The sequence below is a fragment of the Brucella pecoris genome (assembly GCF_006376675.1).
Lineage (GTDB): Bacteria > Pseudomonadota > Alphaproteobacteria > Rhizobiales > Rhizobiaceae > Brucella > Brucella pecoris.
In genome coordinates, this window is sequence record NZ_VEWK01000008.1 from 170,629 (window position 1) to 227,081 (window position 56,453).

Genomic DNA, 56,453 nt, shown 5'->3' on the forward strand with positions numbered 1-56,453 from the left:
GACATGCTGTCACGCGGCAAGGAGCCGGGCGCGCGCGTTGTCACCAACAGGGTCGATAGACCGTCGCCAGACGAAGCTTTCCGACTTGGGATCGGCGTTGATACGACAATCGTCCGGCTTGACCGTTTGCGCCTTGCCGACGGCGTCCCTATGGCTTTCGAGCGCGCTGTAGTTCCACGCCATTATCTGGATAAGGACCGTGTTGAGGAAACTTCGCTTTATGGGGCATTGGCGCGGCGCGGCCATAAGCCAGTTCGCGCCTTGCAGCGCCTGACAGCAGTTACGCTCGATCCGGGCACGGCGCGCCTGCTTGGTGTGCATCGGGGAGCGCCTGCGCTTCTGATCGAGCGCGTCTCGCATCTCGAGGACGACCGGATCGTCGAATATACCCGTTCGCACTATCGCGCCGATGCCTATGACTTCGTCGCGGAACTGAAAATTGGAGAATGACCATGAATACCCCTTCCTCCCTGATGTTACAGGAAACCGAACAGTCGTCCGCCGTCGTCGCCGGTCTGCTTGAGAAGGAGGCAGGTACATTCTCGGAAATCGCACGCATTTTCCAGAAGAGCGAACCTGCCGTCATCACCACCGCCGCCCGTGGTTCGTCCGATCATGCTGCGACGTTCTTCAAATATCTGATGGAAATCACGATGGGTATTCCGGTGGCTTCCATCGGGCCTTCGGTGGCGTCGGTCTATGGTTCCAAGCTGAAGCTGAAGAATGGATTGCACTTCACTGTGTCTCAATCTGGCGCCAGCCCTGACATTGTCGCGGCGCAGGACGCTGCCAAAAAAGGTGGCGCAACGACAATCGCCGTCGTGAACGTCGTCGATAGCCCGTTGGGCAAGGCCGCCGACATCGTGCTGGCGCTCAATGCCGGTGAAGAAAAGAGCGTCGCGGCAACCAAGTCGTTCATTTCTGCAGTTGCCGCACTGTCGGGCGTCGTGGCGTCGGCCAGTGGTGACGCAAGCCTGCAGGCCGGGCTGCAACGCCTGCCTGAAGCCTTGGCTGCAACACGCCCCGATGGTCGCGAAGCAGTTGAAAATCTCCTTTTCAATGCCCGCTCGCTTTATACGGGCGGCCGCGGCACGGCCTTTGCGATCGCTTTGGAAGCTGCTCTGAAGGCCAAGGAAACGGCCAATATCCATGCCGAGGCTTTCTCTCTGGCGGAACTCATGCATGGTCCGATGCGTCTGGTCGAGGAAGGTTTCCCGATCATTTCCTTCCTGCCGCGTGATGAAGCCTTCGACACCAACATACAGGCTTTGAAGCGGCTGCACTCGTTCGGTGCGAGTATCGTGACGCTGTCCGACGCGGAAACGCCCGGCTTCCGGCTGCCATCGGCGAGCACGGGCAATGCGCATCTCGACCCGCTGGTTTCCCTCATCAACTATTACCGCGTTATTGAAGCGGTCACGCGCCGTAAGGGTTTTGACCCCGACAAGCCGCGCAATCTCAACAAGGTTACGGTGACGGTATGATCAAAAAATCGGCAATTGCGGGCGCACGTATTTTCGACGGCGAGCGCTTTCATGACCAAAGCGCGCTGGTGTTCAGCGATGGCAAGATTGAAGCCATCGTGCCGGAAGTGTCGCTTGGCGAAGGCCATGATATCGAGCGGCTGCAAGGCGGTGTTCTGGCTCCCGGCTTCATCGATGCGCAGGTTAATGGCGGCGGCGGGCGCATGCTGAATGACGAACCGACGCCCGAAACCATGTTTGTGATTGCCAGGGGCCATCGCAAATACGGAACGACCAGCCTTCTGCCGACGCTGATCACCGATACGATGCCGGTTCGCGACCGTGCCATTGAAGCGGCGATTGAAGCGGTCAAGGCCGACAAGGGCGTTGCCGGTCTTCATCTCGAAGGGCCGCATCTGGCTCCGGCCCGTAAAGGGGCCCATCTGGCGGAACTGATGCGTCCCGTCAATGATGCCGATATTGCGCTTTATATCCACACCGCGAAGCAGATCGGCACCTTGCTGGTCACGCTTGCCGCCGAGCAGGTCACGCCTGAGCAGGTGCGACGCCTGAGCGATGGCGGTGTCGTGGTCAGTATCGGTCATAGCGATACAACGGCTGAGGAGGCGTTCAAGCGGTTCGATGCCGGTGCGCGTAGTGTCACCCATCTTTTCAACGCCATGAGTCAGATCGGCCATCGCGCGCCAGGTCTGGCAGGGGCAGCGCTCGATCATCCCGATATCTGGTGCGGGATCGTTGCCGATGGCCACCATGTCGATCCGATGGCACTGCGGCTTGCCCTGCGGGCCAAGCGTGGCGATGCCCATCTGTTTTTTGTGACAGATGCCATGGCTCTGGTTGGTTCGGACTCTGAAAGCTTCGAGATCAACGGGCGTGCTGTCCGTCGTGTGCCAGGCGGCATCTGTTCGAAGCTTGTGCTGGCGGATGGCACCATTGCCGGTTCCGATCTCGATATGGCGTCGGCAGTGCGTTTCGGCGTGGCCGAACTGGAGCTGACGCTGGCCGAGGCACTGCGCATGGCGAGCCATTATCCGGCACGCTATCTGCGTCTCGATGATCGAGGCACGTTCCGTCCCGGCATGCGCATGGATGCCGTACACCTTGATGACGGGTTGTTTGCGAAAGCCACATGGCTTTCCGGTGAAAAACAGATTGCGGGGTAAGGGCGATGACGGAAATCACCGATCGTTATTTCAATGACCTTATCGCAAGGCTCAACGGTCTGCGTGACCGCCTCGCCGAGCCAATGGCCCAAGCCGCCGAGCTTATTGCCGCTGCAGCCAAGGCGGATCGTCGGGTCTATGTATTTGGCACCGGCCATTCGCATATGATGGCGGAAGAGCTGCATTATCGCGCAGGCGGACTGGCGATCACAGTGCCGATCCTCTGCGGGGCGATCATGCTGCAGGATGGAGCGGTGGCAAGTTCGCATTTCGAGCGGATCGAAGGGGCTGTGCTGCCAATTCTCGAACGCTATGGTATTCGTGAAGGCGACGTTTTGATCGTCGTCTCAAATTCCGGCGTGAATGCCGCTCCCATTGAGGCGGCGCGCTATGCGAGGGAGAAGGGGGCTGCGGTCGTGGCGGTCACTTCCGTTACCTATTCCAATGCAATTGCCAAGGGTCGCACGCAGTTGCTTTCCCTGGCGGATGTTGTGCTGGATAATGATGCGCCTGCAGGCGATGCGGTGCTGGAAGTGGAAGGCAGCGCATTGAAGGTCGGTCCGGTTTCGACAGCGCTGGGCGTGACGATCCTCAACGCCATTTTTGCCGATGTGGCAGCAAGGCTGGTGGGCGAGGGCGATGCGCCGATTTATCTCAGCGCCAATATGCCGGGTTCCGGCGATGTCAATCGCTCGCTGGTGGCTCGTTATCGTAATCGCAATCCTCATCTTTGATCAAATCAGGGCAATCTTTCTTCCAAAGTTGCTTGATAGCGCAATCCGGTCAGTGCATTACGCATTCTGGCATGGCGGAGGCCGCATCGTGAACTAGTTTCAAGGCGCGCGCTTAGGCTTGCGCCTTGGAAAATTTGAGGAAGTCCGATGCATAATTTTGTCCTGACCGTCACCTGCAAGTCTACCCGCGGTATTGTTGCCGCCATTTCGGGTTATCTTGCGGGCAAGGGTTGTAACATCATCGACAGCGCCCAGTTTGACGATCTGGACACCGGTCGCTTCTTCATGCGTGTCAGCTTCATTTCCGAAGACGGCGTGGCACTTGATATACTGCGCGAAGGCTTTGAGCCTATCGCAGCGCCGTTTGAAATGGATTTCGATTTCCACGACAATGCACATCGCACGAAGACACTGCTGATGGTGTCGCGTTTTGGTCATTGTCTGAACGACCTTCTCTATCGCTGGAAGATCGGCGCTCTGCCGATCGACATCGTGGGCGTCGTGTCGAACCATTTCGATTATCAGAAGGTGGTCGTGAACCACGATATTCCCTTCCATCATGTGGCGGTTACCAAGGCCAACAAACCGGAAGCCGAACAGCGTCTTCTGGATATCGTCGATGACACTGGCACTGAACTTGTCGTTCTTGCGCGTTATATGCAGGTCCTGTCCGATCAACTTTGCCAGAAAATGTCGGGCAAGATCATCAATATCCACCATTCCTTCCTGCCGTCCTTCAAGGGTGCAAACCCTTACAAGCAGGCCTATGAGCGCGGTGTGAAGCTGATCGGTGCCACGGCGCATTATGTGACCGCTGATCTCGATGAAGGTCCGATCATCGAGCAGGATGTCGCCCGTATCACGCACGCGCAGAGTGCAGCCGATTACGTGTCGATTGGCCGTGATGTTGAAGCACAGGTTCTGGCACGCGCCGTTCACGCGCATATTCATCACCGTTCATTCCTCAACGGCAATCGTACAGTCGTATTCCCGGCTTCGCCCGGTTCCTTCGCCTCCGAACGTATGGGCTGATATTGCCGCTCTGCTGGCCTGCAAATCGCGTCTTTTTGCGCTTCCGGTGCTCACGTACTCAAGTACGCTGCGCGCCGGTTCTCAAAAGCCACGATTTTCGGCTCGTCATAACGACAATCTCGCTAATCGCGAATGTTGTGATAATAAAAAACCCCGCCAAAAGCGGGGTTTTCTTTTGATCTATCGTGAGACTGATTAGTCGATGTCGAAGGAAACGCCCTGTGCGAGCGGCAGAGCCTTCGAGTAGTTTACGGTGTTGGTTGCGCGGCGCATATAGCCCTTCCACGCATCCGAACCCGATTCACGGCCGCCGCCGGTTTCCTTTTCGCCGCCGAATGCGCCGCCGATTTCAGCACCCGAAGTGCCGATATTGACGTTTGCAATGCCGCAATCCGAACCTTCAACCGAAAGGAAACGCTCTGCTTCCTGCAGGTTGAGCGTGAAGATCGACGAGGACAGGCCTGCGCCAACTTCGTTGTGGCTCGCCAGTACATCGTCGAAGTCCGAATACTTCATGACGTAAAGGATCGGTGCGAAGGTTTCTTCGAGAACCGGGCCTTCCTGCTTTGGCATTTCGACGATAGCCGGACGCACGTAGTAAGCGTTTTCATGGCCAGCGTCGACGCGGTCTCCGCCCTGTACCTTGCCGCCGTGAGCGGCTGCTTCCTTGAGTGCCTTCTGCATGTTGTCGAAGGCAACCTTGTCGATCAATGGACCAACCAGAGCTGTGGTTTCGAGCGGCGAACCAACGGTAACGCTGGCGTAGGCCTTCTGCAGACGTGGAACGAGAGCGTCGTAAACGCTTTCATGCACGAACAGACGACGCAGCGTGGTGCAACGCTGACCAGCGGTGCCCATTGCGCCGAAAGCGATTGCGCGCAGTGCCATGTCGAGATCGGCCGATGGGCAGACGATACCGGCATTGTTGCCGCCGAGTTCGAGGATTGCACGCGCAAAACGCTTTGCAAGGCGGGGACCAACTTCGCGGCCCATGCGGGTCGAACCGGTTGCCGAAACGACTGGAACCTTCGGGCTGTCGACGAGGACTTCGCCAACTTCACGGTCGCCGAGCAGAAGCAACGCGATGCCTTCCGGTGCATCGCCGAAGCGCTTCAGGGCACGCTTGAAGATCGCGTCGCAGGCAAGAGCGGTCAGCAGGGTCTTTTCCGAAGGCTTCCAGACAACCGCGTTGCCGCAAACGATGGCGAGAGCCGCATTCCACGACCAGACGGCCACCGGGAAGTTGAAGGCCGAGATAACGCCGACAACGCCAAGCGGATGCCAGGTTTCCATCATGCGATGGCCAGCGCGTTCGGTTGCGATGGTGAGACCGTAGAGCTGACGCGACAGACCGACTGCGAAATCGCAGATGTCGATCATTTCCTGCACTTCGCCGAGGCCTTCCGAAGGAATCTTGCCAGCTTCGAGCGAAACGAGACGGCCGAGATCTTCCTTGGAAGCGCGCAGCTCTTCACCGAGAAGACGGATCAGTTCGCCACGCTTTGGAGCTGGAACAGTGCGCCATGCGCGGAAAGCTTCGTCAGCCTTGTCGATGATCTTGACTGCATCGTCCTTGCTGTGGGTCTTGATCGAAGCGATCTGTTCACCGGAGACCGGGCTGAAGCCAGCGAGGTCGCCCGACGTGTAAAGGGCTGCGTCAACGCCAAGCTTCGAAAGCAGCTCTGCGGCTTCCTTTTTCACGTCGAGTTTTTTTACAGCGGTGTTCATGGTTTTCCTCTCTGTATTTCTTTGACTTTATTCTGCGGCTTCGAGGCCTTTTAGGCCTATTTGAGCGGCTTCGATGGATTCGCGTTCGATGCGGGCATAGTGCTCGAATTCATTAAGCACTTTCGCGCCCAGATCATCCTCGAAACGCTTCTGGTTGGGGCTTTCGACAAAATCCTGTGTTTCGTCGTCGCCCAGATTGGACTGGAATATACCGGCTGCACTAACCGGCAGGAAGTCTTCATAGATAATCGGATCGAACTGAACTGCACCAGCTTCAATCAGAACCTCGATATCGGTACCCAGCTTGAAAGCTTCAAGCTTTGCGGCATCCTTGACCGAATAGGCGAAATAGCCGAGGCCTTCTGCACGGATGCCTGCCCATGTGTCAGGGAAAGCGGCGAAGGTGTCGCTCAGCGCCTTCACATATTCAGCCGAATTGGAGCCATCCGGAGCAGGGCGGGCAACTGCGCGGGTGTCGTTGAGCAGCTTGTCGTAAAGCGCACGGCCCTTTGGGGTCAGGGCAACGCCGCGCTGCTCGATTTCACCGAAACGGGCAGTGTGTGAGCCAGGGGTCCAGGTGCCGTCGCTGCTTGTGAAGGATACCTCTTCTTCCAGTGCCTTGAAGGAGGTCTGGCGCAGAAGGATCGGGCATTTGCGGGTTGGCGGACCTTCGACAACAGCCTTCGGGTTGATGCCGCGATCCGGCATCTGAACCTGTACGGCATCGATGTCGAGCGTGCGCGGGGTCAGATGGTTGATGTGTGGGCCCTTGAAGGACACGACGTCGGCAATCAGGCGATGGGCGTCATGCAGGCGATGGTAAAGCTCGGCGCTGACATTTGCGTGATCGTGCCAGCGGAAAGTTTCCAGCACTTCAACGACAAAGGCTTTTGCGTCGTCGTCGTTGAGGCCGCCTTCGGCTTCGGCCTTCTCGACGAGCGCGATAGCACCGGCGGTGAAGATGTTGCGCTTGGAGAGAACCTCTTCCGATTCCGCACGCAGCTTTTCGTCGGCGATGAGGTCGAGACGCAAAAGCGAAGTGAAGACGCGGAATGGATTGTGTTTCAGTGCGGCGTCGTCGATCGGGCGGAAGGCGGTGGAGTGAACCGGGACACCAGCGGCGCTCAGATCGTAATAACCGACCGGGAACATGCCCATGACTTCGAAGACACGGCGCATCATGGAAAGTTCGGCAGGCGTGCCGAGACGGATCGCGCCATGGCGTTCTTCGGATATGCGTTCGAGTGAATCTGTTTCCGTCAGACGTTCATGCAGGTGACCGTCGTCAGCCAGAACCTTCGCATTCACATCGGCGACGAGTTCCATCAGGGTGCCATAGGCAGGCACTTCCTGCTTATACATGGCGGACATCGCAGCCGAGAAGGCGGAGCGAATGGCGTCCGGCGAAACGAATTTCTGGTCTTTCATGGCGAAAATTTCCGTCGAATGGGGCATCTTCGGGTGATGCATGTCGTACTTGGGAGGAACATGCATGGATTATGATGAAAATGTATCATATCAGCCGTTTTGCCGTTATGATCGCGACGAACGCAACTATGTTAATGCGAGATTGGAATGAAGCTTAGCAGGAGACTGATCCCGGACATCGCCACGCTGCAAGCGTTTGAATGTGCGGCCCGCCACGGAAGTTTCACCCAGGCGGCCAATGAACTCAATCTCACCCAGAGCGCGGTCAGCCGTCAGATCAAGGATCTGGAAAGTCAGCTCGGCGTGCTTCTCTTCGAGCGCATCCGCCAGCGTATTCTTCTGTCCGATGCCGGGCGCAAGTTCCTGCCTGAAGTGCGACGTCTTCTCAATCAGACTGAGGATACGATGCTGCGCGCTATGGCGTCGGCGCAGTCGACATCGTCGTTCAGCGTCGCGACCTTGCCGACATTCGGCACGCGCTGGCTGATGCCGCGGATTTCCGATTTCATCGAAAAGCATCCCGGTATTGCCATCAATGTCGCGTCGCGCTCCGGTGTCTTCGATTTCGAGGAGCAGCCTTTTGATCTCGCGATTCACTATGGCCAGCCTGTCTGGGCACATGCCAACTGTACCTTCCTGTGCAGCGAAGTCATTGTGCCGGTCGCCAGCCCAAGCCTGTTAGAAGCGCGCCATCCGTCCGCCCCGGAAGAACTTGAAAACGAGCCTTTGCTGCATCTTGCGACACGGCCCAAAATGTGGGCGCAATGGTTCGAAAGCTGCGGTGTCGAAGGGCGGTCGGCCTATCGTGGGCACCGATTTGACCAGTTCTCGATGGTTATCGGCGCGGCATTGGCCGGTTTGGGCTTCGCGCTTCTACCACTTTATCTGATCGAGCAGGAATTGCTCAGCGGCGAACTTGTCATGCTTTTTGAGAAGCCGATGCGAACCGAGAATGAATATTATCTCGTTGTGCCGGAAGGGAAGCTGGAAAACCCGTTGACGCAGGTGTTTTGTCAGTGGATTGCCGGGCAGGTGGGGAATACCGACTATTCAATGCTGGTTCATTCCAAACCGGAATGAATTGTTGCGCAAATAACGCTGTCCAACCGGCTTTCGCGGCGTGAAATAGAAACAGTCGGGCAGGGTGCCCGTATTCCACGAGAGCGGTCGATCATAAAAAAGACCGGGAACCGCTCTAACTGTTTGTTTTTATGCATTTCCGAACGCAAAACCGCTTCACACTTTTGCTGGAAATGCTCGGTATGAAATGGTTACTCTCAATGTTGAACGATCCGCGCTCCCATGGTCTTTGGGAAAAGACCGCCCCTGCCGCTCCCAAGACGACTGCGCTGCAAGGTGATCTGACCGCGGATGTGGTGATTGTGGGTGGTGGTTTCACCGGTCTCTCGACAGCTCTGCATCTGGCCGAGAAAGGCACGCGGGCTATCGTTCTCGAAGGTATCGAGATCGGCTATGGCGGTTCGGGCCGCAATGTCGGCCTGGTGAATGCGGGCATGTGGGTCATGCCGGATGATCTGCCCGGCGTGCTTGGCCAAAAATATGGTGACCGCTTGCTCGATGTCCTCGGCAATGCGCCGAAGCTCGTTTTCGAAATCGTTGAGAAGCACAAGATCGCCTGTGAAGTCGAGAAGCAGGGAACGCTCCACTGCGCCGTCGGCAAGAAGGGCCTGAAGGAACTTGAGGACCGCCATGAGCAGTGGGCGCGTCGTGGCGCTAACGTGAAGCTGCTCGATGCCAAGGAAACCGAAGCCAAGGTTGGAACCAAGGCTTATGCGGGTTCGCTGCTCGATCTGCGCGCCGGTACGATCCAACCGCTGGCCTATGTGCGCGGGCTAGCCCATGCTGCCATTGCCGCCGGTGCGACTGTATTTACCGGAAGCCCGGTGATCGGCGCTGAGGAAAAGAACGGCAAATGGGTGGTCAAGACCGCCAACGGTTCCGTGACGGCCAACTGGGTGGTCGTGGCAACGAATGCCTATACCAATGTGCCATGGCCGGAAGTGCGCGCCGAACTGGTTCATCTGCCTTATTTCAATATGGCCACAAAGCCACTTTCCGACAATTTGAAGAAGAGTATTCTACCCGAACGCCAGGGTGTATGGGATACGAAGGAAGTCCTCTCGTCTTTCCGTTTTGACCAAAAGGGCCGCCTCGTTTTCGGCAGCGTCGGTGCGTTGCGCAACACGGGTGCTGCCGTGCACAAGGCATGGGCAAAGAAGTCGCTGAAGCGTCTCTTCCCGCAGATCGGCGAAGTTGAATTCGAAGCCGAATGGTATGGCAAGATCGGCATGACCGATGACAGCCTGCCGAAATTCCATCGCCTCGCCCGCAATGTGGTTGGGTTCTCCGGTTACAACGGTCGCGGTATCGCGCCGGGAACCGTTTTCGGAAAACTGCTTTCGCAGCTCGTTTCGGGTGAGATCAAGGAAGACGATCTGCCGCTACCAGTCAGCGATCCGAAGGAACAGAATTTCCGAGGTCTGCGTGAAGCCTATTACGAGGCCGGTGCGCAGGTTGCGCACGTCGCCGAGATCGTTATCTGATCTGTTGATCTTTTACCGAGAATGGGTTCGCGGTTGTCATAAAACCGCATTGCAATTCCTCTAATGCCATCCGCATCTTCTCCATGCTGGGAGATGCGGATGGCTGTTCGGCAAATCATTCAATGCCTTAAAAGCCTTCCGATGGATATGATTCCGCCGGGAGGCTTTTGTTTTCCGGGTTCACGTTGCAGGATGTTTGACAGGTGCACCATGAATGGAAATGATCGTGCCTATCGCCATGGCAGTATCTGCGCGCTATCACTTCGCACGCGTCAGTACTGCGCAGGCATCGCTGGTCATGCTGGCGAACATTACACAGAAATTCGAGGAGCGAATCCCATGAACAAGATGCTGAAGCGGGCCGTTGCCGTACCTGCGCTTCTTGCTCTTTCCATCGCCGTGGCACAGGCCGATACGCTGACTCTCTATACGTCGCAACCGGAAGCGGATGCGACCAAGACGGTCGAAGCTTTCCGCAAGGCCAATCCGGATACGGATGTGCAGATTTTCCGTTCGGGAACGAGCGAACTCCTCACCAAGCTTGCCGCCGAGTTTTCGGCTGGCGCGCCACAGCCTGACGTTCTGCTGATCGCTGATGCGGTGACGATGGAAGGTCTCAAGAAGGACAAGCGCCTTCTGCCTTACACGGACGCCAAGGTTGATGGTTTTGCTGCGGATAGCTATGACGCCGACAAGACTTATTTCGGCTCCAAGCTGATCACCACCGGCATTGCCTACAATACCGGCGCAGCGCAAAAGCCTGAACATTGGGGAGACCTCGCTAAGGCCGACTATAAGGGCCAGGTTGTCATGCCAAGCCCGCTTTATTCGGGTGCTGCGGCCTATCTCCTGAGCGGTTTCGCGCTCAACAAGGATCTCGGCTGGGATTATTTCAAGAACCTCAAGGCCAATGAACTGGCAAGCGTCAAGGGCAATGGCGCAGTGCTGAAGTCGGTTGCGAGCGGCGAAAAGCCATACGGCATTCTCGTTGACTTCATGGCGCTCAATGCAAAAGCCAAGGGTTCGCCGATCGAGTTCGTCTTCCCGCCGGAAGGTGTGCCTGCCGTGACCGAACCGGTTGCGATCATGGCGACCGCCAAGAACGTCGATGGTGCCAAGAAGTTCGTTGATTTCATCCTGTCGGATGATGGCCAGAAGCTGGCACTCGAGCAGGGCTATCTGCCTGCCAAGGACGGCGTCGGTCGCCCTGCATGGCTGCCAGAAGGCACCAAGATCAACATCATGTCTATCGACACCCAGAAGGTTCTCGATCAGACTGATGCCGACAAGAAGCAGTTCTCCGAGCTGTTTGGCGGATAAAAAGCGAAAATGCGGATGTTTCGAGATCTTCAGGGCCGTGATACGGCCCTGATTGTTGGTGTAACGCTGATTGTTGCGGTGCTGTCGCTTCTACCGATGGCGCGTCTGCTTGTTGAGCTTGTTGCGCCGCAGGGACAGTTTTCAACATCCGTTCTTTCCGAAACATTGAGCAGCCGCTCGACATGGGTTGCCACATGGCATTCCCTGCAGATCGGTATTGGTGGCACGCTGCTGGCGCTGGCGTTTGGCATTGTGGCGGCGTTGCTCGTCGGCCTCACAGATATGCGCGGGCGCAATGTCTTCGTGCTTTTCTATGTGACACCGCTGCTGATCGCCCCGCAGGTAACAGCGCTGGCGTGGCTCCAGCTTTTCGGGCCTTCCAGCCAGTTCCTCAAGATCATCGGCATGGCGCCGCCGCTGGGAAGCCGCAATCCGCTTTATTCCGTCTGGGGCATTATCTTTCTGCTTGGCGTGCAATATGGACCGCTGGTCTTTCTGATTGTACGGGCGGGCCTGCGCAAACTCCCACGCGAGCTGGTCGAAGCGGGTCTGAGTGCCGGTGCCAGCAAATGGATGGTTCTTCGCACGATCATCCTGCCTTTGATGACGCCATCGATCATCGGGGCTGCGGCGCTGGCTTTCGTGTCGTGCGTCGGCAATTTCGGCATCCCGGCGTTTCTGGGAATTCCGTCGAATTATCTCGTTCTGCCAACGCTGATTTATCAGCGTCTTGCGGGCGGTGGTCCAGCAGTGCTGTCCAGCGTCGCCGTGCTTTCGGTGCTGATCGGTCTGATCGCCATGGCAGGGATCGCCGCGCAGGACTATGCTTCGCGCCGTCGCGATTTCCGCATTGTTTCAACGTCGCTTCCAGCGGCACCTTTCGCGCTTGGCGTATGGCGTGTGTGGGCTGAACTGGCTGCGTGGCTGTTGATCGTGATCGTGCTGTTTCTGCCGCTGATTGGCCTGACGCTTTCAGCACTGGTTCCGGCCTATGGCGTGCCGCTCACATTTGCGACAGCAACGCTTGAAAATTTCCGCTTCGTCATGCTTGAACACAGCGGTTCAGCCCGCGCCCTTGGCAACAGTATTCTGCTGTCGGTGGTGACGGCGGGTTTTGCTGTGCTGATTGCGGTTCCGCTTGCCTATATGCTGGCATGGCGCAAACGGCGCTGGACGCCGATCCTCAATTTTGCTGCCGAGATGCCCTATGCGTTACCGGGTGTCGTGCTGGCCATCGCCTGTCTGCTGATGTTCTTAAAGCCGTTGCCGGTGGTTGGTGTCAGCCTTTACAACACGCTCTGGATTATCCTGTTTGCCTATCTTGCGCGCTTCTTCGTGCTGGCGCTGCGGCCAACGGTTGCTGGCCTCCACCAGATAGACCGTGCGCTGGAAGAAGCCGCGCGAGTTGCGGGCGCTGGCCTTTTTTATCGGCTGCGGACCATTATATTTCCTCTTGTCGCACCAGCGACGCTTGCAGGCGGCGTACTCATTTTCATGACCGCATTTTGTGAGCTGACGGTTTCAGCGCTACTATGGGCGTCGGGATCGGAAACGCTGGGCGTGGTGATGTTTTCTTTTGAACAGGCGGGCGATTCCGCCTATGCGGCCGCCATATCCATTCTGGCCGTTGCGGTGACATTCATGCTGATGCTTGCAACAAATCTGTTTGCGCGGCGTCTTCCAAACGGAGTGCTGCCATGGCGCGACTGAAAATCGCTTCTGTTTCCAAGGCCTTCAATGAGTTTCAGGCCCTGTCTGAAGTGTCGCTTGATGTGAAGGACGGCGAGTTTGTTGCTATTCTCGGACCATCCGGCTGCGGCAAGACCACGCTTCTGCGGATGATTGCAGGTTTTGAAGATGTTGACGGCGGCGAAATCCATATTGGAGACAGCCGCGTTTCCCATGTTGACGGTAACGTGCCACCGGAAAAGCGGCAGGTTGGTATCGTCTTCCAGAATTATGCGCTCTGGCCGCATATGACTGTGGCCGAGAATGTCGGCTATAGTCTGCGGGTGGCAAAGGTTGCCAAAGCCGAACGCGAACGCCGCGTGAAGGAAGCTCTGGCGCTGGTCGATCTGAACAGTTTTGGTGATCGCCGCCCGGCCAATCTTTCGGGCGGTCAACGGCAGCGTGTGGCTTTGGCCCGCTGTCTGGTAGCAGCCCCTTCGCTGGTATTGTTTGACGAACCGCTTGCCAATCTCGATGTGCATTTGCGTGCTTCGATGGAAGACGAGTTTGCGGCTTTCCACAAGCGCACTGGCACGACGATTATCTACATCACCCATGACCAGGCCGAGGCCATGGCGCTTGCTGACCGGATTGCAGTTCTCGATCACGGCAAGCTTCAGCAGTTCGATACGCCGCGCAAACTCTATGAGGAACCGGCCAGCGAAATGGTCGCGTCCTTCATCGCGCATGGCATGGTGCTGCCTGCGGAGGTCGTGTCCTTTGCGCAAGCGGGACATTGCGAGGCGCTGGTGCTGGGAAGCCGTGCGCAGGTGCGGTGTTCGGGCATCGAAATGCCGCGTGCCAATGCGCAGCTCTGCGTTCGCGCAGAAGATCTGGCATTGACCGAAACCGGCGGCATCCCTGTGCGGGTCAAGCGTTCGGTCTATCGGGGTGGCGGTTCGCGCATCGAGGCACATCCGCTCACCAAGCCGGATATTCACCTGCATTTTGAAGTGCGCGATCCGGTAAGACTGGACGAAGGCGACGAGGTTCGCGTTGCTATTCGCGGTGGCTGGATCATTCCCACCGATGAAATGCCGGTGAGAAAAGTCTCAACCGGCTTTCCAATCGGCAACAAGATATAAAAACTTTTTCAACTTGTGATGTAAGTTTCTTGCAGATATACACCCGATCTGGTGCTTTACCTGGAGGGGGCGATGGGGGCGGGGCGGTTTTCCAATATAGATGGGTTGCGCGCGATTGCAGCCACATCGGTTCTATTTCATCATATCTTTGGTGACTTCATCCGGGACGCATCTGATCAGAGTACACCTCTGATTGGTTTTCTGACCTCGATAGTTTCGAGTTTTGACTTCGGCCGTTTTGGCGTGGTGCTGTTTTTTCTGATCAGCGGTTTCGTGGTGCCTTTCAGCATCAAGGGTGACCAGCCGATCAGGCGATTTGCAATCGGTCGGTTCTTCCGTCTTTACCCTGCGTTCTGGCTTTCACTGCTTTTCATGTGTGGCTATCTGGTATTCACCGGAAACACCCCAGAATTGAAAACCGTGCTGGCCAATGCGACCATGGCGGCGAATGTTTTCGGGCAGCCGTGGCTTTCCGGCGTTTACTGGACGCTGTTCATCGAGCTGGCCTTCTATGTATTGATCGCCGTGGCCTTCATGGCTGGGATTTTGCGACAGCCCTTGCTGGTCTTCGCGGCCGGGCTGCTGCTGGCGCTCTCAACCGGTGGGCCGTTTCTGTTGCGCTTCCTCGGCGTCAATCTGCCCGTTATCTATATCGGGCTTCATCTATCGTTCCTGTTTTGCGGGTTGCTGCTCCGCTTTACCGTCATTGAAAAGGAAAGGGGCGCTTTATGGGCGGCTCTGGTACTGATCATTGTACAGATGAGCATTATCGTCTCGATTGGGGACTTTTCTCTTGCTCGAAATGACACGTTCTTCATCGTGGGAAAATTCCCGGTCATCGCATCTTATGTGGCAGCTTTTTCCGTCTTTCTTCTGTCACTCTGGACGATGAGACCACAATCGGAGCTTCTGTCTTCAACAGGTGAGATAAGTTACTCGATCTATCTTTTTCACGTCCCGGTCTGCTGGACGATTTACCTGTTCTTGCCGCCGACAGGCACCTTAAGCGATCTCATCACGATGGCATTGTGTGTCGTTGGATCGTTCGCGGTTTCGATCCTGACTTATCGTTATGTGGAGAAGCCGATGATTGCGGTTGGCCGAAGGATTTCCGGACAAGTCAATCGTCCCTTACAACAGGCGGCAAGCTGAACGGCCTCTACGCAAGATCGCAAAGGCCGTTCGTCGTTTTTATTTCTTCTTCATTGCTTCCAGCAACGCAGCGCCAAAACCGCCGGTTGATGGCTGTTCCTGTTTGCGCTGCGGCGCGAAGTTCTTAGCGGGCTGCCGGTCGCGGCTTACAGGGCCACGGGGGGCAGGAGCTTCGCCGCCGTCCTTCCGCATCGTCAGGCCGATGCGCTTGCGTGGCACATCCACTTCCGTCACACGCACCTTCACCACATCGCCAGCCTTGACCACTTCATGCGGGTCTTTGACAAAGCGGTCGGCGAGCTGCGAAACATGGACGAGCCCGTCCTGATGCACGCCGATATCGACGAAGGCACCAAAGGCTGCAACGTTCGTGACGGTGCCTTCGAGCATCATGCCGGGTTTCAGGTCCTTGATGTCATCGATGCCATCGGCGAAGGTCGCGGTCTTGAATTCAGGACGCGGATCGCGGCCCGGCTTATCAAGCTCGGCAATGATGTCGCGCACGGTTGGCAGACCAAAACGCTCATCGACAAAGACGCGCGGATCGAGCGCCTTGAGGGCCACGCTATCACCCATGAGACTGCGCACATCGCGACCGCAGGCGGAAACGATCTTTTTGGCAACGCCATAGGCTTCCGGGTGAACGGAGGAGGCATCAAGCGGCTCGGTGCCGTTCGCGATACGCAGGAAGCCTGCGCATTGTTCAAAAGCCCGGTTGCCGAGGCGTGCGACTTTCAGAAGTTCCTTGCGGTTCTTGAAGGCACCGGCGTCATCGCGATGCGCAACAATTGCTTCGGCGAGCGATTTTCCGAGACCGGATACACGCGCCAGCAGTGAGGCGGATGCCGTGTTGAGATCAACGCCGACAGCGTTCACCGCATCTTCGACCACCGCATCGAGTGAACGCGCCAGACGCGATTGATCGACGTCATGCTGATACTGGCCGACGCCGATGGATTTCGGATCGATCTTCACGAGCTCCGCCAAAGGGTCCTGCAAGCGGCGGGCGATGGAAACGGCACCGCGCAGCGATACGTCGAGCTGCGGAAATTCGCTCGCTGCTGCTTCTGACGCCGAATAGACCGATGCACCTGCTTCCGACACGATGACTTTGAGCGGCTTTGGCGCTGGCAGGTCGTTGAGCATATCCACGACAAGACGTTCGGTTTCGCGACTGCCTGTGCCGTTGCCAATCGCAATCAGCTCGATCTTGTGTTTGCGGATCAGGCTTGCAAGCTCTGCCTGTGTGCCACGCACATCGTTCTTTGGCGGAAACGGATAGACCGTTGTTGTGTCGAGCAGTTTGCCGGTGCCATCGACGATCGCGACCTTGACGCCGGTGCGGATGCCCGGATCAAGACCCATGGTGGCGCGCGACCCGGCAGGGGCGGCTAACAGCAGGTCCTTGAGGTTGCGGGCGAAGACGTTGATGGCTTCTTCCTCGGCGCGTTCACGCAGGTCGCGCATGAGATCAAGTGACAAGGAGAGCGAGAGCTTGACGCGCCATGCCCAGCCTGCAACTTCCATCAGCCAGCGGTCGCCGGGGAGCGTTGCGCCGATATTATAGGCGGCTGCAATTTTGCGTTCGACCGGCTTTACAGGCGAGGTGTCGTCGGCGTCGATTTCAATGTCGAGCGACAGAAAATCCTCGTTGCGACCGCGCAGCATGGCCAGAGCGCGGTGTCCCGCAACATTTGCCCAGCGTTCAGAATGGTCGAAATAATCGGAGAATTTCGCGCCTGCGTCCTGTTTGCCATCGACAACGCGCGAGCGCAGCACGGCGCGATCTTTGAGGTAGTTGCGCAAATTGCCGATGAGGTCTGCGTTCTCTGAAAAGCCTTCGGCGATGATGTCGCGTGCGCCATCCAGTGCCGCCTTCACATCGGCAACTTCACCGGCGACATATTGCGCAGCAATCTCGGTGGGAACCAGTCTGCGGTCGGTAAGTATGGCTTCGGCAAGCGGTCCGAGACCGCGTTCGCGGGCGATTTCGGCTTTGGTGCGGCGCTTAGGCTTATAGGGAAGATAAAGATCTTCAAGCTCGGCCTTAGTCTGAACGCCAGCGATTTTCAGTTCCAGTTCCGGCGTCAGCTTTTCCTGACTGCGGATCGATTCCAGAATGGAGCTGCGGCGTGCTTCGAGTTCGCGCAAGTAGGCGAGGCGCTCTGAAAGCTGGCGCAGTTGCGTGTCATCAAGCCCGCCGGTGACTTCCTTGCGGTAACGGGCGACGAAAGGCACGGTTGAGCCTTCATCCAGTAGGCCAATAGCGGCAATGGCCTGTTCCGGCTTTGCATTGATCTCCGCCGCTATAATCCCGGCAATACGCTTGGTGATGTCCGCCATGTATTTTCCAATTCTCCACTATCACGGCGAACATAGTCGGATGCCGGTTCGGCGCAATCAAGGCAGTATCGATGTTCCACAGGAAAGGCGTCGATTTACCTCTTCACGCGCATGTGAACAGCCTCCCTCTTTTTAAATCGAATTTAAACGATACTTATATCGTGAAATGACGATATGAATGAAGATCAGCGAGGTGACCATGATGTCGGACATTCAATCTATAGCACAGCCTAATTCATTAGCTATGCCGTTGGACGAGATACTCAAGGCACTTGGCCATCCAGTTCGTCTCGACATTTTGAGCTGGCTCAAGCAGCCGGAGAAGCATTTCTCCGCTCAGCACATGCCCCTGGAGATGGGTGTGTGCGCCGGTCAGTTCGAACGGTGTGGTCTTTCCCAATCCACCGTTTCTGCTCATTTGTCCGTGCTGACGAAAGCGGGGCTGATTTCGCCCCACCGCGTCGGCCAATGGACCTTCTACAAGCGCGATGAGGAGGCGATTGCCGCCTTGCTCAAATCACTGTCCGATCTTTAATCCCGTTTGCCCAATCTTTCCCATTTGAAGGAATGTATCCATGGCCACATTGTTCGATCCAGTTACAATCGGCGATCTCAAGCTTGCCAATCGTATCGTTATGGCACCGCTGACGCGCAATCGCTCGCCCCGCGCTGTGCCAAACGACCTCAACGTCACCTATTATGAACAGCGCGCCAGTGCTGGCCTTATCATCACCGAGGCAACGCCGATCAGCCATCAGGGGCAGGGTTATGCCGATGTGCCGGGCCTTTATTCCGATGAGCAGCTTGCTGGCTGGAAGCGCGTGACCGACGCCGTGCATAGCGCAGGCGGCAAGATCGTCGTGCAGATGTGGCATGTGGGCCGTATTTCGCACGACAGCCTGCAGCCAAATGGCGGCAAGCCGGTGGCACCTTCGGCCATCACGGCCAAGTCGAAGACCTATCTCGTGCATCCGGACGGCACCGGCGAATTCGCGCCAACCTCAGAGCCGCGTGCGCTTGAAAAGAGCGAGTTGCCGGAAATCGTTGCGACCTATGCCAAGGCTGCAAAGGATGCTGTTGAGGTGGCTGGTTTTGACGGCGTCGAAATCCACGCTGCAAACGGCTATCTGATCGATCAGTTCTTGCGTTCGGGCAGCAATCACCGCACCGATGAATATGGTGGCTCGATTGAAAACCGCGCCCGCTTCCTATTCGAAGTCGTTGATGCCGTGACGAAAGCGGTTGGTGCCAGCAAGGTCGGTATTCGTCTTTCGCCGGTAACACCTGCCAATGACTCATCGGATTCCGATCCGCAGCCGCTGTTCGACTATGTGCTCGAAAAGCTTGCCTCCTACGGTCTTGCTTATGTTCATATCATTGAGGGTGCGACCGGCGGTCCACGCGATTTCCAGCAGGGTCCGCAGCCATTCGATTATGCGCGTCTCAAACAGGTTTATCGCGATGCCGGTGGTGAAGCTGCCTGGATGGTCAACAATGGCTATGATCGCGAACTGGCTGAACAGGAAATCGAAAGCGGCCGCGCTGATGTGGTTGCCTTTGGCAAGCCGTTTATCTCCAATCCGGATCTCGTTCGTCGTTTGAAGGATAATTCACCGCTCAATGAGCTGGATCAGCAGCATATGTATGGCGGTGGCGCCAAGGGGTATACGGACTATCCGATCCTTGCCTGATCATGAAAATAAAGAGGCCGGAGAAACTCCGGCCTCTTTATCGTTTATAACCTTGCCCGCGTTGAGCGCGGGGTGGCAAGCAGCAGATTGGTTTCGCTGGCCTTGATGCCCGGCACCAGTCGAATGCGGCGCAGCACGGCATCGAAATCGGTCAGTGTTGCAGCACCCAGTTCCACCACCAGATCGAAACGACCATTGGTAGTGTGAACGGCTGAAATTTCCGAGAAGCCACCAAGCGCCTTGACCACGCGGTCGGCGACATGGCCTTCGATTTCGATCATCATGATGCCACGCACCGGCAGATCAACTGCGTCAGACCGCAGGATCACTGTGTAGCCGATGATGTCTCCGGACTGTTCAAGCCGTTCCATACGGGCGCGGACCGTCGCGCGGGAAACACCGAGATCGATTGCCACATCCGAAATGCTGCGTCGGCCATTGTGGCGTAAAAGCGTGATAAGCTTTTCATCCAGATCGTCCATGTTTTCTCCATTTTGAAAAGCCAATCCGACATTCTGATAAACCAAACCGTTAAAATTGCCAATCCGGTTGCTTCACATCGCCAAGCGTAAATGGTCAATCTAGGGCAATAATTTCTCTGGAGTAGCACTTTATGCATTGCAAGATTTTGGGATTGCCTGTTCAGGAAGGCACTGGACGTCTCGGCTGCAATATGGGCCCCGACGGTTATCGCGCCGCTGGCATTGCGGACGCAATTCGCGAGCTTGGCCACGAGTTTACCGATCTCGGCAATCTGGCTCCGGCTGAACTGCGCCCGCTGACCCATCCCAATCCTGTGATCAAGGCACTGCCGCAGGCTGTCGCCTGGATCGAAGCCATCAGCGAAGCTGCTTATCGCGAAAGCGAAGACGGTTTCCCGATCTTCCTCGGTGGCGATCATCTGCTTGCAGCAGGCACTGTTCCCGGCATCGCGCGCCGCGCCGCAGAAAAGGGCCGCAAGCAATTTGTGCTGTGGCTTGATGCGCATACGGATTTCCATACGCTGGAAACGACGGGCAGTGGCAATCTGCATGGCACACCTGTTGCCTATTACACGGGCCAGAAGGGCTTTGAAGGCTATTTCCCGGCTTTGGCAGCGCCGATTGATCCCGCCAATGTTTGCATGATGGGTATTCGCAGTGTTGATCCGGCAGAACGTGCTGCGATCAAGCAGACCGATGTTGCCGTCTACGACATGCGCCTTATCGATGAGCATGGTGTAGCAGCCCTGTTGCGCCGCTTCCTGCAGCGCGTGAAGGACGAAAACGGTCTTCTTCATGTGAGTCTCGATGTCGATTTCCTTGAGCCGTCGATTGCGCCCGCTGTGGGCACCACGGTTCCCGGCGGCGCGACCTTCCGTGAAGCGCATCTCATTATGGAAATGCTGCACGACAGCGATCTGGTGACAAGCCTCGATCTCGTCGAGCTTAATCCGTTTCTCGATGAACGCGGACGCACCGCAACCGTGATGGTCGACCTTATGGCGAGCCTTTTGGGCCGCAGCGTCATGGATCGTCCAACCATCAATTATTGAATTCAGAAACCGCATTCGCTGCTGGTGGATCAATGGTCTGCCGCTGAATGCTAAGGAGCAAGAATGACCCAACCGAACCTCAATATCGTCCCTTTCGTCAGTGTCGATCACATGATGAAGTTGGTGCTTTCCGTCGGCGTCGAGACCTTCCTCAAGGAACTCGCCGATTATGTGGAAGAGGATTTCCGCCGCTGGGAAAGCTTTGACAAAACGCCGCGCGTGGCTTCGCATTCCGATGAAGGCGTGATCGAGCTGATGCCGACAAGCGACGGTACGATGTACGGCTTCAAATATGTGAACGGTCATCCAAAGAATACGCGTGACGGCCTGCAGACGGTTACGGCTTTTGGCGTTCTCTCGGATGTTGGCAGCGGTTATCCGATGCTTTTGACCGAAATGACCATTCTGACGGCGCTGCGCACCGCTGCAACCTCGGCAGTTGCGGCCAAGCATCTTGCGCCAAAGAATGCGCGCACGATGGCGATCATCGGCAATGGTGCGCAGAGCGAATTTCAGGCTTTGGCGTTCAAGGCAATTCTCGGCATCGACAAGCTGCGTCTCTACGATATTGACCGCACGGCTTCGGAAAAATGCGCGCGCAATCTGGAAGGCGCAGGCATTGATATCGTGATCTGCAAGGATGTTGAAGAAGTGGTCGAGGGTGCGGACATCATCACCACCGTAACCGCCGACAAGCTCAATGCCACGATCCTGACCGACAATATGGTTGGTGCTGGCGTTCATATCAACGCGGTTGGCGGTGACTGCCCAGGCAAGACGGAGCTGCACGGCGATATCCTCCGCCGTTCGGACATCTTCGTCGAATATCCGCCGCAGACCCGCATTGAAGGCGAAATTCAGCAGCTTCCGGAAGATTATCCCGTCAATGAATTGTGGGAAGTGATCACAGGCAAGACTGAAGGCCGCAAGGATGCGCGTCAGATTACGCTGTTCGACTCGGTCGGCTTTGCAACGGAAGACTTTTCGGCTCTGCGCTACGTTCGTGACAAGCTGAAGGATACGGGCTTTTATGAGCAGCTCGATCTGCTGGCTGATCCGGATGAGCCGCGCGATCTTTACGGCATGTTGTTGCGCCACAAGCAGCAGCTTCAGGCCGAAAAGTCCAAGCCAGCGGCCTGATTTCCGATCTTTTGAGCAGCTTCCACTTTTGGGAATGCTCTAGCTGTTGCAACCCTGCCGCGCTTGATGTGCGGTGGGGACACGCTTTCGCAATCAATGCGATAAACTCTTGTGCCGTGCGCAATTTCCATTATTGCAGGATGTGATTTCTGTGACGGGGTGCATTGGGTATGGGCGACAGGGTGGAAAGCGAAACATCCTTAAGACAATCGGTGAGTACTGTGCGGCCTGCCGCCAGCCCCGTCGTCTTCTGCGAGACACTGGGCCTTTTTCAGGCTCCCCTTGGCCAATCTCTTGATACAGTTGTCGTATTTGCCAGTCCCTGGGGGCTGGAAGAGCTTTGCACGACACGCAAATTCTGGCGCGTCATTGCCGACGAACTGTCGGCGCATGGCATCGCTTCTTTCCGTTTTGACTGGCCCGGCACGGGCGATGGGCGTGACGACATCGATTTTTCGAAAGGGCTGGAGCTCTGGCAAAATACCTTGGTGGAGGCTGCCCGGAAAGCGCGCGACCTGTCAGGGGCAAGCCGCGTCATTATCATCGGGCAGAGCCTTGGTGCAGCCGTCGCTGCCGAAACTGCGGCCCGGATCGACGGTATCGCGGCATTGGCGCTACTGGCGCCGGTCATTTCAGGACGGTTCTACACGCGTGAACTGGCCGTCTGGTCGAGCATGGTCGATGCCGATCTGGGACTGACCGATGCGCAGAGGATCAAGAACAGCGTTTCCATCGCATCGCTGACGATGCAGCCGGAAGTGGCCGCCGATGTGAAGAAGATCAATCTTCTGTCACTGGAGACGAGGCCCGCGCCGCAATGTCTTTTGCTGGCGCGGACGGATCGTCCGAACGATGCCGAACTGGCGACGCATCTGGAAAAACTGGGTGCGGACGTGACGGTTGAAGCCTTTGCCGATTACGACAAGCTGATTTCGAACCCGGTTATCTCTCGGCTGCCCCTGGAAGTCGCGGATCGGCTTGTCGATTGGGTGGCAGGCCTTGCAGGGTCTGATCCCGCGCAGAATAAGCCCGATGATAGCGCTCTTGGCGGCTCTTTGACGGGCGACGGGTTTATCGAAACGCCCGTATCTTTCGGTTCCGGCGATCGCCTTTCAGGCGTTATCTGTGCGCCCCTGGGCGAACGGCGCGGCAGAACGGTCCTTTTCCTGTCGTCATCCTATGACCGGCGTGTCGGATGGGGCCGCACCACTGTTGAGATGGCACGCAAGCTTGCACGGGAAGGGATGGCTTCCCTGCGCTTCGACATCGCGAATGCTGGCGACAGCCCGCCCCATCCGGGCATGCCGGAACAGGTGCTTTACACCCAAGGACCAGAAACAGATGTTGCCGAAGCTCTCGATTATCTTGAAGCCATAGGCTGGGGGCGTCCCGTTGTCGCCGGACGGTGCAGCGGTGCGTTTCTAGGGTTCCACAGCGCCCTCAAAGATGAACGCATTTCCGGTGCGGTTCTCGTCAATCCGGTGACATTTTATTGGGCGCCAGAGCGTTCGGTTGAGGATGCCGTTCGCGAAGGCAATCGCACGCTAGGGGATTACGGCAGTCGCGCGCTCCGCGCCGAAACCTTCCAGCGTCTGTTTCGCGGTGAACTGGATATCCGCGCTATCCTGCGCAATCTCACGCGCGGGATCGTCGGACGTGTTCGCAGTCTGGCACGCAAGGTCCTGCGCAGCCGGACAGTGGAGGGGCGGGCGGTCTACTCGGCTTTTGACGAATTGAAGCAGCGTGAGGTGCCGCTGGCGCTGGTCTATGCCGAAAAGGATACCGGGCGCCAACATTTCAATTTCTACTTCGATCAGGCGGGCAGCAGCGTGCAGGGTTTCGACAATGTATCGGTCGCCGTCATTCCCGATGCCGATCATAATCTGACGCCGGAACATTCACGCGAAATCTATATCGACGCGATCCGTTCGCTGGCCTTGCGGGATTAGAACCACACGATCCGGGATGAACCGGCGATGCGGATTTCACCCGTCGGCTTCTCCAGCGTTTCATGGCGCGGGATGAGGGCAACGCGTTTGGTCTCGTTGGGAGCAAGGTGAAACCAGTTCTCCGCCGCGCGCCAGTCTCCTGCATCGATGCCGACGGATTGAGCCAGAACCGGTGTTTTCAGATCAAGGAACCAGTTCCCGTTCTCTTCGACAAGCGCAGCTTCGACAGCGGCATCGTGAAAGGCCTTTGTGCGTCCGAGCGGAAAGTGGAATGCTTCGGCAATCGTAATATCATTACGCTTCAGTCGCGCCACCGTCACGTCATGTGCCGCAGGACCGAAACGATAGGCGTAAGTGACATCGAAAAATGCGCCGAACAGGTCGGTGGCGGGAATAGTTATCGCTGAACGACCGGCAATTGAAAGATCTTGGCGACCGGAAACCACCGGCTGCGAACCGGCGCGCAGACATGCTAATTCAAGCGAAAGATCAGCGGATTCCACCTGCTCGTTCAGAATGTGAATCGCGAGGCCGTTGATGCCTTCATCGGTTAAGGCGAGTTGTTGCGGACGGAAGGCGCGCTTGAGGCCATACCACGAAGCCTTGGGTTCGCCGGTCGCATCGATCATGCCCCAACCGGCACCCGGCAAAACGTCCTGAAACATCCAGAGAAGCGCACCGAAACAGGTGCTTTCGGGCCGTCTCCATTCGGCAAAGGTCGTTTCCATCACTTCCGCGGTGACGGCGCGGGAAAGGTGGAGATATTGTTCCATATCCTCGCGCCGCAACCGCGCCGGATCGTAACCGTATAACATCTCCAGATAGGCGTCCCGCACATCCTCGAAATCCCAGGATACGCCGCGATCACACGGCACACGTGCCTTCCAGCGCGGATCATGGACTGGCGGCACATCGAGATGGGTTTTCAGCGTGCGCGTTTCCGGCACGTTGGAGAAGGCCAGACATTCGGTCGCAAAGCGCACTTCCGCACGTCGTGCATCTTCCATTGGACGGCAATAGGCACTGACGCCGTAATAGTGGCTGACACCTTCATTGCTGATGAAGGGGAGGGCGCCATCGCAGGGCGAATTCGGCACATAGGGAATATTCGGGCAAAGCTCGCCAGCGATACCGGGTAGAATTTCCTCGGTAAGCGGACCTTTCCAGGTTGCTTCCGGGAGGCCCATCATCGCGCCTTGCTGGTAGATTTCGCTGCCGCCGCAAAGAACTGTCAGCGACGGCGCATGTTGGACGGCGGTGAGAATCTGACAAGCTTCCGCTCTTACTTTGGCGACAAATGTTTCGTCCTTCACCGGGTAATCGAAGTTGGCGAACATGAAGTCCTGCCACACCATGATGCCCAGCTCGTTGCAAAGCGTATAGAAATCCGGTGTCTCATAGGCGGTGATGCCGCTCAGCCGCAGCATGTTCATGCCCGCTTCCTGTGCGAGCTTCAGCCATGGCTCATAATCGCTGCGCGCGCCGGGGAGACGGACGATATCGGCGGAACTCCATACCGCACCGCGACAGAAGATCTTCTCGCCATTGATCTTGAGTGCAAATCCCTTGCCGTCCGATCCGCGGTCGACCTCGATGCTGCGAAAGCCAGTACGCCCGAGCAACTGCTTTTCACCGTCGAGCGAAAGCTCGACATCGTGAAGCGTCGGATTGCCATGCGTGTGCGGCCACCATGGTTCGACATTGGGAAGCGTCAGCCTTGCCGCCCATTGATCGTCGGTCTGGCGTTCGCAGACGGCTTGCTGCCCCGCACAATGGAGGGTGGGCGTCCCGGCCATGCCGCTATAGGTAAAACTGACTTGAAGCTCGCCATCGCCGGTTTTGGTCAGTCTTGCCAGAATAGCAATGTCGGATATGGCTTCGGCCCCGGAACGGCTGATGGAAATCGGCCGCCATGGACCTGCGGCATGCACTTCCGGACACCAGCCCGGCATATAGCCAAGCGCGGTCGTGCGGACGAGGCGCAGGCCCTGTGTGTTCATCAGTTGCGTGCGCCAGCGGGCGCGCGGGCCTTTCTGGCCCAGGCGGGGCGCGAGTGCACGAAAACATAGGGCAAGCTCGTCCTTGCCCGACAGCATGACGGGCATATCATGGCCAAGAAACATGCTGTCGGTTTGCAACAGCAATTCGCCATTGAAAAAGACATCGCATATCGTGGCAAGCCCATCAAAATGGAGTGTGGCAGGACCGGGTGTCTCCTCAAGGTCGAGGAAATACCAGGCATCCTGATTGTCGAGCGGTACGGGATTTTTCCGGTCGAAACGTCCGGCTTTTTCCAAGGCTTCTGCCACCGTGCCGGGCACGGGAACATCATTGATCGGTTCACCGGACCTGGCATCATGCGGCGATTGCGCCGCATCCGGGCCGGTGATGACGAGCCGCCACCCGAGCGAGAGTGGTCGGCTCATTGGATTCAGTTCAAGCCGCATCGCGACCGAGTTCCGTTGCAAGCGCTGCCATCATACGATCCCAGGCATCCGCTGCCGGTTGAAGCGTTCCGGCCAATGCGTCGAACTTCTTGCGCATGACGGCACGGGCAAGTTGGAACTGAACGGCCTTTGCCGTTTCCGCGATCTGCAAGGCATCTGCCGAGGCCGTCGCAAAGCGCTTGCCTTGCCCAAGCCAGTCGAGGTGACTTGCCGCGAGTTCGAAATTTGCGCCGAGCTGACGCAGCGTATTGAAGGCATATTTATGGAAGAAGCCAAACGGACGTTCCGCAATTGCTTCAACCTGAGCGGGGAACACGCTGGCAAAGGCGCGGATTGGATTTTCTTTCGGCCTCCGCGCTAAATGGCGAGCCAGAAGGATTTCTGCAACGCGCCGCTGATGGGCTTCATCCGGCACATTCTTCGGAAACTTGGCGAATTCCGTATAGGGCAGGAAGGGCAGGTCGGATTCCGTCAGATGACGCTGGAAAACGCCGTCGAAATCGTCGCCCTCCAGATGGTAGAAACCCCCATTATGAAAATAATCCAGCGAACGGTTTTCAACGTCCATACGATTGATGGCGATGGTGGTTTTGCCATGTTCCGTCCGGTAGCTGACGCCACGCGTATCCGGCATGAAATAGCTGTCCATTTCGATCATGCAGAGGCGTCCGCGTGCAATCTGCTCGGCGACATGGCGTTCCACATGATCGAAAATTGCAAGCTCTGTCGCCCGCACCCCGTAAAGGGCTTCGAGGTCTTCCAGCGGCACCTTGAAGAAGGTGAACTGGTCGCCCTCGAAATCCTGCGTGAGCGTGAAGCCGAGCATGGCTTCCGGGGCGGCACCCAATGTTGCCAGCACTTCGATCCAAAGATCGACATAGCAGTTGGTTTCCGGCCAGATACGCGTCTGGGCATGCAAAGCGTGCGGCGTGTAACGGTCGGGCGCGATGTTCGGAAAAACAGCCTGCATAGTCGCGATCAGCCCCACAATTCCTTGCGTACATTTTCCGGCCAGATCTCAACATCCAGACCGTGATGATGGAAGAGCGCCAGTGCGATGCGCTCCAGCCCGAACCCGACGCAGGCGGTGTGTGCCACGGCACCGTCGTCAAGCGACAGGCCCCACTTCACGCCGAACTGGTCCTGATGATAGTTGAAGCTCATGCAGGCGGTCGGCTTTTCGACGCTGGTGATCGGGATCAGCAGTTCGAATTTCAGGTTCTGATCGCGCTGGTTGTTGACCAGCAACTTGCCTGCACGTCCGAAGAACGGGTCGTTGGCGACGTCGATTTCGACCGGCAGTCCGACCTTCTTCATCATTTCCGTGCCACGGTCGATCCAGAGCTGGCGGAAGGCCATAACATCGGCTTCCGTGCCCATGCGCACATATTCACGCATGCGGAAAAGCTGCTGGCGGGCAGGGTCAACCGACGGTTCATGGCGGAAGCAATAGGATTGCAGGTCGTAAAGCCCGCCACCCTGCGGCAGCGGCCCGCGCTTGGCAATCGTGGGATAGAGCGGATAGCAGGCCGCGGGCGTCAGAACGATGTCCGTCGCCTTTTGTTCCAGCGTCCAGTCCGTGCCTTCATCCATGCACTTTATGAGGTTGACGTGGTCAAGCTCGCAACCGCAGAAGCTGTGCACCGTGCCGGCCAATTGCGGGAAGCTTTTCATGTAGCCGCTTTTTTCGAAGAAAGCGCGGTTCATGCCGGGCGGGAAGCGGATCGCTTCGGCGCCGTCATTGCCTCCGGTACGGTCTATCAGGCGTTCAAATGCCTGGATGACATCTTCGAACTGGCCGGAGCGTCCATATAGACCTTCCACGCCGGTATCGATCAGGAGACCGGAATCAAAAAGCCGGTCTAGAAATGATCTCTGAGCATCCATGGCGATTATCCCAAAAGGCTGGTGTTCTGTTTGTGAATGAGCAGCATCGTGGCCGTATTGCCGAGGATGCGCTCGTTTGAAATCATTAGCTGCGCGGAATGGGCGTCGCGCAGATGGCGTCCGAGGCTGAAAGGCGTACCGTTCTTGTAGCCCATGATGCCGCAGACCAGCATGGCGTGATTGATGATCTGAAGGATCGTTTGTGACGCGGCAATCTTGAGATTGTTCATCGCAATCGCAAAGCCCATCGATGCCAGCTTGTCAGGGTCGTGCTTTGCTTCGCGATAGGTCTTCAGGCAGGCGACGATTTCGGACTTCAGCATCTGCAGCATGTTCGATGCTTCAGCCACGCGCAATGCGCCCGGCTGCGGCGCGCCCGGATTGCGCTTTGCGGCGGCGCGCACGAATGCCTGTGCCCGGTTGACCGCATCGACGGCGATACCATACCAGAGCGAGCTCCACAGCGTATGCGACTGCGCCAGCATGGATTGCGCCGCGATTTCAGCGAAGGGATGCGGCAGGATCTGCACCTTGTCAGCCTCGCCGCGGAACACAAATCCTTCCGAGCAGGTGCCGCGCATGCCGAGCGTGTCCCAATCATGGGTCTTTTCGAGCGTGTACTGGTCCTTCAGGAACACGGTCATCACCTGATCCGACGAGGCGGCATCCTTGTGGGAGCGCGATGTGATCAAAATGGCATCTGCATAGGTGCCATAGGAGATGACTGTTGCATTCTTTTCCAGGCGACAGATATCACCGTCGACCTCAATGGCGCAGATCGAATTGCGCAGATCGCCGCCGATGCCGCCTTCAGTCGTTGCGGACGCAAGCAACAACTGGTCTTTCGCGATTTTGCGCATGAAGTCCCGGTGCCACTCGACCGTTTGGCCGTGTTCCACCACGCTTGAAAGCTTGATGTGATGCATGGCGAAAATCATCGCGCTCGACGCACAGGACTGTCCGAGAACGCAACATAGTTCCGCAATCTGGTCGATTTCGGCACTCTCGCCGCCGAACTCACTTGGCACCTGAATGCCGAGCAGACCTTCGGCCTTCATTGCATCGATTGCTTCACGCGGGAAGCGGCCTTCCTTATCGACGCTATCGGAAAATTTACCCGCTATGGCCGCAACGCGGCCCACGCGCTCTGAAAGACTGTTTCCCGCCCCGGCATTCATTATGCAGCCTCTTTGTCCTTGAGAATCTGGGTGATCGTCTGTTCGATGGCCTTGATGCTCGCGAAAGACTTGCGATTGAGATACTGGTCCGGAAATTCGATATCGAACTTGTCTTCCAGACCAAGCATGAGCTGAACCGATGCAAAGGAGGACAGGCCCGCGCTGTAAAGATCGGCATCGTCGGCGATGTCGGTCACGGGTCCCGGCAGGCTGCCGACCTTGGCCAAAAGTTCGCGAATGGATTCGTTCATAATTTATCTCCCTGCATATCCGCTCAAGTCGAATGTTCGCGTCTGGGTTGACGCGACAACACGATCTCTTGAGCTTTCAAAAAAGCTGCGGCAACTGTTCGAAATTCTGCCCCTTTATGCAAGTGATATGTTGCGAATATTAGCTACATCGCAAACACACCATCGCGCGATTGGCTTTATCTGCTCCCGCAAGCCTTTATTTTCTGTTGACGTGACTGAGTTGCAGTCCGCTTATTCTGGGGACGTGCTTATATAGTTAAATATTCAATGACAAGATATGTTGCATTGCCCGCAAGGGTTGCGCGCTCCTTTTGGTTAAAGAGGGCGTCGAGAATGCCGTGGTGCGGAAATCTGTCCCGTGTTGGTGGCGATTGCCATTTCAAAACTGTCGGCAATGCGCTGCGCCCGGTCGATGAAAATGATTGCGGCTTCGGGCGGGAATATTTCACGCGCGGTTTTCTCGAAAAGCTCGAGCCAGCGGTCAAAATGTTCGTTCTTCAGTCCCAGCTTCAGATGTGGCGCCATGGGACGCCCGTCATAGCTGCCAGTCTTGAGAATAACTGACGACCAGAATGCAGCGATCTGTGCGATATGATGATCCCAATCGTGAACTGCATTGGCGAAAATCGGCCCGATAACTGCATCTTCGCGCGCCCGTCCGTAGAAAGTGGCCACCAGCTTTTCAATTGAAACCGGATCGATGGACGGATGAGGTTGATTGATGAGAAGGGTCATGATCGCTGTTTGATGTCGTTGCGCCGGAAAGCGGACTCTGAGGCGGATATAGTCTCTGCCCCGGCTACAATCCAGTGAAGTGTTGCCGCATGGCCATCAACTTCCCGTTGGCGGCGCGGCTATGACAGCTTATTAGTCCTCCTGTATATAGTTGAGGGAGAGATGAATGCGGGTGTTCCTGATTGCGGGTCTGCTGACCCTGACGACGGCCGGGACAGGCTTTGCTGCTTCGTGCGAACAGAACTTCAAGTCCGAGGGCGTTCCGCTCGTAACTGCGATGAGCTATCGCTCGATACAAAACTTTGCCGGTGTGAAATCGTCGACCGCCTTGCAGCGTCTGGCACAAGCCGTTGCCGCCGAAGGTTTCTCAGGCATCAAGATCAACAAACAGCTCGCTTCAATTGATGCTTTTCAGGAGACGACCGGATCGGGTCGTATCCAGACCTTGCGCGTAACTGCGCGGGCGCAGGGTAAGGGCACACGTGTCGATGCGATTTTCAGTATTCGGGCGGGACAGGCGACCAGCAAATCGGTGGTACGCGAAGGGCTTTGCCGCATCATTGCTGCTGCAGCGAATTGAGCCTTATTGCCTGATGGTCGATGCCATCAGGCAACTTTCTGCATCAATTCGATACGATTGCCGAACGGATCGTGGATGTAGCAACGCTCATAACCTTGCAGCGGCTCATCCACGACAGCTTCGATACCGGCTCTTGCCAGATGCGCGATCATGTCGTGCAGATCGTCGACCAGAAATGCAGGATGTGCCTTGCGCGCAGGTGCGAAAGGGCGCTCAACGCCCAGATGAAGCCTGATCGTCCCCATTTCAAACCAGCAGCCACCGCGGGCTACCAGATTCCTAGGTTTTGGAACTTCCTTGAAACCGAGGATCGAGCCATAGAAATCGCGCGCTTTCTGCTCCTGGCCTTCCGGCATTGCCAGTTGAACATGATCGAGAGCGATGATTTGCATGAAGGTGGCCGGGTCCAAAAGATGAACCGACAGCATAAAGCTCACCGGCTGCCGGTCAAGCTACGAAAATTGCGTTCATTTCAGGGGTGGGGCGCGTTGGTAGCGGAGGAGGGATTCGAACCCCCGACACAAGGATTATGATTCCTCTGCTCTAACCTACTGAGCTACTCCGCCACGCGTCGCTTTACAGAGACAACTTCATGATCGCCGTTTCCGGTGGGACAAATCGTTGTTCCTGCAAGGAATGGCGGCGGTATATGTGCGGAATGAAAAGCTGTCAAGCATTCTTCGCATAGCTTTCGTCTTGTTTTCTATCATTTGCACCGATAAGGAACTTGGCATCAGCAAAGGCATAGTTTTATGGCACCTCGTATTGCGGTTTTGGGTTGCGGCTATTGGGGCGGCAATCACATTCGTACCCTGAAGAGCCTCGGTGCCCTTCAGGCAGTCTCGGACTCAAGGGCAGAACAGGCGGAACGCTTCGCGACCGAGTTCAACGTTCCCAGCATTCCCGTCGATGAGTTGTTCAGCCGTCCGGACATTGATGGCATCGTTCTGGCGCTACCGGCACAGTTTCATTCACAATACGCCATTCAGGCAGTGAAGAACGGCAAGGACGTGCTGGTCGAAAAGCCGATCGCGCTCGACATTCCGGCTGCGGAAGCTGAAGTGGAAGCTGCCCGCGAAAACGGGCGCGTGTTCATGGTTGGTCATGTGCTGCGCTTTCATCCGGCCTTCGAAAAACTTCTCGACATGGTGAAAAGCGGCGAGCTCGGCGACATCCGCTATGTGCATTCGCATCGCGTCGGTTTCGGCAAGTTCCACAACGAGTTCGACGCCCTGTGGGACCTTGCGCCGCACGACCTGTCGATGATCCTGGCGATCACCGGAGAAGAGCCGAACGCGGTTCGTGGAGAGGGCGTCGCGACGCTCGATCATCTCACTGACATCGCCCACCTTCATCTCGATTTTCCGAACGGCATCCGTGGTCATCTGTTTGCGTCGCGCCTGAATGCCTATCGCGAGCGCCGCCTGACAGTCACCGGCACAAAAGGCATGGCTGTATTCGATGACGTCGAGCCATGGGATCGCAAGCTTGCGCTCTACAGCCATGAAGTCTGGCGGGAAAACGATCAGTGGTCTTTCAAATCCGTTGAGCCGGTCTATATCCCGGTTGAGGAAGGCATGCCGCTGACACGTGAATTGCAGCATTTCCTGCATTGCATCGAAACGCGCGAGAAGCCGCGGACCGATGGCAAGGAAGCAATCAGCGTGCTGCGTATCCTCACGGAAGGCACTGTCCGGCACCCGCGTTAAAGGGGAGCCGCGCAGTTCGTGTGAACTGCGTCAAGCGGTGTTACAGGAATCGCAAAACTTTGAACGCTCTGGCCATAGCGGGGCAGGGCGCAAGCGAATAAATAGGTTGCCGAGGATTCGCATATCGAATTGTGCGGGCCAGATATATTGGAGCCAACATGCAGTTTATTGATCTTGGAGCGCAGCGCGCGCGTATCGAAGACCGTCTCAATGCCGCCATTTCCAAGGTTGTTGCGGAAGGCCGTTATATTCTTGGACCGGAAGTGGCCGAATTCGAAAAGAAGCTCGGCGAGTATCTGGGCGTGGAACATGTCATCGCCTGCGCCAATGGTACCGACGCCTTGCAGATGCCCCTGATGGCACGCGGCATTGGTCCGGGTGATGCGGTCTTCGTTCCGTCCTTCACCTTCGCTGCCACGGCGGAAGTTGTTGCGCTGGTCGGCGCGGAGCCGGTGTTCATCGACGTAGACGCGGACACCTACAATCTGAATATCGAACAGCTTGAAGCTGCCATTGCCGCTATCCGGAAGGAAGGCCGCCTGCAGCCGAAGGCGATCATTCCAGTCGATCTGTTCGGTCTGGCTGCCGACTATAACCGCATCAGCGCCATCGCCGACCGCGAAGGCCTGTTCGTCATCGAAGACGCTGCTCAGTCGATCGGCGGCAAGCGTGACAATGTTATGTGCGGTGCGTTCGGCCATGTCGGCGCGACGAGCTTCTATCCGGCCAAGCCGCTTGGTTGCTACGGCGACGGTGGTGCCATGTTTACCAATGATGCCGAACTTGCCGACACGCTGCGCTCCGTGCTGTTCCACGGCAAGGGCGAAACCCAGTATGACAATGTTCGTATCGGCATCAACTCGCGTCTGGATACGATCCAGGCTGCTGTTCTTCTGGAAAAGCTGGCAATCCTTGAAGATGAAATGGAAGCGCGCGACCGTATTGCCAAGCGCTACAATGAGTTGCTCAAGGACGTGGTCAAGGTTCCGGCACTTCCGGCTGGCAATCGTTCGGCCTGGGCACAGTATTCGATTGAAAGCGAAAACCGCGACGGTCTGAAGGCGCATCTTCAGGCAGCCGGCATCCCATCGGTCATTTATTACGTGAAGCCGTTGCACCTGCAGACCGCATACAAGCATTATCCGATTGCACCGGGTGGGCTGCCTGTTTCGGAAGCGCTGCCTGCACGCATTCTGAGCCTGCCGATGCATCCTTATCTGTCGGAAGAGGATCAGGACAAGATCATCGGCGCCATCCGTGGCTTCCACGGCAAATAAGTCTGAACAGCTACAAGTATGGTAGATGAAAAACCCGGCGAAAGCCGGGTTTTCTGTTTAGAGCGCGTTTCGATCTGATTGGATCAGATCGGCGCTCTATCTATTTGTTTTCACGCATTATCCGACGCAAAACCGCTTCGCACTTTTGCTGGAAATGCTCTAACTTCTTCTATTTCAAGCATAATCTTATCGATCCTCGTTTCACTCCGGTCGGATTATGCTCTAAATCAGGCTTGCAAGTTCAGTTGCCAGGAGACGCCGTACTTGTCCTTGATCCAGGCGAAAAGTTTGCTGAAACCGTAATTGTCGAGCGGCATCAGCGTCTCGCCACCTTCTGAAAGCTTCTCAAAAACGCTCATCAGGCTTTCCTCATCGTGGAAATCGATGAACAGCGATATGGATGGGTTGAAATCGAACTGGTGCGGAATGGGGCTGTCGATCACGATCAGCCGGTGTTCGGCAAAAGTCACGCGCGCTATCTGCACTTTACCGGGACTGCCGCTCGCTTCGTCATAGATTTTGATCGACTCAATCAGGAAGTCGGGAAAGATCGAACGATATGTTTCCAGAGCTGCGCCTGCACTGCCCTGAAACATGAGATGGGTGCAAACCTGTGTCATGCCGAAAGCCTAACACGGCCCCGCCAGTTCCGGCAATCGGGCCGTTAAAGGTTCTTTTTCATAGTGCGCTCATCAATGCGCGCAGCGACAAAACGGGCGATAGCGGGTCCCGCCAGTAGTACGATGAAGAACCGGCTTGTCTGCATCGCAATGATGAAGGGCAGATCGACATTGCTCGATGCCGCGATGATCGCCACCGTATCGGCACCACCGGGGCTGGTGGCGAGATAGGCTGTCAGCGGGTCGAGGCCCAGCACGTGACCGAGCGCCATGCCGAACAGTCCACAGACGGCGATGAGGAGCAGCGTGGATGTCAGAACTGCCGGAAAGGCCCGTGCGGCATGAGCGATAATGGCGCGCGAGAAGCCAAGGCCGATGCGCCAGCCTATGAGCAGATAGCTGACCGCGAGCAGCCATGGTGGCAGGTCGATGGTGATGAAACCGGTGTCCTGAAGCAGTGCCCCCAATATGAGCGGCACGAGCATGGCGCCAGTTGGGATGCGGAGGATTTCTCCTAGGAACGCGCCGCCGACGATCAGAAGCAATGTCGGGCCAAGGGTGGACCAATCAATGGGTGGAAACCAGACGATCTCGACGGGTGCAACAGTTTCCACGCCTGTGGTGAGGCGCAGGACGAGCGAAGCGGCCGTGGCAACCAGCACCACACGCAGATATTGCATGAAGGCGACGAGACGGGCATCCGCTCCGTGCGATTCAGCCATCAGCGTCATTGCGGTGGCAGCGCCCGGAGAAGAGCCCCACACAGCGGTTGTTCCCGGCAGGATACGAAACCGTGCGAGCAGATAGCCGATCAGGGTGCTGGTGAACAGCACATAGCCGACGGATAGCAGGATGACTGGCAGGTGTTGCCCCATGCTGGTGAAAAACTCTGCCGTGATCGAACGAGCGATGAGGGACCCGACAACGCCCTGTGCCGCCAGTGACAGCCAGCGGTGAACCCGCAAGGTGCTTTCGCCAGCGGCCATCAATATTGCGCCGAGCATTGCGCCCAGAAGCATGGCGGCAGGTAGCTGCAGCATTTCCCCTGCGAAAATCAGGATAGCGGAAAACACAACCAGCAAGACCCATTGGATCGGTCTGGCTCTGTTCTTGAAGCTGAATTTGTTTGGGGTCGAATTCGGCCCTGAAGGGGAGGTTTTCTGCATTGCCCTTCCTCACTACATCTGGCGAGAGAGCTATGCAAATCCGTTTTTATTCAAGAAACATTGATTTCTAAATATCAATATATTGAGGAAAAAGAGGGGTTTGCAGTAAACAGCAAGACGCCGCTTTTCAACAAAAGCAGCGTCTTGAATTACCCCTAGACCACTTCGATCAACCGATCATGGCGCGGCGCTGGTTCACGGGGCGCTCGATCACGTCCCGTGGAGCCTTGCCGCCGTCGCGTTCTTCGAGCGCTTCGGCTTTTGTCAGCTCGGTTTCCGCAGCCGACAGTTCTGCTTCTGCCGCTTCCTTCTGGGACATCAGGTCGCGAATCGATACGAAGAGATTGTCGCGCCGCTGGCGCGCCGCCTTGGCGAAGGTCGGATAAGCGAAATGATTGATGTCAGTGATGCCAGCTTTCTTTTCTTCGGATAGAATCTGGGCGTCGAGTTCTCCGGCCATCCGTTCGAACTCGCCGATCATCAGGTCGAGCTGGCCCAGTTGACGGCGTTTTTCCTTCACCTGGAACAGTTTCAGCCTGACTAGGCTTTCACGTGGCTTCATACGCAATACTCCTTGAACACCAACCAGCTTTCATGTGTTGGGGCGTTCCCCCCGACTTTATTAACAGGTGTAAACGAGCAAAACGCACCCGGTCGACACCCGAATCTCCTTGCGAATTCAGGCCCCTGGAGGGGAAATCATCGCAGCCGTTTTTCCGAATTGGCTCAACAAGCGAAACAAAAAGTTAAGAATTCGCTCGTTTGGTAACCATTCCTTTACCGGCGAAGTTAATCATACGCGTTAGGACTTAAGGCTCGGTAAACCTCGTGTGGTTTTTGAGCAACAGGCGAAAGCTAGAGTCAGATGAATCGCTTAGCGAAGATTCTTAATGCGATGCTTTAGAGTCGTGAAGAAATGAATGTCTTTATGATTCAGGCGCGTAAGAGAATTTTCTAAACTGGACAGAAATATGCTTGCCAAGCAGAATCATATTTTGTTAACCATTTGCTGGCACCTTCATGCAAAGGCAACGACAGTTCCGTGTGCCGCCGTGAGGGACATCTGGTCGGCTGCGGAAAGGGGATAAGAGATGCGCGTCCTTTTGATTGAAGACGACAGTGCTATCGCACAGAGCATTGAGTTGATGCTCAAGTCCGAGAGTTTCAATGTCTATACGACCGATCTGGGCGAAGAAGGCATCGATCTCGGCAAGCTGTATGATTACGACATCATCCTGCTGGATCTAAACTTGCCGGATATGTCTGGTTACGAAGTTCTTCGCACCTTGCGTCTGTCCAAGGTGAAGACGCCGATCCTCATCCTTTCCGGCATGGCCGGTATTGAGGACAAGGTTCGTGGTCTGGGCTTCGGCGCCGATGACTACATGACCAAGCCGTTCCACAAGGACGAGCTGATCGCACGTATTCATGCGATTGTGCGCCGTTCGAAGGGACATGCGCAGTCGGTCATCACGACGGGCGATCTGATCGTCAATCTGGATGCGAAGACGGTCGAAGTTTCCGGCCAGCGCGTTCATCTGACCGGCAAGGAATACCAGATGCTGGAGCTTCTTTCGCTCCGCAAGGGTACGACGCTCACCAAGGAAATGTTCCTCAACCATCTCTATGGTGGCATGGACGAGCCGGAACTGAAGATCATCGACGTCTTCATCTGCAAGCTGCGCAAGAAGCTTGATGCTGTTTCCGGTAGCCAGAGCTACATTGAGACGGTCTGGGGGCGCGGCTATGTGCTGCGTGAGCCGGATGCAGAAATGCGCGAAAGCGCCTGATCGGCAACACAGTCCGAAATGTAAAAAGCTCCGCTTCGGCGGAGCTTTTGCTTTATGAAATGATCGTTCACTTTGATTTCAGGCGGACAATATGCCTGCAAACTGGTCGGTCAGGTAGGCCCGGTCAAATGGCTTCAGAATGTAGCCATCGGCGCCAGCGCGTTTTGCCCGCATGATGCGGGTGACGTCGAGTTCATAAAGACAAAGGACAATGCGGGGCTGCTTGCCGTTTGGCATGGCGCGCAGCTCGGTCACGACTTCCAGTGCCGTCATATCGGGAAGGTCATAGTCGAGCAGAACGACGTCGGGCATCCGCGAGAAACAGGTTTCGAGCGCTTCCCGGCCGGTTGAGGCTTCAGCAAATTCTGCAATGGTTTCGGACAGGATGCGCCGGGCTACTTTGCGAATGACGGAGGAGTCGTCAACCAGCAGGCAATAACCTGTCATTGGTTCATTCGCCATTCAGTCCCCCTCCACAAATACATTGCCCGACTGATAGAGGGTTTCATGATGGTTTGCCAGTGCGAGCGCGGGGTGGCCCCGCGCTCCGGAGTGCTTATTCAGCAGAAAATACGATGTCTTCTGCAGTGGCGTGGATGGAAATCTTCATGCCAGCTTCTTCGGCCAGAAGAAGTGTATAGTAAGGCTGGACGGAATGGGCATCGATCGGCTCTTCCGGAGCAGCGCCCGAGTGAAGCTCAAGGAACTTCGGTGGCACGCGCAGCATGCGGCCCTTCACGGTAATGACGAAACGCGGTTCGGTATCGCCGCCTTCAAGGCGTACGGCCAGCGAGCCGCCACGCGGTATGGCTGCATTGGCGATAAGAAGCATGTTCAAAAGCAGCTTGACCTTGTTCTTGGGCAGAAGGACGCGGGTGCCTTCCCAGGTGAACTCCGGCTTTTCGTTTTTGAAATATTCAGTGGCGACGTTCTGGGCATCACCGGTGTCGATCTGCACGCCTGCCGAACCAGCGGCACCAAAAGCGATGCGGGCAAACTGAAGGCGAGCGGAAGCATTGCGGGCACTCGACTTGATGAGCGACATTGCGTCTTCGTCGGCACCGCCTTCTTCCAGCAGCTCCAGGCCGTTATTGATCGCGCCGACCGGCGAAATGATGTCATGACAGATCCTGCTGCACAGAAGCGCACCGAGGTCGAGCGCGGAAAGGGTAACGTGCATTGGCATGGCGTTTTCTCCGGAACGCGGATTGATCACTGTCATCTGTTCGCGTCGGATGACAGGACCATTATCGGTTAACGAGACAGTCCGCAAAGCCAGATGTTTGCGTGCTGCATGAAGGTGGGCGAATCGCCCCGAATGTCGATTTAACTGGATACACGCGCCATCGGACTGCCGCAACAAAGCTGTCTTTTCGATCCGACTAATGGTCAGATTCCGACATTTGCATCCCTCGGCTGTAAGCATCGGACAAATGTCGGAATCAAAAAGACCACTAGCACGTATATCTATCTAGTGGATTTTTCGAATTTGACGTTTGAAACAGCATCTGCATTAGCCGGGATTCAAACTTCAAATTCAATCCACTAGCCCCGGCATTCCCTCACATCGGTGTGAGAAAAGCCGCAAATCGTATGCCTTCGTAAAGCCAATTTCGCTGCTTAAAGGTTTGGACAATAAATTCGGGTCTAAAATAGGCCCGATTCGACCAAAATGTCCTGAAGAGACGTGGTCTGGCTTTTTAACAGGGCCGTCAGACAGAGGAGCGGAGAGCCAAAAGGAATTTTACATGGCCATACAATCCCTGTCGCAAATCAGGTTCCGCAATGCGGCGTGCTTCGTTGCGTTTTTTGCGGCGCTGTTTGTTTCTTTCATCGCTCTGCCAAATCAGGCGAGAGCACAGAACACATACTCTGCCGAGGAAATCGTAGAATCTGGTCACAGGTTCTTCGGGTCGACTTCGGGCGGTATCGCAAGTGCGGTCGAGAAGGCCTTCCAGAGTTTTGGTCTGCCCAACGGCTATATTCTTGGTGAAGAAGGTTCCGGCGCTTTCATCGGCGGCCTGACTTATGGTGAAGGTACGCTCTACACCAAGAACGCAGGCGACCATAAGACCTACTGGCAAGGTCCCTCACTTGGCTGGGATTTCGGCGGGCAGGGTTCTCGTGTGATGATGCTCGTCTATAATCTCGACGACATCCAGAACCTGTATGGCCGGTATGCCGGTGTTGCGGGCTCTGCCTATGTCATTGCAGGCGTGGGCTTCAACGTCCTGAAACGCGAGAACATCATGCTGGTTCCGATCCGCACCGGTGTGGGTGCAAGGCTGGGCGTGAATATAGGCTATCTGAAGCTGTCCGCAGCGCCGACGTGGAATCCGTTCTAAAGCTTAGTTGCGGATAGTGTCTTTTCAGCCGGAGATTATTTTAGAGCGCGTTTCGATCTGATTCAATCAGATCGGCGCTGTAAAATCTTCTCTTTGAAGCATAATCTTATCGATCCTCGTTTCACTCCGATCGGATTATGCTCTAGCTGGCTGGAAAGACGACCAACTGCGCACTATGAATAGTAAATGCTTGTCTGAAACCGCTCGGGCCCATCTGAAACCGTGATCCAGTCCGCTCTCTTTTTCATATTCGGTGTTCTTGTGACGGTTTTCGTCGTGGTTCTGCTTGGCCCTTCTGTCTGGCGACGCGCGTTCTTTCTGGCGCGCCGTCAGGTGCAGGCTGAACTGCCGATAACGCTAGCCGAGATACGTGCCGACCGTGACGGGCTCCGGGCCGAACATGCTGTTGCGCTCAGCCGACAGGAACAGTTGCTGAAGCTCGAACGTCAGAAGGCTGCTGAACAGAAGGTGACGCTTGCCCGGCAATATGAAGAGCTGAAACGCATCCCGCTCCTCGAGGGGAGCCAGGCCGATATTGAGAAGCAACTTGCTGAGCATGAACGGGTGACCAAGGATGCCGAAGCAGCGCGCGATACGGCGCTGGAAAAGGCACAAATCCTTCAGGCGGAACTGGAGCGAGTGCAGAGCCACTACAGTGCGCTCGAGGGATTGGCCGATACTTTGCGGATCGAGATAAGTGGAAGCGAGACGGAGTACAGCCGTCTGACAAACGAGATGACCGAAATGCGTCGAGATCGCAAGGAAGCCGCAGCGCGTTACAACGAAGTTTCGACCCAGTTGACGTCTGCGCAGACGGAGCTGAAAAGCGAAAAGCGCCGCAATGGTGAACTGCAGCAGAAGCTTGAGAAGCTGATATCGGAGCTTTCCGATGCGCAGGAAAAAATCGAGCGCTACAGCCGGAAGAACGCGGGTTTAAATGAAAGCCCCGAGCAGGCCGAGATCGAACGCGAGAACGCAGCGCTTCGTGAAGAAATGGCTGAACTTGCCGCCCGCATGGTGGCTGTAACCGCCGATAAAGAAGGACCGGATTCTCCAATCCACTCAATTCTTGAGGCAGCAGAAAAATCCGACACAGACAAAGGCAAGAACGCTGGCCCGAAAAGCCTGGCGCGCCGCATTCGTGATCTGCAGTAAGTCTTCCGTTTAAAGTCTATTCTTTGCCGAAAACATCCGACCAGTCGGGATGACGCATCGCCTGTGCATGCATGAAACTACAGCGCGGAATGATTTTCCATCCGCTCCGGCGGGCGTCGAGAACGGCATTCTTGGCAAGCGCCTGAGCGACCCCTTTGCCGCGCATCGCATCCGGCACGAAAGTATGGTCGATGGATACCAGTGAGGGGCCAAGCTTCGTATAGGTCATTTCGGCTTCGCTGCCGTCGAGAACAGCCGCGTAACGGCCACCGTCGGAACTGTCTTCCTTACGAATCTCGATAGTTCCGCTCATGCTATCCTCCTGAACGATGCGTGTCTGGATCGCTTCGATCCGCTTTTGCGGATCAGCCTCACGAGTTCACAACATAGAAATGGAATGTGCAAATAAAAACCGGCCACGTGGGCCGGTTTTCGATTTATCAGATCCATCGCGGAAGATTTTACTCCGCCCTGGTCGTGTTACCTGTCTTTCCAAAACCTGTCTCGGCTTTGGAGAGACAGGTTTTAGTGACGATACTGTTGAATTCTGGTGGTCCTGAGACCGGCGAGACCATGCTCGTCGATCGAAGATTGCCAGCCAAGGAATTCCTCCACCGTCAATGTATAGCGCTGGCATGCCTCCTCAAGGCTCAGAAGCCCGCCGCGAACGGCAGCGACGACTTCAGCCTTGCGGCGAATGACCCAGCGCCTTGTATTGGCGGGGGGGAGGTCCGCGATGGTCAGCGGGCTGCCATCAGGACCGATAACATATTTTATACGCGGTCTTACCAGATCGGTCATTGTACTCTCTACACAACACTCAAGGACCTAATCGAGTGTGAGACTAACGCGACAGCTTTAAAAATTACCTAAACACCTGGTAACACTCTGGTAAGACTTGGAAAAATATTCGGCTGTGCCCCATTACGGGCCTTTTTGCGGCATATGATCGGAAAACTTCACGTGGAAGTGTGTGTGGGTTGTCGCAATCTGGACAATGATTGTTCCCGGACCCTTGGCAAATTGCCGCACTTTAGCCTATATAGGGCGCAGAAAACTAAATTTTGAGAAGCAGGGCGCTTGCCCGGAAGCTGGAATCAATCATGAGCCTGAACAGCCTCGATCTGCCGGGAAAGCCGGAAGACACGCGCGTTGTCGTCGCCATGTCGGGCGGCGTCGATTCATCTGTTGTGGCCGGGATTCTCAAACGTGAAGGTTATGATGTCGTCGGCGTGACGCTGCAGCTTTATGATCATGGCGCAGCGGTTCATCGCGCTGGCTCCTGTTGTGCAGGACAGGACATCGAAGATGCCCGCCGCGTTTCGGAAAGCCTCGGCATTCCGCATTATGTTCTCGATTACGAAGCGCGTTTCCGCGAAGCTGTGATCGATCCTTTTGCGAATTCCTATGTCAGCGGCGAAACGCCGATTCCATGTGTCTCGTGCAATCAGACGGTGAAGTTTGCGGACCTTCTGCAGACGGCACGCGATCTCGGTGCCGATGCGCTGGCGACGGGGCATTATATCCGCAGCCGCGCCAATGGCGCGCATCGGTCGCTCTATCGTCCGGTCGATACGGATCGCGACCAGAGCTATTTCCTGTTTGCCACCACGCAGGAGCAGATTGATTATCTGCGCTTTCCGCTTGGTCACCTGCCGAAAGCCCAGGTGCGTGAAATTGCAGAGGAAATGGGCCTGACTGTTGCGAAGAAACAGGACAGCCAGGACATCTGCTTCGTGCCGCAGGGCAAATATTCCGACATTATCTCCAAGCTGAAGCCGGAAGCGGCCAATCCAGGCGATATCGTCCATATCGACGGTCGCACGCTCGGCCGCCATGACGGCATTGTGCACTATACGGTCGGCCAGCGCCGCGGTATCGGCGTGGCCACGGGTGAACCACTTTATGTTGTGCATCTCGATGCCGCCAATGCGCGGGTTATCGTCGGTCCGCGTGAAGCGCTGGAAACGCATAAGGTCTTCCTGCGTGACATCAACTGGCTGGGTGATGCGCCGATCAATGATCTGCCGGAAGGTGGAATGGAAGTTTTCGCCAAGGTTCGCTCTACCCGGCCGCCACGCCCTGCCGTACTGCGCCATGCCGATGGCCAGACCTGGGTTGAGCTGATTGATGGCGAAAGTGGTATCGCTCCGGGACAGGCCTGTGTGCTCTATTCCGATGAAAGCAACACTGCTCGCGTCTTTGGCGGCGGCTTTATTGGCCGTTCGGAACGTGAACCGCAAGCTGAAGAAATGCTGCGCCGTCTTGTTGCTAACACGGCAAATGCTTCTGCGGCCTGACCGTTTTTCTGACTGATGAATGAAAAGCGGGCGCGAGAGCGCCCGCTTTTTTTATCTGCTCCAGCTAAATGCTAACTCCTGTAGCCGGTTCCTTCTTTCGAGAGATATGCTCTAGAATTTGAAAGCGATAAACGGGAAGTCAGTTGCACCGGCTGCATCTAAGCTCATAGTGAGCGGAACTTAAGCTTTGGCTTCAGAGGTTTTGAAGATGGCGGTGCAGAAAATGATGGGATGGAAGGAATGGGCGATGCTCATTATTCTTTCCGTTCTTTGGGGTGGTTCTTTCTTCTTTAACGGTGTCGCCGTTCGGGAATTGCCGCCTTTTACTATCGTCACGCTCCGAGTCGGGCTGGCTGCGCTCGCTTTGGTGGTGTTAATTCGGATGATGGGCTTATCGTTACCGAAAGATCGCCGTATATGGTGGGCGTTTTTCGGTATGGGTTTTCTCAATAATCTGCTGCCGTTCAGTCTCATCGTCTGGGGACAGACCCAGATCGCCAGTGGGTTGGCCTCCATCCTCAATGCCACGACACCGCTCTTCGGCGTTATTGTCGCACATTTTCTGACGACGGACGAAAAGATCACCGGGAACAAGATTGCCGGTGTTTTGATGGGCTTTTGCGGGGTGGCGATCATGATCGGACCCGATGCCATCAGCGGAATCGGAGGCAAGCTGTGGCCGCAGCTTGCGATTCTGTGTGCTGCATTCTCCTATTCGTTGGCAGGTATTTTTGGGCGTCGCTTCAAAGCGATGGGAGTCGCGCCACTGATAACGGCCACCGGTCAGGTAACGGCAACAACGATCATGCTCATCCCGGTAGTCCTGCTGGTGGATCATCCCTGGACGCTGGCTGCTCCGAGCGCTGCAGTCTGGGGAGCGTTGGCCGGTATCGCGCTGCTTTCGACAGCACTCGCTTACGTTCTCTTTTTCCGCATTCTATCGACGGCGGGTGCGGTCAATCTCATGCTGGTGACATTTCTCATTCCGGTCAGTGCTATCCTGCTTGGAGCGCTTTTTCTCGGCGAGGCTCTGCAAATCAAGCACTTGATCGGCATGGCGATGATTGCAGCAGGGTTGGCAGCCATCGACGGCCGGTTGATAGCGGCAGCGTTTCGTCATCAGGGAAACGAGAAGTCTACTGAAACTTGCTGAACCGGGACAAAGCTATACCCGATGCAGTCGCGACATTCAGACTGTCGAACGCGTTGGACATCGGAATTCTGGCGGTTTGCAGCTTATGAAGAAGGCGAGGTGGCAATCCGTCACCTTCGGTGCCGAGCAGGAGCGCCTGGCGGGCGTGTTTGGTCGCATTGTAGATGCTGAGCGAGGATGATGGGCTGAGCGCCAGCAGATTGAACCCGGCATCGCCCAACGCGGCAATGATTTCATCGATGTTCGCGCCATGGAAATAGGGAATCTTCAACGTCGCCCCGACCGATACGCGAATGGCCTTGCGGTAAAGCGGGTCACAGCAGGTTTCGTCCATCAATACGCAATCGGATTCGAAGGCGGCAGCATTGCGAAAAATCGAGCCGACATTGTCATGGTTGGAGATACCGCACAAAACGACGACGAGCGAATTCGTGGGCAAGGCATCCAGCATCGCCTGCAGGCTCGGCTGCGCCTTGCGGCGGCCGACCGCGAGAATTCCACGATGAACATGGAATCCGGCGACCGCATCCATGATAGTTTGCGGAACAGAATAGACAGGCACGTCTGGCGGTAATTGATTGAGCTGTTCGGCAAGTCCGGCAAGCCGATTTTCCAGAACGAGCAAGGATTCTGTTTCGAATCGTGCTGAGGATGAAAACAGGACGTTCAGAACCACCTTGCCTTCAGCGATAAACCGTTGCTGGCGTTTGATGAGATCCTTCTCGCGAATGTCACGATAGGGGGAAAGGCGAATATCGTCCTGATCGTCAATCTGCTGGACGCAGCCGTGCGAATGAGTGTTTTCGTTCATCGCACGGCTGTGACCTCATATTGTTATGCGTGAGCGACTGCCGCCAAATTGTGTCTGCGCGGCGTTGGACTCATATAGAGACTCGAGAGCGTCGACAACATCAACTCGATGTGCGGCGAAGAGACCATATAGTAGATGGTCTGCGCGTCGCGCCGGGTTGAAACGAGGTCGAGAGCCCGTAATTTTGCCAGGTGCTGAGACAAGGCGGATTGGCTAAGGTCAATCGCCTTGGCAAGTGCACCTACTGACATTTCATTGTGAAGCAACTTACATAAAATTAGTAATCGCTTATTGTTAGCAAGTGCCGACAGGAAGTCGGCAGCCTGATCTACGTTTTCAATCAAATCAAAGAAAGTATTTTCGTTGCTCATTTGCCGTCATACCCCCGTAAGACTGGACAAAGTTGAAATATACATGCGAATTTGCATAAGCATGCATATTGAAATTAATACTATAAACTGAGTTTGAAAAGCCCTTGCTTATATTCATTCCGGTATAAAGACGTGCAATTTCGTCCCAAAAAAAATACGGTTTTGTTTCAGGGGGCTTTATTTTACCGTCTGGTCAGTGCTGTAACAGCTTCCCTCACGGAATCAGCGCTTATTGGAAACGTATGACGCAGAACGAGATCGCCATTGGCAATGTCGATACCGTCCGGATCCAAGCCTATCACTTTCAATTGATCTTTAATAGCACCTGCTTTCAATAGCGGTTGAGCCATTTGGGCGATTTCCGGTGCGTGGTGTTCATTCAGTTCGTCAAGCGCTCTCTGTTCGCCTTCGGTAAAATTCGCGCTGATCGAAGCTGCGCACAGCAAGTCGTCCTGCGTCAGGCTGAACGCCTTGCCAAAGCCACCGTTCAGACTGGCGCTTTCCAGTTCAAGCCGGAAGAACGCGAAATCTCCCAGATCCACATACAGTGAACCTTTCGGATTGTGGTTGAGGTAGCGCCGCCGAATGCGCGGATAGTCAGAGGTCGTCCTCTCAACTTTCCGGGCCTGACAGTGCAGAGTGACGCGCGCATGGGCGAGGGGGTCTCCCTTGCCGACCTCGCCGAGTAGAAGCGAGCAGGCAGGGTTTGCCAGAAGACCCGGTGTGTGGGCCGCCAACCCAGAAACGAGAATCAGTGGGGTGCCATCCAGATCCGTCGCAACGGCGACGCGGCTTGCCAATGGCCGACCTGTTGCGGCATCGAAGACGGCGATGGCGCCATAGCGCGAGGTTCGCAGCAGGGTTTTGGCAAGCTGAATGGCTTCTGGTGTGGTCGGGCGAATTGGATTGGTTTCGGGCATGATTTGCGGGACTCAAATATGACTGATATTATCCACTTAATAATGCGCTTCCGTTAAAAGAGCCAGTGAATTCGGTGCAGTAGTTATGCTGGATGGCCGCAGCAGTGGGCAATTATCGATTGATGCGATAGCATCGGCGTCGCGCATGAGTCGATGATGCATAAAGCGCATTATCCCATGCAAGTTCTGTGCGAATAATATTATAAATCGAGGAGCTTTAGCGCAATATTCCGAAAATGTCGTTATATATAGAATAAAAATCTAACAAATGCGGCTATATTCGGTTGAGAATATGAACTGGTTCTAAAAATTGCGCTTGCAAAGTGACCGTCCACACGTTTCGATAAGCGCAAGCTGCGGGCAATGGGGTGCACGCGGCATGCTTTTCCGTGGAGGCGGACAATAATGAAATTCTACCAAAAACTCCTGGCAGCAACCGCGCTGGTGGCTCTGATGAGCGGTGCTGCATCAGCAAAGACCTTTGTATATTGCTCGCCGGCTTCGCCTGAAGGTTTCGATCCTGCTGCCTATACCGGTGGTGACACGTTCGACGCCTCGGCTCATCCGGTTTACAACCGCCTTGCCGAATTCGAAAACGGAACGACGAAAGTCGTGCCTGGTCTCGCAGAAAGCTGGGATGTTACCGACGATGGTCTGGAATACACCTTCCATCTGCGAAAGGGTGTCAAGTTCCACTCGAACGACTATTTCACGCCGACCCGCGACTTCAATGCCGACGACGTGATCTTTTCCTTCGATCGCATGCGCAACAAGGACAATCCTTGGCACCAGTACACCGCTGGCATCACCTACGAATATTTCGACAGCATGGAAATGGGTGCGCTGATCAAGGACATCACCAAGGTTGACGATTATACCGTCAAGTTTGTGCTGAACCGCCCTGAAGCGCCGTTCCTCGCAAATATCTCGATGCCTTTCGCTTCGATCATTTCGAAGGAATATACGGACAAGCTTGCTGCCGATGGCAAGAAAGATGATCTCAACCAGATCCCGGTTGGCACTGGCCCGTTCCAGTTCGTCGCATATCAGAAGGACGCCGTCGTCCGCTTCAAGGCCAACGAAAACTATTGGGGCGGCAAGCCAAAGATCGACGATCTCGTTTTCGCAATCACGACCGACCCGGCTGTTCGCGCGCAGAAGCTCAAGGCTGGCGAATGCCACCTGATGTCCTATCCTGCTCCGGCAGATATCAAGGGGCTTCAGGCCGATTCCAACCTGAAGGTTGACGAACAGGCCGGTCTCAACGTGGCTTACTTCGCGTACAACACGCTGAAGGCACCTTACGACAAGCCGGAAGTCCGCAAGGCACTGAACCAGGCAATCAACAAGCAGGCCATCGTTGATGCCGTGTTCCAGGGTCAGGGCCAGGTTGCCAAGAACCCGATCCCGCCGACAATGTGGGGCTATAACGACAAGGTAGAGGACGACAAGTATGATCCGGAAGCTGCCAAGAAGGCTCTCGAAGCCGCTGGCGTCAAGGATCTGAAAATGAAGCTGTGGGCGATGCCTGTCAGCCGTCCTTACATGCCGAATGCCCGTCGTACTGCCGAACTCATGCAGTCCGATCTGGCCAAGGTTGGTGTCAGCGCTGAAATCGTCTCGATGGAATGGGGTGAATACCTCAAGAAGTCGTCCGACAAGGACCGCGACGGTTCCGTTATCCTCGGTTGGACCGGTGACAACGGCGATCCGGACAACTTCCTCGGCACGCTTCTCGGCTGCGCTGGCGTTGGCAACAACAACCGCGCCCAGTGGTGCTACAAGCCATTCGAAGACCTGATCCAGAAGGCAAAGGTCTCGACCAGCCAGGAAGAACGCACGAAGCTTTACGAAGAAGCACAGGTGGTCTTCAAGGAGCAGGCTCCTTGGAATACGCTTGCTCACTCGACGGTCTTCGTTCCGATGTCGGCCAAGGTTACTGGCTTCAAGCAGAGCCCGCTCGGCGATTATCGCTTCGAAGAAGTTGATATTGCTGAGTAAAATCTGACAACACGAGTGTGGTGGATTTGAGGTTCCTATTCTTTGCGTGACATGCGCGTTCAGGAGCCTCAAATCCGTAAACCACACTCGATTCAATTGGTTGCTGGTTTGGTTTGAAACCGAAATTCGTTCATGGCTCCTTCCAAGGAGCATGCGAATTTCGGTTTCGCCAAATCGGCGGCCGGGTGTAGGGTGATCCCCTGCACCCGGTCGGAGTTTTTGTATGTTCCGTTTCATATTCAACAAACTCGTCTATCTGGTTCCGACCTTCATAGGCATCACAATCGTCGCCTTTGCCTTCGTCCGGGTTCTGCCCGGCGATCCTGTGCTGTTGATGGCCGGCGAACGCGGCGTTAGCCCTGAGCGCCATGCCGAACTGATGGCACAGCTCGGGTTCGATCGCCCGATCTGGCAGCAATATCTGGATTATGTCTGGAATCTGCTGCACGGCGATTTCGGCCAGTCTCTGGTGACCAAGAAGCCGGTTCTGGTAGAGTTTTTCGCGCTGTTTCCTGCAACTGTCGAGTTGTCCGTCTGCGCGATCATCCTGGCGATTTTCCTCGGTATTCCCGCAGGCGTTATCGCAGCCGTCAAACGCGGTTCCTGGTTCGATCAGGGCCTTATGGGCATTTCGCTGGTCGGCTACTCGATGCCGATTTTCTGGTGGGCGCTTCTGCTCATCATTTTCTTCTCGGGCGTCTTGCAGTGGACTCCGGTTTCAGGCCGCATTTCGCTTCTGTATTTCTTCCCGCCCGTGACCGGCTTCATGCTGATCGACAGCCTTTTGTCGGACCAGAAAGGCGCGTTCCTGTCGGCGGCGTCACATCTCATCCTGCCGTCCATCGTCCTGGCGACCATTCCGCTCGCAGTCATTGCGCGTCAGACGCGCTCTGCGATGCTGGAAGTGCTGGGTGAGGACTATGTGCGCACCGCTCGCGCCAAGGGGCTGCCAAGCCGTCGTGTCGTGGGCATTCATGCCTTGCGCAACGCAATGATCCCAGTCATCACGACGATCGGTTTGCAGGTCGGCGTGCTGATGGCCGGTGCGATTCTGACGGAAACCATTTTCTCCTGGCCTGGAATCGGCAAATGGATGCTCGATTCCATTTTCCGTCGCGATTATCCGGTTGTGCAAAGCGGTCTGCTCCTGATTGCCGCCATCATCATGGTGGTCAATCTGGTGGTTGATCTGATGTACGGCCTGATCAATCCGCGTATCCGGCATAAGTGAGGGTATCATGACACACTCAGCTATTCAGCCGGAAGCCGCGAGCGACATCGGAAAGATGCGCGCACTGAAGGACTTCTGGTTCTATTTCAGCGTCAATCGTGGCGCGGTTATCGGCCTGTATGTTTTTGTCGCGATTATTCTGGTGGCGATATTTGCTCCGCTCATTGCGCCGCACAATCCTACAGAACAGTTCCGCGAGTTCGTAAAGATTCCACCTTTTTGGGAAGACGGCGGTACAACCCAGTTCTTGCTGGGAACGGATGCTGTCGGGCGTGATATTCTGTCTCGCCTGATCTATGGCGCACAGTATTCGCTGCTGGTCGGTTTCGTCATCGTCATCATCTCGATGTGCCTTGGCATCACCATCGGCCTCATCACCGGCTATTTCGGTGGCGGTGTCGATACGGTGTTCATGCGCATCATGGACGTGATCCTGGCGTTTCCGTCGTTGCTGCTGGCGCTGGTTCTGGTGGCAATTCTCGGGCCGGGTCTCATCAATGCCGTGCTTGCCATCACGCTGGTTTTGCTCCCGCATTTTTCGCGTCTCACCCGCGCCGCCGTCATGGCGGAAAAGGAACGTGAATATGTGACTGCAGCCAAGCTTGCCGGTGCGAGCAGGCTGCGCCTGATGTTCAAGACCATCCTGCCGAACTGTCTTGCCCCGCTCGTGGTGCAAGCAACGATGTCGTTTTCCAACGCCATCCTCGACGTTGCGGCACTGGGCTTCCTCGGTATGGGTGCGCAGCCGCCGACACCGGAATGGGGCACAATGCTTGCAGAAGCGCGTGAGTTCATCTTGAGCGCCTGGTGGATTGTTACCTTCCCCGGTCTGGCAATCCTGATCATTGTTCTCGCCATCAACCTGATTGGCGACGGTCTGCGCGACGCGCTTGACCCGAAACTCAAGAGGAGCTGATCGATGGCTTTGCTTGAAATCAAGAACCTTACGGTTTCGTTCGATACCTCGGTCGGTCCTTTCAAGGCGGTCGACGGCATCGATATTACGGTCGACAAGGGCGAAGTTCTCGCCATCGTCGGTGAGTCCGGTTCGGGCAAGTCCGTCGGCATGCTTGCGGTGATGGGCCTTCTGCCCAAGACTGCGACCGTGACGGCAGACGTCATGTCGTTCGACGGCAAGGATTTGCGCACGCTTTCGAGTTCGGAACGCCGCCAGATTATCGGTCGCGATATTTCGATGATCTTTCAGGAACCTGTGGCAAGCCTCAATCCGTGCTTCACGGTTGGCTATCAGCTTGAGGAGGTTCTGAAGCAGCATATGGGCATGAACGGCTCGGCGAGCCGTGCGCGTGCCATCGAGCTTCTGGAACTCGTCGGCATCCGCGATGCCTCCGAGCGTCTCGGTAGCTTCCCGCACCAGATGTCGGGTGGTCAGTGCCAGCGTGTCATGATCGCGATTGCGATTGCCTGCAATCCGAAGCTCCTGATTGCCGACGAGCCGACCACGGCTCTCGACGTGACGATCCAGAAGCAGATCCTTGATCTCCTGATGAGGCTTCAGGTGGAGCACGGGATGGGGTTGATCATGATCACTCACGATATGGGTGTTGTCGCCGAAACGGCGGACCGGGTCATCGTGCAGTATAAGGGCCACAAGATGGAGGATGCCGACGTGCTGTCGCTGTTCTCCGCGCCGAAAAGCCCTTACACGCGTGCGCTTCTGTCGGCTCTGCCGGAAAATGCGACTGGTGATCGTCTTCCGACGGTGTCCGATTTCGTCTTTGACACCAGCAGTGCAGGAGAAGCGCGATGAGCGAGATCGTTCTCGAAGCGCGCGATATCAAGCGCGATTATCATGTTGGCGGTGGCCTGTTCGGCAAGCCGAAAGTGGTTCACGCCGTGAAGGGCGTGAGCTTCAAGCTCGAGAAGGGCAAGACGCTGGCGATTGTTGGCGAATCCGGCTGCGGCAAGTCCACACTGGCGCGTATCCTCACGATGATCGATCCTCAGACATCCGGCGAACTGAAGATCGGCGGTAAGGATGTGGACATCGCTCGTGACGGGCTGACGGCGGAAATGCGCCAGAAGGTGCAGATCGTGTTCCAGAACCCTTACGGTTCGCTGAACCCGCGCCAGAAGATCGGTGATGTTCTGGCGGAACCGCTGCTGCTGAATACCAATATGTCGGCAGAAGAACGGCGTGCCAAGGCGATGCAGATGTTGTTGAAGGTTGGTCTCGGTCGCGAGCACTTCAACCGTTATCCGCATATGTTCTCCGGCGGTCAGCGCCAGCGTATCGCCATCGCGCGTGCGCTGATGCTCAATCCGAAGCTGCTGATTCTCGACGAGCCGGTTTCCGCGCTCGATCTGTCGGTGCAGGCGCAGGTTCTGAACCTGCTGTCTGACCTGCAGGAAGAGTTTGGCCTCACTTATGTCTTCATCAGCCACGATCTTTCGGTCGTGCGTTATATCGCCGACGAGGTGATGGTGATGTATTTTGGTGAAGTCGTCGAATATGGTTCGCGCGACGACGTGTTCAATAATCCGCAGCACGATTACACCAAGAAGCTGTTTGCCGCGACGCCGCGTGCGGATGTCGATGCTATCCGCGCGCGCGTGGAAGCACGTGCTGCTGCCAGACAGGCCGCTCATAGCTGATCCCTATCGATACGATGCTAAAAAGGCCGCACATGAGAATGTGCGGCCTTTTTATATGAAACGAGATTATTGTAGTTCTTGCAGTTTTGATCTATATAAATGATAGTTTTTATCTTTATTTTGGTAATTTGATGTATTTTTACTTTGTCGTTTTTGTTGTTACTATGATGTTGTCCGCTATTTTTTGGATAGAAAACATGGCGTTTGGGTTTCCTGTTTAAGCTTGTGTTCCACGTTGCTGATGCCAGGCGAGCGCGCGCACAATATCATCTGCGGCGATCTTGCCAACGATGGCACCATTTTCAATGATGCCGACATCACCGCTACTGTCCGCCACTGCATTCATCAGCTCTCGCACCAGCGTCTCACGCCGGGCGGTTGCCGCAAAAGGGCGTGGTGCAGCATTGCGATCGAAAGGCACCATGATGTCTCCGGCCCGAAGAACGCCGAGCGGGTTCATATGGGCAACGAAGTCAGCAACATAGTCGTCGGCAGGCTGCAGGAGGATTTCCTGCGGCGTGCCGCACTGAACGATACGCCCACCTTCCATGATGGCGATGCGATTACCAATCTTCATGGCTTCATCGAGATCGTGGCTGACGAAGACGATGGTTTTCTTCAGGCGTGACTGGAAGGCCAGCAATTCGTCTTGCAGACGGGTGCGGATCAGCGGATCAAGGGCTGAGAAAGGCTCATCCATCAGCAGTATCGGCGCGCCGGTTGCAAAAGCGCGGGCGAGACCGACGCGCTGTTGCATGCCGCCGGAAAGTTCTCCGACCTTGCGCTTGGCCCAGTCCTGCAGGCCGACAAGTTCAAGTTGCTGACGGGCTTGGGTCAGACGCTCTTCCTTGCCCATGCCGGAAATTTCCAGCCCGAAGGCGACATTCTCTTCAACCGTGCGCCAAGGCAGAAGGCCGAATTGCTGAAACACCATCGAGACAAGTTCGGTGCGCAGATGGCGAAGGGTTCCACGGTCAGCTTTGCCGACATCGATGGTGCGATCGCCTTCCCGAACGAGAACGCGCCCGCGTGAGATCGGATTGAGCCGGTTGATAGCACGAAGAAGCGTGGATTTTCCCGAGCCTGACAATCCCATCAGAACGAGGATTTCGCCTTCCTCAATGTTGAGCGTGCAGTTGTGTACGCCCAGGACGAGATTGGTTTCGGCCTGAATCTGGGAGCGTGTGGCGCCGCGATCTGCAAGAGCAAGCGCTTCATCAACATTGCTGCCGAAAATGATGCAGACGTCTTCGAGTGCGATAATGGTCATCCGCTTGCTCCTGATTTTAGTTTGAGCATGATCTTTTTCGAAAACCGCTTTCCACTTTTCGGGATCATGCTACTTCTCGCGTCCGGCGCGGAAGATACGGTCGAGCACAATGGCGACCACAACAATGACAAGTCCGGCCTCGAAGCCGAGTGCGGTATTGACCGAATTCAGCGCCCGGACCACCGGCACCCCAAGGCCGTCAGCGCCAACAAGTGCTGCGATGACCACCATCGAAAGCGACAGCATGATCGTCTGGGTCAGGCCGGCGAGAATTTGCGGCATCGCATAGGGTAGTTCGATCTTCCACAAGAGCTGCGACCGTGACGCACCGAACGCTTCACCCGCCTCGATCAGCGACGACGGTGTGGACGATATGCCGAGATGAGTCAGGCGCACTGGCGCAGGCAGCACGAAGATCGCCGTTGCCAGCAGGCCTGGCACCATGCCGATGCCGAAGAAGACGATGGCCGGGATCAGATAAACGAATGTAGGCAATGTCTGCATGAGGTCGAGGACGGGGCGCATCGCGGCGTAAAGTGCCGGACGATGGGCGGCGGCAATGCCGAGTGGCACGCCGATTGCCATACACAGAAAGCAGGCCGACAGAACGAGGGTCAGGGTTTCGAGTGTGCGGTCCCAGTAGCCCTGATTGATGATGAACAGGAAGCCGATCACGGTCAGCACGACCACCGAGATACGGCGCTGGATCAGCCACGCGATGACAGCGAAGATGGCGATCAAAAGCAGAGGATGCGGGAGTTTGAGAAGAAAAAGCAGCCCGTCAATAAGGCTCTGCATGACAGCGGCCAGTGTATCGAAAAAGCCGCCCATATTGTCCGTCAGCCAGTCCACCACAGATTTGGCGGTTGGTCCGACAGGAATCTTGTAATCCGTCAGCCAGTTCAACGATCAAGTCTCCTGCTGCGTGCTAGAGCATTTCCGGCAAAGGTGCGATGCGGTTTTGCGTCGGATAATGCGTAAAAACAAAGAGAAAGGGTGCGGGCATCCTTGAAGTTGCCGAGCCACGTTCGTCGCGGCCCGGCAGCATGTATCGGGATTAAAGACCGAGTGCCGACTTTACAGCCGGCAGGCCTTCCTTGCCATCGACGGTCGTCACGCCAGCGAGCCACTGGTCGAGTACGCCCGGATTGGACTTCAGCCAGTTGGTTGCGGCTTTTGACGGCTCTTCGCCATCGTCGAGAATCTTGCCCATGATGTCGTTTTCGATATCGAGCTTGAATTCGAGATTGGTGAGGAACTTGCCGACATTCGGGCATTCCTGCGCATAGCCGGTGCGAACGTTGGTTTCGACCTTGGCGCCACCGAGATTGGGGCCGAAGAAATCGTCGCCGCCGGTGAGGTACGCGATTTCGAAACGCTTGTTCATGGGATGCGGCTCCCATGCCAGGAACACGACCGGTTCCTTGCTCTTGATGCTGCGCGCGACCTGCGCCAGCATGCCCTGTTCGGACGATTCCGCCAGTTCGAACGACTTGAGGCCGAAGGCGTCCTTGGTGATCATGTCGAGGATGAGGCGGTTGCCGTCATTGCCGGGCTCGATGCCATAGATCTTGCCGCCCAGCTTGTCCTTGAAGGTGGCGATATCCTTGAAGTCCTTCAGACCTTCGTCATAGGCATATTTCGGGACGGCGAGCGTGTATTTCGCGCCGGTCAGATTGGTGCGCAGCGTTTCGACGGTCTTGTTGTCCAGATAAGGCTGGAGGTCGGCGGTCATAGAAGGGTTCCAGTAACCGAGGAAGACGTCGATGTCCTTTTTGCTCAGCGACGCATAGGTCACCGGCACGGAGAGAACCTTGATGTCGGTCTTGTAGCCGAGACCCTTCAGGATTTCTGTCGCCACCGCTGTCGTCGAGGTGATGTCGGTCCAGCCGACATCCGAGAAACGGACGGTTGAACAGCTTTCGGGTTCGGCGGCGAAACCGGTTGCAGGCGCGCTTAGCATTGCCGTTCCCGTGGCAAGCCCACCCAAGGCAAGCGTAAGCATATAGGTCGATACGGACTTCATTGTTCTCTCCATTTACCGGGCCGTTTTGACGGATTGATTGTTTTTCCGGTTCCAGCTTTAGCAAACACCAAAGATTTCGCCATTCAAGTACCATAGCGGCGAAAATGTTCTTGATTGCGACGTTGGTCGCAGTTTCCGGCGGAAAACCGTTTCGCACCTTCCTGAAACTGCTGCCGCCCATCGTTTTCCGGAACCGTCGACCGTGGGGGAAACGGAGCATGATTGCCACGTACTTGGTCGAAGCGGGGTGGCGCCATGTTACGTATTGAGCCCCCGGTTTCAACCCTGCCAGCCGAAAATGACGGATAAAATCAGTTGGATGGGGCTTCGAGGTTGTCGAAAAGATGAGCACACTCTATTTGAGAGTTGGAAGCTTTTTCAGGCTTGGCTGCTTGCGAACGGGACATGCGATGCATGAGTCCGTGGGCGACGCAGAAGCGGTGCGAAGCCCGGAGTTTCGGGCAAAAGGAAGGATTTGTTACAGTGTGGAATGCAGTTAAGGGCGTTTTTTCCTTCCTCGGCCGTTTCATTACGGTGCT

The 56,453-nt window shown here is 56.0% G+C and carries 55 protein-coding genes and 1 tRNA gene (2 of these 56 only partly in view); 31 read left to right on the plus strand and 25 right to left on the minus strand.

Annotated elements, in window-relative coordinates; translation table 11 throughout:
- The 5 genes from FIB18_RS15765 to purU form a co-directional block, all read left to right on the plus strand.
- Positions 1–450: the 3' portion of a GntR family transcriptional regulator gene (locus tag FIB18_RS15765; protein WP_140021607.1), read on the plus strand. 318 nt of this gene lie to the left of the window's left edge; the window shows 450 of its 768 coding nt (coding positions 319–768); its start codon lies off the left edge, out of view; its stop codon occupies positions 448–450.
- Between the two features lie 2 nt (positions 451–452).
- Positions 453–1,484, plus strand: a complete 1,032-nt coding sequence (locus FIB18_RS15770; RefSeq protein WP_140021608.1) for an SIS domain-containing protein — start codon at positions 453–455, stop codon at positions 1,482–1,484.
- Positions 1,481–2,647, plus strand: coding sequence for an N-acetylglucosamine-6-phosphate deacetylase (gene nagA, locus FIB18_RS15775; RefSeq protein WP_140021609.1), 1,167 nt, complete (start codon positions 1,481–1,483; stop codon positions 2,645–2,647). The genes FIB18_RS15770 and nagA overlap by 4 nt, the downstream gene beginning before the upstream one ends.
- Positions 2,648–2,652: 5 nt before the next feature.
- The gene (locus FIB18_RS15780; protein WP_140021610.1) at positions 2,653–3,381 is read left to right on the plus strand and encodes an SIS domain-containing protein; all 729 of its coding nucleotides are present in this window, start codon (positions 2,653–2,655) and stop codon (positions 3,379–3,381) included.
- A gap of 147 nt (positions 3,382–3,528) precedes the next feature.
- Positions 3,529–4,413: a formyltetrahydrofolate deformylase gene (gene purU, locus FIB18_RS15785; protein ID WP_140021611.1), complete on the plus strand. Its 885-nt coding sequence runs from the start codon at positions 3,529–3,531 to the stop codon at positions 4,411–4,413.
- 195 nt (positions 4,414–4,608) lie between these two features.
- On the opposite strand, the gene amaB is transcribed toward purU, so the two are convergent.
- Positions 4,609–6,141, minus strand: a complete 1,533-nt coding sequence (gene amaB, locus FIB18_RS15795) for an L-piperidine-6-carboxylate dehydrogenase (RefSeq protein ID WP_140021612.1) — start codon at positions 6,139–6,141, stop codon at positions 4,609–4,611.
- Positions 6,142–6,168: 27 nt separating this feature from the next.
- A complete protein-coding gene (hglS, locus tag FIB18_RS15800) occupies positions 6,169–7,569 on the minus strand; it encodes a 2-oxoadipate dioxygenase/decarboxylase HglS (protein ID WP_140021613.1) in 1,401 nt (466 codons plus the stop codon).
- Between the two features lie 147 nt (positions 7,570–7,716).
- Between hglS and FIB18_RS15810 the strand changes: the two genes are divergently transcribed.
- From FIB18_RS15810 to FIB18_RS15835, 7 genes are all read left to right on the plus strand, one after another.
- Positions 7,717–8,649 (plus strand): LysR family transcriptional regulator, encoded by a 933-nt coding sequence (locus FIB18_RS15810; RefSeq protein ID WP_140021614.1) that lies wholly within the window; start codon positions 7,717–7,719, stop codon positions 8,647–8,649.
- 200 nt (positions 8,650–8,849) lie between these two features.
- Positions 8,850–10,133 carry an NAD(P)/FAD-dependent oxidoreductase gene (locus FIB18_RS15815; RefSeq protein ID WP_140021665.1) on the plus strand — a complete coding sequence of 428 codons (1,284 nt, stop codon included), beginning with the start codon at positions 8,850–8,852 and terminating at the stop codon, positions 10,131–10,133.
- 214 nt (positions 10,134–10,347) lie between these two features.
- Positions 10,348–10,476, plus strand: a complete 129-nt coding sequence (locus tag FIB18_RS25360; RefSeq protein WP_268899005.1) for a hypothetical protein — start codon at positions 10,348–10,350, stop codon at positions 10,474–10,476.
- Positions 10,473–11,453, plus strand: coding sequence for an ABC transporter substrate-binding protein (locus tag FIB18_RS15820; protein WP_140021615.1), 981 nt, complete (start codon positions 10,473–10,475; stop codon positions 11,451–11,453). The genes FIB18_RS25360 and FIB18_RS15820 overlap by 4 nt, the downstream gene beginning before the upstream one ends.
- Before the next feature lie 9 nt (positions 11,454–11,462).
- Positions 11,463–13,163, plus strand: a complete 1,701-nt coding sequence (locus FIB18_RS15825) for an ABC transporter permease (RefSeq protein ID WP_140021616.1) — start codon at positions 11,463–11,465, stop codon at positions 13,161–13,163.
- The gene (locus FIB18_RS15830) at positions 13,151–14,266 is read left to right on the plus strand and encodes an ABC transporter ATP-binding protein (RefSeq protein WP_140021617.1); all 1,116 of its coding nucleotides are present in this window, start codon (positions 13,151–13,153) and stop codon (positions 14,264–14,266) included. The genes FIB18_RS15825 and FIB18_RS15830 overlap by 13 nt, the downstream gene beginning before the upstream one ends.
- Before the next feature lie 72 nt (positions 14,267–14,338).
- Positions 14,339–15,418: an acyltransferase family protein gene (locus FIB18_RS15835; RefSeq protein ID WP_140021618.1), complete on the plus strand. Its 1,080-nt coding sequence runs from the start codon at positions 14,339–14,341 to the stop codon at positions 15,416–15,418.
- A 39-nt stretch (positions 15,419–15,457) separates the two neighbouring features.
- Here the strand turns inward: FIB18_RS15835 and FIB18_RS15840 are convergent, their stop codons facing one another.
- A complete protein-coding gene (locus FIB18_RS15840) occupies positions 15,458–17,761 on the minus strand; it encodes a Tex family protein (protein WP_140021619.1) in 2,304 nt (767 codons plus the stop codon).
- 202 nt (positions 17,762–17,963) lie between these two features.
- On the opposite strand from FIB18_RS15840, the gene FIB18_RS15845 reads away from it, so the two are divergent.
- Together FIB18_RS15845 and FIB18_RS15850 are read left to right on the plus strand one after the other, a co-directional pair.
- Positions 17,964–18,296, plus strand: coding sequence for an ArsR/SmtB family transcription factor (locus FIB18_RS15845; RefSeq protein ID WP_140021666.1), 333 nt, complete (start codon positions 17,964–17,966; stop codon positions 18,294–18,296).
- 40 nt (positions 18,297–18,336) lie between these two features.
- A complete protein-coding gene (locus FIB18_RS15850; protein ID WP_140021620.1) occupies positions 18,337–19,452 on the plus strand; it encodes an alkene reductase in 1,116 nt (371 codons plus the stop codon).
- A gap of 44 nt (positions 19,453–19,496) precedes the next feature.
- Here FIB18_RS15850 and FIB18_RS15855 read toward each other — a convergent pair whose 3' ends face one another.
- Positions 19,497–19,934 carry an Lrp/AsnC family transcriptional regulator gene (locus FIB18_RS15855; protein WP_140021621.1) on the minus strand — a complete coding sequence of 146 codons (438 nt, stop codon included), beginning with the start codon at positions 19,932–19,934 and terminating at the stop codon, positions 19,497–19,499.
- Positions 19,935–20,065: 131 nt separating this feature from the next.
- On the opposite strand from FIB18_RS15855, the gene rocF reads away from it, so the two are divergent.
- The 3 genes from rocF to FIB18_RS15870 all read left to right on the plus strand — a co-directional run bounded on the left by rocF (position 20,066) and on the right by FIB18_RS15870 (position 24,075).
- Complete coding sequence (gene rocF, locus FIB18_RS15860; RefSeq protein WP_140021622.1) at positions 20,066–20,986, plus strand: arginase; 921 nt, start codon at positions 20,066–20,068, stop codon at positions 20,984–20,986.
- A 63-nt stretch (positions 20,987–21,049) separates the two neighbouring features.
- Positions 21,050–22,126 carry an ornithine cyclodeaminase gene (locus FIB18_RS15865; protein WP_024899361.1) on the plus strand — a complete coding sequence of 359 codons (1,077 nt, stop codon included), beginning with the start codon at positions 21,050–21,052 and terminating at the stop codon, positions 22,124–22,126.
- Between the two features lie 212 nt (positions 22,127–22,338).
- A complete protein-coding gene (locus FIB18_RS15870; RefSeq protein ID WP_235894904.1) occupies positions 22,339–24,075 on the plus strand; it encodes an alpha/beta fold hydrolase in 1,737 nt (578 codons plus the stop codon).
- Here FIB18_RS15870 and FIB18_RS15875 read toward each other — a convergent pair.
- The 6 genes from FIB18_RS15875 to FIB18_RS15900 all read right to left on the minus strand — a co-directional run bounded on the left by FIB18_RS15875 (position 24,072) and on the right by FIB18_RS15900 (position 30,573).
- Positions 24,072–26,522: a glycoside hydrolase family 2 protein gene (locus tag FIB18_RS15875; RefSeq protein ID WP_140021624.1), complete on the minus strand. Its 2,451-nt coding sequence runs from the start codon at positions 26,520–26,522 to the stop codon at positions 24,072–24,074. The genes FIB18_RS15870 and FIB18_RS15875 overlap by 4 nt on opposite strands.
- A complete protein-coding gene (locus FIB18_RS15880; protein ID WP_210296137.1) occupies positions 26,512–27,492 on the minus strand; it encodes a DUF1839 family protein in 981 nt (326 codons plus the stop codon). Before FIB18_RS15880 ends, FIB18_RS15875 begins: the two co-directional genes overlap by 11 nt.
- 8 nt (positions 27,493–27,500) lie before the next feature.
- Positions 27,501–28,409, minus strand: a complete 909-nt coding sequence (locus FIB18_RS15885; RefSeq protein WP_140021626.1) for an amino acid--[acyl-carrier-protein] ligase — start codon at positions 28,407–28,409, stop codon at positions 27,501–27,503.
- 5 nt (positions 28,410–28,414) lie between these two features.
- Entirely contained in the window at positions 28,415–29,587 is a 1,173-nt protein-coding gene (locus FIB18_RS15890; RefSeq protein WP_140021627.1) for an acyl-CoA dehydrogenase family protein, read from the minus strand.
- A complete protein-coding gene (locus FIB18_RS15895) occupies positions 29,587–29,838 on the minus strand; it encodes an acyl carrier protein (RefSeq protein WP_140021628.1) in 252 nt (83 codons plus the stop codon). Before FIB18_RS15895 ends, FIB18_RS15890 begins: the two co-directional genes overlap by 1 nt.
- A 315-nt stretch (positions 29,839–30,153) precedes the next feature.
- Positions 30,154–30,573: a group III truncated hemoglobin gene (locus FIB18_RS15900; RefSeq protein ID WP_140021629.1), complete on the minus strand. Its 420-nt coding sequence runs from the start codon at positions 30,571–30,573 to the stop codon at positions 30,154–30,156.
- Positions 30,574–30,739: 166 nt separating this feature from the next.
- Here FIB18_RS15900 and FIB18_RS15905 point away from each other — a divergent pair, with 166 nt between their 5' ends.
- Positions 30,740–31,153, plus strand: coding sequence for a hypothetical protein (locus tag FIB18_RS15905; protein ID WP_140021630.1), 414 nt, complete (start codon positions 30,740–30,742; stop codon positions 31,151–31,153).
- Between the two features lie 26 nt (positions 31,154–31,179).
- Here the strand turns inward: FIB18_RS15905 and FIB18_RS15910 are convergent, their stop codons facing one another.
- Both FIB18_RS15910 and FIB18_RS15915 read right to left on the minus strand, forming a co-directional pair.
- The gene (locus FIB18_RS15910; RefSeq protein ID WP_140021631.1) at positions 31,180–31,545 is read right to left on the minus strand and encodes a VOC family protein; all 366 of its coding nucleotides are present in this window, start codon (positions 31,543–31,545) and stop codon (positions 31,180–31,182) included.
- 97 nt (positions 31,546–31,642) lie between these two features.
- Positions 31,643–31,719: transfer RNA gene (locus FIB18_RS15915), tRNA-Met, on the minus strand.
- Between the two features lie 186 nt (positions 31,720–31,905).
- On the opposite strand from FIB18_RS15915, the gene FIB18_RS15925 reads away from it, so the two are divergent.
- Complete coding sequence (locus FIB18_RS15925; RefSeq protein ID WP_140021632.1) at positions 31,906–32,862, plus strand: Gfo/Idh/MocA family protein; 957 nt, start codon at positions 31,906–31,908, stop codon at positions 32,860–32,862.
- 158 nt (positions 32,863–33,020) lie between these two features.
- The gene (locus tag FIB18_RS15930; protein ID WP_140021633.1) at positions 33,021–34,139 is read left to right on the plus strand and encodes a DegT/DnrJ/EryC1/StrS family aminotransferase; all 1,119 of its coding nucleotides are present in this window, start codon (positions 33,021–33,023) and stop codon (positions 34,137–34,139) included.
- Positions 34,140–34,366: 227 nt separating this feature from the next.
- Here the strand turns inward: FIB18_RS15930 and FIB18_RS15935 are convergent, their stop codons facing one another.
- The 3 genes from FIB18_RS15935 to FIB18_RS15945 form a co-directional block, all read right to left on the minus strand.
- Entirely contained in the window at positions 34,367–34,759 is a 393-nt protein-coding gene (locus tag FIB18_RS15935; RefSeq protein ID WP_140021634.1) for a VOC family protein, read from the minus strand.
- Positions 34,760–34,803: 44 nt separating this feature from the next.
- Positions 34,804–35,925: an AbrB family transcriptional regulator gene (locus FIB18_RS15940; protein ID WP_140021635.1), complete on the minus strand. Its 1,122-nt coding sequence runs from the start codon at positions 35,923–35,925 to the stop codon at positions 34,804–34,806.
- A 169-nt stretch (positions 35,926–36,094) separates the two neighbouring features.
- Positions 36,095–36,487 carry a flagellar export protein FliJ gene (locus FIB18_RS15945; protein ID WP_140021636.1) on the minus strand — a complete coding sequence of 131 codons (393 nt, stop codon included), beginning with the start codon at positions 36,485–36,487 and terminating at the stop codon, positions 36,095–36,097.
- Between the two features lie 529 nt (positions 36,488–37,016).
- Between FIB18_RS15945 and ctrA the strand changes: the two genes are divergently transcribed.
- A complete protein-coding gene (ctrA, locus tag FIB18_RS15950) occupies positions 37,017–37,715 on the plus strand; it encodes a response regulator transcription factor CtrA (RefSeq protein ID WP_105542391.1) in 699 nt (232 codons plus the stop codon).
- Positions 37,716–37,793: 78 nt separating this feature from the next.
- Here ctrA and FIB18_RS15955 read toward each other — a convergent pair whose 3' ends face one another.
- A complete protein-coding gene (locus tag FIB18_RS15955) occupies positions 37,794–38,177 on the minus strand; it encodes a response regulator (RefSeq protein WP_140021637.1) in 384 nt (127 codons plus the stop codon).
- Between the two features lie 94 nt (positions 38,178–38,271).
- Entirely contained in the window at positions 38,272–38,901 is a 630-nt protein-coding gene (chpT, locus tag FIB18_RS15960) for a histidine phosphotransferase ChpT (protein WP_140021638.1), read from the minus strand.
- Between the two features lie 562 nt (positions 38,902–39,463).
- On the opposite strand from chpT, the gene FIB18_RS15965 reads away from it, so the two are divergent.
- Both FIB18_RS15965 and FIB18_RS15970 read left to right on the plus strand, forming a co-directional pair.
- Entirely contained in the window at positions 39,464–40,060 is a 597-nt protein-coding gene (locus FIB18_RS15965; protein WP_140021639.1) for a DUF1134 domain-containing protein, read from the plus strand.
- A gap of 246 nt (positions 40,061–40,306) precedes the next feature.
- Positions 40,307–41,215: a hypothetical protein gene (locus FIB18_RS15970; protein WP_174977443.1), complete on the plus strand. Its 909-nt coding sequence runs from the start codon at positions 40,307–40,309 to the stop codon at positions 41,213–41,215.
- A 16-nt stretch (positions 41,216–41,231) separates the two neighbouring features.
- Here the strand turns inward: FIB18_RS15970 and FIB18_RS15975 are convergent, their stop codons facing one another.
- Positions 41,232–41,528: a GNAT family N-acetyltransferase gene (locus FIB18_RS15975; RefSeq protein ID WP_140021641.1), complete on the minus strand. Its 297-nt coding sequence runs from the start codon at positions 41,526–41,528 to the stop codon at positions 41,232–41,234.
- A 212-nt stretch (positions 41,529–41,740) separates the two neighbouring features.
- Complete coding sequence (sciP, locus tag FIB18_RS15980; protein ID WP_010659559.1) at positions 41,741–42,016, minus strand: CtrA inhibitor SciP; 276 nt, start codon at positions 42,014–42,016, stop codon at positions 41,741–41,743.
- A 302-nt stretch (positions 42,017–42,318) separates the two neighbouring features.
- Between sciP and mnmA the strand changes: the two genes are divergently transcribed.
- A complete protein-coding gene (mnmA, locus tag FIB18_RS15985) occupies positions 42,319–43,515 on the plus strand; it encodes a tRNA 2-thiouridine(34) synthase MnmA (RefSeq protein ID WP_174977441.1) in 1,197 nt (398 codons plus the stop codon).
- Between the two features lie 208 nt (positions 43,516–43,723).
- Positions 43,724–44,668, plus strand: a complete 945-nt coding sequence (locus tag FIB18_RS15990; protein WP_174977442.1) for a DMT family transporter — start codon at positions 43,724–43,726, stop codon at positions 44,666–44,668.
- On the opposite strand, the gene FIB18_RS15995 is transcribed toward FIB18_RS15990, so the two are convergent.
- From FIB18_RS15995 to FIB18_RS16005, 3 genes are all read right to left on the minus strand, one after another.
- Positions 44,652–45,479, minus strand: coding sequence for a TrmH family RNA methyltransferase (locus FIB18_RS15995; RefSeq protein WP_140021642.1), 828 nt, complete (start codon positions 45,477–45,479; stop codon positions 44,652–44,654). The genes FIB18_RS15990 and FIB18_RS15995 overlap by 17 nt on opposite strands.
- 23 nt (positions 45,480–45,502) lie before the next feature.
- Entirely contained in the window at positions 45,503–45,850 is a 348-nt protein-coding gene (locus FIB18_RS16000; protein WP_010659564.1) for an ArsR/SmtB family transcription factor, read from the minus strand.
- A 182-nt stretch (positions 45,851–46,032) separates the two neighbouring features.
- Positions 46,033–46,770: a HugZ family pyridoxamine 5'-phosphate oxidase gene (locus tag FIB18_RS16005; RefSeq protein ID WP_140021643.1), complete on the minus strand. Its 738-nt coding sequence runs from the start codon at positions 46,768–46,770 to the stop codon at positions 46,033–46,035.
- A gap of 405 nt (positions 46,771–47,175) precedes the next feature.
- Between FIB18_RS16005 and FIB18_RS16010 the strand changes: the two genes are divergently transcribed.
- From FIB18_RS16010 to FIB18_RS16030, 5 genes are all read left to right on the plus strand, one after another.
- On the plus strand, positions 47,176–48,771 hold the full coding sequence (locus FIB18_RS16010) for an ABC transporter substrate-binding protein (RefSeq protein ID WP_140021644.1): 1,596 nt from the start codon (positions 47,176–47,178) through the stop codon (positions 48,769–48,771).
- A gap of 223 nt (positions 48,772–48,994) precedes the next feature.
- Positions 48,995–50,002: an ABC transporter permease subunit gene (locus FIB18_RS16015; RefSeq protein WP_140021645.1), complete on the plus strand. Its 1,008-nt coding sequence runs from the start codon at positions 48,995–48,997 to the stop codon at positions 50,000–50,002.
- A gap of 7 nt (positions 50,003–50,009) precedes the next feature.
- Positions 50,010–50,918, plus strand: coding sequence for an ABC transporter permease subunit (locus FIB18_RS16020; RefSeq protein ID WP_140021646.1), 909 nt, complete (start codon positions 50,010–50,012; stop codon positions 50,916–50,918).
- Positions 50,919–50,921: 3 nt separating this feature from the next.
- The gene (locus tag FIB18_RS16025) at positions 50,922–51,773 is read left to right on the plus strand and encodes an ABC transporter ATP-binding protein (protein ID WP_140021647.1); all 852 of its coding nucleotides are present in this window, start codon (positions 50,922–50,924) and stop codon (positions 51,771–51,773) included.
- Positions 51,770–52,618, plus strand: a complete 849-nt coding sequence (locus FIB18_RS16030; RefSeq protein ID WP_140021648.1) for a dipeptide ABC transporter ATP-binding protein — start codon at positions 51,770–51,772, stop codon at positions 52,616–52,618. Before FIB18_RS16025 ends, FIB18_RS16030 begins: the two co-directional genes overlap by 4 nt.
- A 217-nt stretch (positions 52,619–52,835) precedes the next feature.
- Here FIB18_RS16030 and choV read toward each other — a convergent pair whose 3' ends face one another.
- The 3 genes from choV to FIB18_RS16045 all read right to left on the minus strand — a co-directional run bounded on the left by choV (position 52,836) and on the right by FIB18_RS16045 (position 55,914).
- Complete coding sequence (choV, locus tag FIB18_RS16035; protein WP_140021649.1) at positions 52,836–53,888, minus strand: choline ABC transporter ATP-binding protein; 1,053 nt, start codon at positions 53,886–53,888, stop codon at positions 52,836–52,838.
- A gap of 69 nt (positions 53,889–53,957) precedes the next feature.
- Positions 53,958–54,794, minus strand: a complete 837-nt coding sequence (choW, locus tag FIB18_RS16040; protein ID WP_012091632.1) for a choline ABC transporter permease subunit — start codon at positions 54,792–54,794, stop codon at positions 53,958–53,960.
- Between the two features lie 151 nt (positions 54,795–54,945).
- Positions 54,946–55,914 (minus strand): choline ABC transporter substrate-binding protein, encoded by a 969-nt coding sequence (locus FIB18_RS16045; protein WP_140021650.1) that lies wholly within the window; start codon positions 55,912–55,914, stop codon positions 54,946–54,948.
- A 483-nt stretch (positions 55,915–56,397) separates the two neighbouring features.
- Between FIB18_RS16045 and FIB18_RS16050 the strand changes: the two genes are divergently transcribed.
- Positions 56,398–56,453 carry the 5' end (the start) of a DUF2333 family protein gene (locus tag FIB18_RS16050; protein ID WP_140021651.1) on the plus strand. 1,168 nt of this gene lie beyond the right edge of the window, so the window shows 56 of its 1,224 coding nt (coding positions 1–56); it begins with the start codon at positions 56,398–56,400; its stop codon lies off the right edge, out of view.

Excerpts from the sequence above, each read along its gene's own strand:
- FIB18_RS15770 (WP_140021608.1), top strand. The coding sequence starts at position 453 with ATGAATACCCCTTCCTCCCTGATGTTACAGGAAACCGAACAGTCGTCC.
- nagA (WP_140021609.1), top strand. The coding sequence starts at position 1,481 with ATGATCAAAAAATCGGCAATTGCGGGCGCACGTATTTTCGACGGCGAG.
- FIB18_RS15780 (WP_140021610.1), top strand. The coding sequence starts at position 2,653 with ATGACGGAAATCACCGATCGTTATTTCAATGACCTTATCGCAAGGCTC.
- purU (WP_140021611.1), top strand. The coding sequence starts at position 3,529 with ATGCATAATTTTGTCCTGACCGTCACCTGCAAGTCTACCCGCGGTATT.
- amaB (WP_140021612.1), bottom strand. The coding sequence starts at position 6,141 with ATGAACACCGCTGTAAAAAAACTCGACGTGAAAAAGGAAGCCGCAGAG.
- hglS (WP_140021613.1), bottom strand. The coding sequence starts at position 7,569 with ATGAAAGACCAGAAATTCGTTTCGCCGGACGCCATTCGCTCCGCCTTC.
- FIB18_RS15810 (WP_140021614.1), top strand. The coding sequence starts at position 7,717 with ATGAAGCTTAGCAGGAGACTGATCCCGGACATCGCCACGCTGCAAGCG.
- FIB18_RS15815 (WP_140021665.1), top strand. The coding sequence starts at position 8,850 with ATGTTGAACGATCCGCGCTCCCATGGTCTTTGGGAAAAGACCGCCCCT.
- FIB18_RS25360 (WP_268899005.1), top strand. The coding sequence starts at position 10,348 with ATGGAAATGATCGTGCCTATCGCCATGGCAGTATCTGCGCGCTATCAC.
- FIB18_RS15820 (WP_140021615.1), top strand. The coding sequence starts at position 10,473 with ATGAACAAGATGCTGAAGCGGGCCGTTGCCGTACCTGCGCTTCTTGCT.
- FIB18_RS15825 (WP_140021616.1), top strand. The coding sequence starts at position 11,463 with ATGCGGATGTTTCGAGATCTTCAGGGCCGTGATACGGCCCTGATTGTT.
- FIB18_RS15830 (WP_140021617.1), top strand. The coding sequence starts at position 13,151 with ATGGCGCGACTGAAAATCGCTTCTGTTTCCAAGGCCTTCAATGAGTTT.
- FIB18_RS15835 (WP_140021618.1), top strand. The coding sequence starts at position 14,339 with ATGGGGGCGGGGCGGTTTTCCAATATAGATGGGTTGCGCGCGATTGCA.
- FIB18_RS15840 (WP_140021619.1), bottom strand. The coding sequence starts at position 17,761 with ATGGCGGACATCACCAAGCGTATTGCCGGGATTATAGCGGCGGAGATC.
- FIB18_RS15845 (WP_140021666.1), top strand. The coding sequence starts at position 17,964 with ATGTCGGACATTCAATCTATAGCACAGCCTAATTCATTAGCTATGCCG.
- FIB18_RS15850 (WP_140021620.1), top strand. The coding sequence starts at position 18,337 with ATGGCCACATTGTTCGATCCAGTTACAATCGGCGATCTCAAGCTTGCC.
- FIB18_RS15855 (WP_140021621.1), bottom strand. The coding sequence starts at position 19,934 with ATGGACGATCTGGATGAAAAGCTTATCACGCTTTTACGCCACAATGGC.
- rocF (WP_140021622.1), top strand. The coding sequence starts at position 20,066 with ATGCATTGCAAGATTTTGGGATTGCCTGTTCAGGAAGGCACTGGACGT.
- FIB18_RS15865 (WP_024899361.1), top strand. The coding sequence starts at position 21,050 with ATGACCCAACCGAACCTCAATATCGTCCCTTTCGTCAGTGTCGATCAC.
- FIB18_RS15875 (WP_140021624.1), bottom strand. The coding sequence starts at position 26,522 with ATGCGGCTTGAACTGAATCCAATGAGCCGACCACTCTCGCTCGGGTGG.
- FIB18_RS15880 (WP_210296137.1), bottom strand. The coding sequence starts at position 27,492 with ATGCAGGCTGTTTTTCCGAACATCGCGCCCGACCGTTACACGCCGCAC.
- FIB18_RS15885 (WP_140021626.1), bottom strand. The coding sequence starts at position 28,409 with ATGGATGCTCAGAGATCATTTCTAGACCGGCTTTTTGATTCCGGTCTC.
- FIB18_RS15890 (WP_140021627.1), bottom strand. The coding sequence starts at position 29,587 with ATGAATGCCGGGGCGGGAAACAGTCTTTCAGAGCGCGTGGGCCGCGTT.
- FIB18_RS15895 (WP_140021628.1), bottom strand. The coding sequence starts at position 29,838 with ATGAACGAATCCATTCGCGAACTTTTGGCCAAGGTCGGCAGCCTGCCG.
- FIB18_RS15900 (WP_140021629.1), bottom strand. The coding sequence starts at position 30,573 with ATGACCCTTCTCATCAATCAACCTCATCCGTCCATCGATCCGGTTTCA.
- FIB18_RS15905 (WP_140021630.1), top strand. The coding sequence starts at position 30,740 with ATGCGGGTGTTCCTGATTGCGGGTCTGCTGACCCTGACGACGGCCGGG.
- FIB18_RS15910 (WP_140021631.1), bottom strand. The coding sequence starts at position 31,545 with ATGCAAATCATCGCTCTCGATCATGTTCAACTGGCAATGCCGGAAGGC.
- FIB18_RS15925 (WP_140021632.1), top strand. The coding sequence starts at position 31,906 with ATGGCACCTCGTATTGCGGTTTTGGGTTGCGGCTATTGGGGCGGCAAT.
- FIB18_RS15930 (WP_140021633.1), top strand. The coding sequence starts at position 33,021 with ATGCAGTTTATTGATCTTGGAGCGCAGCGCGCGCGTATCGAAGACCGT.
- FIB18_RS15935 (WP_140021634.1), bottom strand. The coding sequence starts at position 34,759 with ATGACACAGGTTTGCACCCATCTCATGTTTCAGGGCAGTGCAGGCGCA.
- FIB18_RS15940 (WP_140021635.1), bottom strand. The coding sequence starts at position 35,925 with ATGCAGAAAACCTCCCCTTCAGGGCCGAATTCGACCCCAAACAAATTC.
- FIB18_RS15945 (WP_140021636.1), bottom strand. The coding sequence starts at position 36,487 with ATGAAGCCACGTGAAAGCCTAGTCAGGCTGAAACTGTTCCAGGTGAAG.
- ctrA (WP_105542391.1), top strand. The coding sequence starts at position 37,017 with ATGCGCGTCCTTTTGATTGAAGACGACAGTGCTATCGCACAGAGCATT.
- FIB18_RS15955 (WP_140021637.1), bottom strand. The coding sequence starts at position 38,177 with ATGGCGAATGAACCAATGACAGGTTATTGCCTGCTGGTTGACGACTCC.
- chpT (WP_140021638.1), bottom strand. The coding sequence starts at position 38,901 with ATGCCAATGCACGTTACCCTTTCCGCGCTCGACCTCGGTGCGCTTCTG.
- FIB18_RS15965 (WP_140021639.1), top strand. The coding sequence starts at position 39,464 with ATGGCCATACAATCCCTGTCGCAAATCAGGTTCCGCAATGCGGCGTGC.
- FIB18_RS15975 (WP_140021641.1), bottom strand. The coding sequence starts at position 41,528 with ATGAGCGGAACTATCGAGATTCGTAAGGAAGACAGTTCCGACGGTGGC.
- sciP (WP_010659559.1), bottom strand. The coding sequence starts at position 42,016 with ATGACCGATCTGGTAAGACCGCGTATAAAATATGTTATCGGTCCTGAT.
- mnmA (WP_174977441.1), top strand. The coding sequence starts at position 42,319 with ATGAGCCTGAACAGCCTCGATCTGCCGGGAAAGCCGGAAGACACGCGC.
- FIB18_RS15990 (WP_174977442.1), top strand. The coding sequence starts at position 43,724 with ATGGCGGTGCAGAAAATGATGGGATGGAAGGAATGGGCGATGCTCATT.
- FIB18_RS15995 (WP_140021642.1), bottom strand. The coding sequence starts at position 45,479 with ATGAACGAAAACACTCATTCGCACGGCTGCGTCCAGCAGATTGACGAT.
- FIB18_RS16000 (WP_010659564.1), bottom strand. The coding sequence starts at position 45,850 with ATGAGCAACGAAAATACTTTCTTTGATTTGATTGAAAACGTAGATCAG.
- FIB18_RS16005 (WP_140021643.1), bottom strand. The coding sequence starts at position 46,770 with ATGCCCGAAACCAATCCAATTCGCCCGACCACACCAGAAGCCATTCAG.
- FIB18_RS16010 (WP_140021644.1), top strand. The coding sequence starts at position 47,176 with ATGAAATTCTACCAAAAACTCCTGGCAGCAACCGCGCTGGTGGCTCTG.
- FIB18_RS16015 (WP_140021645.1), top strand. The coding sequence starts at position 48,995 with ATGTTCCGTTTCATATTCAACAAACTCGTCTATCTGGTTCCGACCTTC.
- FIB18_RS16020 (WP_140021646.1), top strand. The coding sequence starts at position 50,010 with ATGACACACTCAGCTATTCAGCCGGAAGCCGCGAGCGACATCGGAAAG.
- FIB18_RS16025 (WP_140021647.1), top strand. The coding sequence starts at position 50,922 with ATGGCTTTGCTTGAAATCAAGAACCTTACGGTTTCGTTCGATACCTCG.
- FIB18_RS16030 (WP_140021648.1), top strand. The coding sequence starts at position 51,770 with ATGAGCGAGATCGTTCTCGAAGCGCGCGATATCAAGCGCGATTATCAT.
- choV (WP_140021649.1), bottom strand. The coding sequence starts at position 53,888 with ATGACCATTATCGCACTCGAAGACGTCTGCATCATTTTCGGCAGCAAT.
- FIB18_RS16045 (WP_140021650.1), bottom strand. The coding sequence starts at position 55,914 with ATGAAGTCCGTATCGACCTATATGCTTACGCTTGCCTTGGGTGGGCTT.